The sequence below is a fragment of the Shimia sp. R10_1 genome (genome assembly GCF_017744095.1).
In the GTDB taxonomy this organism is placed as follows: Bacteria; Pseudomonadota; Alphaproteobacteria; order Rhodobacterales; family Rhodobacteraceae; genus Shimia.
Genome location: NZ_JAGHQX010000013.1, coordinates 1 through 56,413 on the forward strand (window position 1 = coordinate 1; position 56,413 = coordinate 56,413).

The 56,413-nt window shown below is 59.2% G+C and carries 55 protein-coding genes, 1 tRNA gene and 1 pseudogene; 18 read left to right on the forward strand and 39 right to left on the reverse strand.

The genetic code is table 11. From position 1 onward, the window contains the following. Window positions 1-117, forward strand: a pseudogene (locus tag J7413_RS18430) (electron transfer flavoprotein subunit alpha/FixB family protein); the annotation flags it as partial. 88 nt (window positions 118-205) lie between these two features. Here J7413_RS18430 and J7413_RS18435 read toward each other — a convergent pair. After that, window positions 206-1,033: a DUF6473 family protein gene (locus J7413_RS18435; RefSeq protein WP_209100925.1), complete on the reverse strand. Its 828-nt coding sequence runs from the start codon at window positions 1,031-1,033 to the stop codon at window positions 206-208. A gap of 159 nt (window positions 1,034-1,192) precedes the next feature. Between J7413_RS18435 and J7413_RS18440 the strand changes: the two genes are divergently transcribed. After that, the gene (locus J7413_RS18440) at window positions 1,193-2,068 is read left to right on the forward strand and encodes a 3-hydroxybutyryl-CoA dehydrogenase (RefSeq protein ID WP_209100927.1); all 876 of its coding nucleotides are present in this window, start codon (window positions 1,193-1,195) and stop codon (window positions 2,066-2,068) included. A gap of 78 nt (window positions 2,069-2,146) precedes the next feature. Here the strand turns inward: J7413_RS18440 and J7413_RS18445 are convergent, their stop codons facing one another. The 7 genes from J7413_RS18445 to J7413_RS18475 are packed head-to-tail and all read right to left on the reverse strand — an operon-like array spanning window position 2,147 to window position 7,569. Then, window positions 2,147-3,034: a lysophospholipid acyltransferase family protein gene (locus J7413_RS18445; RefSeq protein ID WP_209100928.1), complete on the reverse strand. Its 888-nt coding sequence runs from the start codon at window positions 3,032-3,034 to the stop codon at window positions 2,147-2,149. Window positions 3,035-3,063: 29 nt separating this feature from the next. Beyond that, the gene (locus J7413_RS18450) at window positions 3,064-3,333 is read right to left on the reverse strand and encodes an HPr family phosphocarrier protein (RefSeq protein WP_209101038.1); all 270 of its coding nucleotides are present in this window, start codon (window positions 3,331-3,333) and stop codon (window positions 3,064-3,066) included. Between the two features lie 13 nt (window positions 3,334-3,346). Further along, window positions 3,347-3,739 carry a PTS fructose transporter subunit IIA gene (locus tag J7413_RS18455; protein WP_209100929.1) on the reverse strand — a complete coding sequence of 131 codons (393 nt, stop codon included), beginning with the start codon at window positions 3,737-3,739 and terminating at the stop codon, window positions 3,347-3,349. Next, window positions 3,736-4,659 (reverse strand): RNase adapter RapZ, encoded by a 924-nt coding sequence (gene rapZ / locus J7413_RS18460; protein ID WP_209100932.1) that lies wholly within the window; start codon window positions 4,657-4,659, stop codon window positions 3,736-3,738. The genes J7413_RS18455 and rapZ overlap by 4 nt, the downstream gene beginning before the upstream one ends. A 9-nt stretch (window positions 4,660-4,668) precedes the next feature. Further along, window positions 4,669-5,124: an HPr kinase/phosphatase C-terminal domain-containing protein gene (locus J7413_RS18465; RefSeq protein ID WP_209100934.1), complete on the reverse strand. Its 456-nt coding sequence runs from the start codon at window positions 5,122-5,124 to the stop codon at window positions 4,669-4,671. 24 nt (window positions 5,125-5,148) lie between these two features. Next, window positions 5,149-6,834, reverse strand: coding sequence for a sensor histidine kinase (locus J7413_RS18470; RefSeq protein ID WP_209100936.1), 1,686 nt, complete (start codon window positions 6,832-6,834; stop codon window positions 5,149-5,151). A gap of 33 nt (window positions 6,835-6,867) precedes the next feature. Continuing rightward, complete coding sequence (locus J7413_RS18475) at window positions 6,868-7,569, reverse strand: response regulator transcription factor (protein ID WP_209100938.1); 702 nt, start codon at window positions 7,567-7,569, stop codon at window positions 6,868-6,870. A 374-nt stretch (window positions 7,570-7,943) separates the two neighbouring features. On the opposite strand from J7413_RS18475, the gene J7413_RS18480 reads away from it, so the two are divergent. Further along, window positions 7,944-9,542: a phosphoenolpyruvate carboxykinase gene (locus J7413_RS18480; protein ID WP_209086019.1), complete on the forward strand. Its 1,599-nt coding sequence runs from the start codon at window positions 7,944-7,946 to the stop codon at window positions 9,540-9,542. Window positions 9,543-9,612: 70 nt separating this feature from the next. Here the strand turns inward: J7413_RS18480 and J7413_RS18485 are convergent, their stop codons facing one another. Beyond that, window positions 9,613-10,104 carry a DUF2938 family protein gene (locus tag J7413_RS18485; RefSeq protein ID WP_209100939.1) on the reverse strand — a complete coding sequence of 164 codons (492 nt, stop codon included), beginning with the start codon at window positions 10,102-10,104 and terminating at the stop codon, window positions 9,613-9,615. Window positions 10,105-10,168: 64 nt separating this feature from the next. Here J7413_RS18485 and J7413_RS18490 point away from each other — a divergent pair, with 64 nt between their 5' ends. From J7413_RS18490 to J7413_RS18500, 3 genes are read left to right on the forward strand one after another with little or no spacing between them, the layout of a single operon-like run. Beyond that, on the forward strand, window positions 10,169-10,597 hold the full coding sequence (locus tag J7413_RS18490; protein WP_209100941.1) for a helix-turn-helix domain-containing protein: 429 nt from the start codon (window positions 10,169-10,171) through the stop codon (window positions 10,595-10,597). 10 nt (window positions 10,598-10,607) lie between these two features. Continuing rightward, window positions 10,608-10,994, forward strand: coding sequence for a VOC family protein (locus J7413_RS18495; RefSeq protein WP_209100949.1), 387 nt, complete (start codon window positions 10,608-10,610; stop codon window positions 10,992-10,994). 48 nt (window positions 10,995-11,042) lie between these two features. After that, entirely contained in the window at window positions 11,043-11,525 is a 483-nt protein-coding gene (locus J7413_RS18500) for an N-acetyltransferase (RefSeq protein ID WP_209100952.1), read from the forward strand. Here the strand turns inward: J7413_RS18500 and J7413_RS18505 are convergent. After that, window positions 11,522-12,667, reverse strand: coding sequence for an alpha-D-ribose 1-methylphosphonate 5-triphosphate diphosphatase (locus tag J7413_RS18505; protein WP_209100954.1), 1,146 nt, complete (start codon window positions 12,665-12,667; stop codon window positions 11,522-11,524). The genes J7413_RS18500 and J7413_RS18505 overlap by 4 nt on opposite strands. Window positions 12,668-12,719: 52 nt before the next feature. Here J7413_RS18505 and J7413_RS18510 point away from each other — a divergent pair, with 52 nt between their 5' ends. Then, complete coding sequence (locus J7413_RS18510; protein ID WP_209100956.1) at window positions 12,720-13,403, forward strand: DUF1045 domain-containing protein; 684 nt, start codon at window positions 12,720-12,722, stop codon at window positions 13,401-13,403. Here J7413_RS18510 and phnN read toward each other — a convergent pair. From phnN to phnG, 7 genes are all read right to left on the reverse strand, one after another. Further along, window positions 13,385-13,939 carry a phosphonate metabolism protein/1,5-bisphosphokinase (PRPP-forming) PhnN gene (gene phnN / locus J7413_RS18515; protein ID WP_209100958.1) on the reverse strand — a complete coding sequence of 185 codons (555 nt, stop codon included), beginning with the start codon at window positions 13,937-13,939 and terminating at the stop codon, window positions 13,385-13,387. The genes J7413_RS18510 and phnN overlap by 19 nt on opposite strands. Further along, complete coding sequence (phnL, locus tag J7413_RS18520) at window positions 13,939-14,628, reverse strand: phosphonate C-P lyase system protein PhnL (protein WP_209100960.1); 690 nt, start codon at window positions 14,626-14,628, stop codon at window positions 13,939-13,941. The genes phnN and phnL overlap by 1 nt, the downstream gene beginning before the upstream one ends. 57 nt (window positions 14,629-14,685) lie before the next feature. After that, window positions 14,686-15,456, reverse strand: coding sequence for a phosphonate C-P lyase system protein PhnK (gene phnK / locus J7413_RS18525; protein WP_209100962.1), 771 nt, complete (start codon window positions 15,454-15,456; stop codon window positions 14,686-14,688). Continuing rightward, a complete protein-coding gene (locus J7413_RS18530; RefSeq protein WP_209100970.1) occupies window positions 15,453-16,322 on the reverse strand; it encodes an alpha-D-ribose 1-methylphosphonate 5-phosphate C-P-lyase PhnJ in 870 nt (289 codons plus the stop codon). Before J7413_RS18530 ends, phnK begins: the two co-directional genes overlap by 4 nt. A 243-nt stretch (window positions 16,323-16,565) precedes the next feature. Continuing rightward, entirely contained in the window at window positions 16,566-17,672 is a 1,107-nt protein-coding gene (locus J7413_RS18535) for a carbon-phosphorus lyase complex subunit PhnI (RefSeq protein ID WP_209100972.1), read from the reverse strand. After that, window positions 17,672-18,241, reverse strand: a complete 570-nt coding sequence (gene phnH / locus J7413_RS18540) for a phosphonate C-P lyase system protein PhnH (protein WP_209100974.1) — start codon at window positions 18,239-18,241, stop codon at window positions 17,672-17,674. Before phnH ends, J7413_RS18535 begins: the two co-directional genes overlap by 1 nt. Then, window positions 18,241-18,684, reverse strand: a complete 444-nt coding sequence (gene phnG / locus J7413_RS18545; RefSeq protein ID WP_209100976.1) for a phosphonate C-P lyase system protein PhnG — start codon at window positions 18,682-18,684, stop codon at window positions 18,241-18,243. Before phnG ends, phnH begins: the two co-directional genes overlap by 1 nt. Before the next feature lie 113 nt (window positions 18,685-18,797). On the opposite strand from phnG, the gene phnF reads away from it, so the two are divergent. Then, a complete protein-coding gene (phnF, locus tag J7413_RS18550; protein WP_209100977.1) occupies window positions 18,798-19,511 on the forward strand; it encodes a phosphonate metabolism transcriptional regulator PhnF in 714 nt (237 codons plus the stop codon). 132 nt (window positions 19,512-19,643) lie between these two features. Next, window positions 19,644-20,825, forward strand: a complete 1,182-nt coding sequence (locus tag J7413_RS18555; protein ID WP_209100978.1) for an alpha-D-ribose 1-methylphosphonate 5-triphosphate diphosphatase — start codon at window positions 19,644-19,646, stop codon at window positions 20,823-20,825. A 32-nt stretch (window positions 20,826-20,857) separates the two neighbouring features. On the opposite strand, the gene J7413_RS18560 is transcribed toward J7413_RS18555, so the two are convergent. The 5 genes from J7413_RS18560 to phnC form a co-directional block, all read right to left on the reverse strand. Beyond that, window positions 20,858-21,475, reverse strand: coding sequence for a chloramphenicol acetyltransferase (locus J7413_RS18560; protein ID WP_209100979.1), 618 nt, complete (start codon window positions 21,473-21,475; stop codon window positions 20,858-20,860). A 123-nt stretch (window positions 21,476-21,598) separates the two neighbouring features. Further along, window positions 21,599-22,924, reverse strand: a complete 1,326-nt coding sequence (gene phnE, locus J7413_RS18565; RefSeq protein ID WP_209100980.1) for a phosphonate ABC transporter, permease protein PhnE — start codon at window positions 22,922-22,924, stop codon at window positions 21,599-21,601. Next, window positions 22,921-23,823, reverse strand: a complete 903-nt coding sequence (phnE, locus tag J7413_RS18570) for a phosphonate ABC transporter, permease protein PhnE (protein ID WP_209100981.1) — start codon at window positions 23,821-23,823, stop codon at window positions 22,921-22,923. Before phnE (J7413_RS18570) ends, phnE (J7413_RS18565) begins: the two co-directional genes overlap by 4 nt. Window positions 23,824-23,894: 71 nt before the next feature. Further along, window positions 23,895-24,797, reverse strand: coding sequence for a phosphonate ABC transporter substrate-binding protein (phnD, locus tag J7413_RS18575; RefSeq protein WP_209100982.1), 903 nt, complete (start codon window positions 24,795-24,797; stop codon window positions 23,895-23,897). A gap of 58 nt (window positions 24,798-24,855) precedes the next feature. Beyond that, window positions 24,856-25,680, reverse strand: coding sequence for a phosphonate ABC transporter ATP-binding protein (gene phnC, locus J7413_RS18580; protein ID WP_209100984.1), 825 nt, complete (start codon window positions 25,678-25,680; stop codon window positions 24,856-24,858). A 301-nt stretch (window positions 25,681-25,981) separates the two neighbouring features. Between phnC and J7413_RS18585 the strand changes: the two genes are divergently transcribed. Further along, window positions 25,982-26,058: transfer RNA gene (locus J7413_RS18585), tRNA-Met, on the forward strand. Window positions 26,059-26,155: 97 nt separating this feature from the next. Here the strand turns inward: J7413_RS18585 and J7413_RS18590 are convergent. The 8 genes from J7413_RS18590 to J7413_RS18625 all read right to left on the reverse strand — a co-directional run bounded on the left by J7413_RS18590 (window position 26,156) and on the right by J7413_RS18625 (window position 34,899). Next, window positions 26,156-26,608, reverse strand: coding sequence for a carbon monoxide dehydrogenase subunit G (locus J7413_RS18590; RefSeq protein WP_209100986.1), 453 nt, complete (start codon window positions 26,606-26,608; stop codon window positions 26,156-26,158). Between the two features lie 130 nt (window positions 26,609-26,738). After that, window positions 26,739-27,509: an XdhC family protein gene (locus tag J7413_RS18595; RefSeq protein WP_209100987.1), complete on the reverse strand. Its 771-nt coding sequence runs from the start codon at window positions 27,507-27,509 to the stop codon at window positions 26,739-26,741. Between the two features lie 27 nt (window positions 27,510-27,536). Next, a complete protein-coding gene (locus tag J7413_RS18600; RefSeq protein ID WP_209100988.1) occupies window positions 27,537-28,727 on the reverse strand; it encodes a VWA domain-containing protein in 1,191 nt (396 codons plus the stop codon). Further along, complete coding sequence (locus J7413_RS18605) at window positions 28,727-29,593, reverse strand: MoxR family ATPase (RefSeq protein ID WP_209077388.1); 867 nt, start codon at window positions 29,591-29,593, stop codon at window positions 28,727-28,729. The genes J7413_RS18600 and J7413_RS18605 overlap by 1 nt, the downstream gene beginning before the upstream one ends. 80 nt (window positions 29,594-29,673) lie before the next feature. Beyond that, window positions 29,674-32,103: an aerobic carbon-monoxide dehydrogenase large subunit gene (locus J7413_RS18610; RefSeq protein WP_209100989.1), complete on the reverse strand. Its 2,430-nt coding sequence runs from the start codon at window positions 32,101-32,103 to the stop codon at window positions 29,674-29,676. After that, window positions 32,100-32,594 carry a (2Fe-2S)-binding protein gene (locus tag J7413_RS18615; RefSeq protein ID WP_209100990.1) on the reverse strand — a complete coding sequence of 165 codons (495 nt, stop codon included), beginning with the start codon at window positions 32,592-32,594 and terminating at the stop codon, window positions 32,100-32,102. The genes J7413_RS18610 and J7413_RS18615 overlap by 4 nt, the downstream gene beginning before the upstream one ends. 11 nt (window positions 32,595-32,605) lie before the next feature. Further along, window positions 32,606-33,439, reverse strand: coding sequence for a xanthine dehydrogenase family protein subunit M (locus tag J7413_RS18620; protein ID WP_209100991.1), 834 nt, complete (start codon window positions 33,437-33,439; stop codon window positions 32,606-32,608). Between the two features lie 350 nt (window positions 33,440-33,789). Next, entirely contained in the window at window positions 33,790-34,899 is a 1,110-nt protein-coding gene (locus J7413_RS18625; RefSeq protein ID WP_209100992.1) for an MHYT domain-containing protein, read from the reverse strand. Between the two features lie 273 nt (window positions 34,900-35,172). Between J7413_RS18625 and aroQ the strand changes: the two genes are divergently transcribed. Then, on the forward strand, window positions 35,173-35,610 hold the full coding sequence (gene aroQ, locus J7413_RS18630; protein WP_209100994.1) for a type II 3-dehydroquinate dehydratase: 438 nt from the start codon (window positions 35,173-35,175) through the stop codon (window positions 35,608-35,610). A 158-nt stretch (window positions 35,611-35,768) separates the two neighbouring features. On the opposite strand, the gene J7413_RS18635 is transcribed toward aroQ, so the two are convergent. From J7413_RS18635 to J7413_RS18655, 5 genes are all read right to left on the reverse strand, one after another. Beyond that, complete coding sequence (locus tag J7413_RS18635; protein ID WP_247743628.1) at window positions 35,769-38,135, reverse strand: Tex family protein; 2,367 nt, start codon at window positions 38,133-38,135, stop codon at window positions 35,769-35,771. 145 nt (window positions 38,136-38,280) lie between these two features. After that, window positions 38,281-38,979, reverse strand: a complete 699-nt coding sequence (gene hisG, locus J7413_RS18640) for an ATP phosphoribosyltransferase (protein ID WP_209100998.1) — start codon at window positions 38,977-38,979, stop codon at window positions 38,281-38,283. Next, complete coding sequence (locus J7413_RS18645; RefSeq protein ID WP_209101000.1) at window positions 38,976-40,061, reverse strand: ATP phosphoribosyltransferase regulatory subunit; 1,086 nt, start codon at window positions 40,059-40,061, stop codon at window positions 38,976-38,978. Before J7413_RS18645 ends, hisG begins: the two co-directional genes overlap by 4 nt. Beyond that, entirely contained in the window at window positions 40,061-41,563 is a 1,503-nt protein-coding gene (gene hisS, locus J7413_RS18650) for a histidine--tRNA ligase (RefSeq protein ID WP_209101002.1), read from the reverse strand. Before hisS ends, J7413_RS18645 begins: the two co-directional genes overlap by 1 nt. Window positions 41,564-41,706: 143 nt before the next feature. Further along, on the reverse strand, window positions 41,707-42,279 hold the full coding sequence (locus J7413_RS18655) for a TetR/AcrR family transcriptional regulator (protein ID WP_209101004.1): 573 nt from the start codon (window positions 42,277-42,279) through the stop codon (window positions 41,707-41,709). 98 nt (window positions 42,280-42,377) lie between these two features. Between J7413_RS18655 and J7413_RS18660 the strand changes: the two genes are divergently transcribed. From J7413_RS18660 to J7413_RS18675, 4 genes are all read left to right on the forward strand, one after another. Continuing rightward, window positions 42,378-42,944: a carboxymuconolactone decarboxylase family protein gene (locus tag J7413_RS18660; protein ID WP_209101006.1), complete on the forward strand. Its 567-nt coding sequence runs from the start codon at window positions 42,378-42,380 to the stop codon at window positions 42,942-42,944. 75 nt (window positions 42,945-43,019) lie between these two features. Then, window positions 43,020-43,214 carry a SlyX family protein gene (locus tag J7413_RS18665; protein WP_209101040.1) on the forward strand — a complete coding sequence of 65 codons (195 nt, stop codon included), beginning with the start codon at window positions 43,020-43,022 and terminating at the stop codon, window positions 43,212-43,214. A 142-nt stretch (window positions 43,215-43,356) separates the two neighbouring features. Then, window positions 43,357-46,875, forward strand: coding sequence for a DNA polymerase III subunit alpha (dnaE, locus tag J7413_RS18670; protein WP_209101008.1), 3,519 nt, complete (start codon window positions 43,357-43,359; stop codon window positions 46,873-46,875). Between the two features lie 339 nt (window positions 46,876-47,214). After that, window positions 47,215-49,242 (forward strand): NADPH-dependent 2,4-dienoyl-CoA reductase, encoded by a 2,028-nt coding sequence (locus J7413_RS18675; RefSeq protein ID WP_348538780.1) that lies wholly within the window; start codon window positions 47,215-47,217, stop codon window positions 49,240-49,242. A 126-nt stretch (window positions 49,243-49,368) separates the two neighbouring features. Here J7413_RS18675 and J7413_RS18680 read toward each other — a convergent pair whose 3' ends face one another. Next, entirely contained in the window at window positions 49,369-50,274 is a 906-nt protein-coding gene (locus J7413_RS18680; RefSeq protein WP_209101010.1) for a LysR family transcriptional regulator, read from the reverse strand. 264 nt (window positions 50,275-50,538) lie between these two features. Further along, window positions 50,539-51,357 carry a sulfotransferase family protein gene (locus J7413_RS18685; protein WP_209101044.1) on the reverse strand — a complete coding sequence of 273 codons (819 nt, stop codon included), beginning with the start codon at window positions 51,355-51,357 and terminating at the stop codon, window positions 50,539-50,541. Between the two features lie 149 nt (window positions 51,358-51,506). Between J7413_RS18685 and J7413_RS18690 the strand changes: the two genes are divergently transcribed. Further along, window positions 51,507-53,084 (forward strand): DUF5928 domain-containing protein, encoded by a 1,578-nt coding sequence (locus J7413_RS18690; RefSeq protein ID WP_209101012.1) that lies wholly within the window; start codon window positions 51,507-51,509, stop codon window positions 53,082-53,084. A 12-nt stretch (window positions 53,085-53,096) separates the two neighbouring features. Here the strand turns inward: J7413_RS18690 and J7413_RS18695 are convergent, their stop codons facing one another. Next, window positions 53,097-54,029 carry an ABC transporter ATP-binding protein gene (locus J7413_RS18695; RefSeq protein ID WP_209101014.1) on the reverse strand — a complete coding sequence of 311 codons (933 nt, stop codon included), beginning with the start codon at window positions 54,027-54,029 and terminating at the stop codon, window positions 53,097-53,099. Window positions 54,030-54,158: 129 nt separating this feature from the next. On the opposite strand from J7413_RS18695, the gene J7413_RS18700 reads away from it, so the two are divergent. Beyond that, window positions 54,159-54,341, forward strand: coding sequence for a zinc-finger domain-containing protein (locus J7413_RS18700; RefSeq protein WP_209059921.1), 183 nt, complete (start codon window positions 54,159-54,161; stop codon window positions 54,339-54,341). A 50-nt stretch (window positions 54,342-54,391) separates the two neighbouring features. On the opposite strand, the gene J7413_RS18705 is transcribed toward J7413_RS18700, so the two are convergent. After that, window positions 54,392-55,051, reverse strand: coding sequence for a histidine phosphatase family protein (locus tag J7413_RS18705; protein ID WP_209101016.1), 660 nt, complete (start codon window positions 55,049-55,051; stop codon window positions 54,392-54,394). Window positions 55,052-55,187: 136 nt separating this feature from the next. On the opposite strand from J7413_RS18705, the gene J7413_RS18710 reads away from it, so the two are divergent. Next, a complete protein-coding gene (locus J7413_RS18710; protein ID WP_209101018.1) occupies window positions 55,188-56,384 on the forward strand; it encodes a hydantoinase/carbamoylase family amidase in 1,197 nt (398 codons plus the stop codon). Window positions 56,385-56,413: the final 29 nt, after the last annotated feature.

Consider the following 56,413-nt stretch of genomic DNA (forward strand, 5'->3'; position numbering starts at 1 on the left):
AAGATCATCGTCGCGATCAACAAAGACGAAGAAGCCCCAATCTTCCAGGTGGCAGACTACGGCCTCGTCGCAGACCTCTTTGACGCCGTTCCAGCCCTCACCGAAAAACTCGGATAAGCTGGACAGCACACAGACACAGAAAGGCCCGCCACTTTGGCGGGCCTTTTTTGTCAGTACTTCGGTCTGTTCTCCGAAGACCTGCGCCTTACACAAGCGCCTTCAGGCTCTCAGACACGGCCGCAGCGGTCTCCTCATGGGCTTTGACGCTCAGCATGCGTTGCGCGGCCCCACGCTCCAACGTGCCAAACGCCATCCCCTCCACGCCTTGCGCCAAAGCGTCTTCGCTCAACACAACTTCAACCACGTCTTCCACCAAAGGCCGCAGCTCTTCGATCATCAGTCGGTCCACAAACAGAGGGTCCGGCCCCAGCCCACTGGTGCCAAGCGCAGTCTCAGGCGCGTGATCGGCGACCCACAACAGCACCACTTTGCCACCAATGGTATTGAGCAAAAGCTTCATCCGTGCGCTCCACGCCATCCGCAACTCATCGCGGACCATGGAATAGCGATCCGGCGTGCGGGCGCACAGCGTGCCCAACATATGACGCGTAAAATGAAACTCGCTAAAATCGATTTCGTTAAACACCATCTGCATCATATTGGAGGCGCCAATAAACCGATCGTTGCGGCGCGGATGCACCTTGTAATACCGGTTGGACATATTCTGCGCGCCCATGACCTGAACCACGGTCACCTCAGCCCTTTGCGCCATCTCCAAAACCGATGGCTCAGCCAGAAAGGCGTCTATGCCAGCGTTCACATAGCCCAAATTCACACATGTAAGCGGCAGTGTCTGATCGACGATCTCCACAAACGGCTGCTGCACAAATTTCCCGTAGGTTTCCGTCCCGCCAATAAATGCGACATACGGATCATCCAACGATTTCTGTGGCCCGCGAAACATCAGCCGCGACTCGCCATAATGACAGGGCTCGTACTCCAGCGCACCGCCATCCATCTTCTCGTAAGACATAATCTCACCCTAATTTTCTCACCCGTTTGGGAGAATCGCGCAAAGCTCTTGCTAAAAGGCTAATGCGCGCCTTTGACATAAGTTTTAGCGACTCCTCCCCCTTGCGGCTGTTGCGGAGGCAGGCATAAAGTCTGCGCAGAGCTCAGAGAGGATAATGAGATGGACATCAAAACGATTGGCGTCGTTGGCGCGGGCCAAATGGGCAACGGCATCGCACATGTTATGGCGCTTTCGGGATATGATGTGCTGCTCAATGACATCAATCAGGATGCGCTGGACGCCGCAGTCGCGCGCATCGACAAAAACCTAGAGCGGCAGGTCAGCCGTGAGAAGATTTCCGCCGATGCAAAGGCCGACGCCATGGGCCGCATCAACACCACGCTGAAACTGCCGGACCTTGGCACCACCGACCTGGTCATCGAAGCCGCGACGGAACGAGAAGAGATCAAACATCAGATCTTTGACACCCTGAAGCCGCATCTCGCACCACATACGATTCTCACGTCAAACACCTCATCGATCTCTATCACACGTCTCGCCAGCCGCACGGACCGGCCAGAGCGTTTCATGGGGTTCCACTTCATGAACCCTGTTCCGATGATGCAACTGGTCGAGCTGATCCGCGGCATCGCCACCGATGAGCCCACCTATAAAGCCTGTCTGAACATCGTGGAGCGTCTTGGTAAAACTGCCGCCAGCGCCGAAGACTTCCCGGCCTTCATCGTGAACCGCATCCTGATCCCAATGATCAACGAAGCCTGCTACACGCTCTATGAAGGCGTGGGCAACGTCGCCTCCATCGACAACGCCATGAAGCTGGGTGCAAACCATCCGATGGGGCCACTGGAACTCGCAGACTTCATCGGTCTGGACACCTGCCTTGCGATCATGAACGTGCTGCACGACGGCCTTGCAGACACCAAGTACCGCCCCTGCCCGCTGCTCACCAAATATGTCGAAGCGGGCTGGCTGGGTCGCAAAACCAAGCGCGGCTTTTATGACTACCGTGGCGAAACACCGGTTCCGACTCGCTGATCCACACAGTGTGATCCACAAAAAAAGGCGCGAGGATCTCCCTTCGCGCCTAACATCAACAAGTGGATAAATCGCGCTTTATGCGCCCTTGCCCAGATCCAGTGTATGCTGGCGCAGCCACGCCATAAAACCACGCGGATCCGTGTGCAGGCGTTCCATCTGTTCATCCGTCAAAGGCTTGCCAACCACCGGTTTCTGCGGCTTGTGACAAGAGCGCACGATCTCGTGCAACAGCAGGCCCTGCCGCAAAATCGGTGAAATCTTGTTGGCAATTTGATAGGCACGGCTGTTTTGCCCCGGATAGAAAATCGGCACGACGCGCGCACCAGACCGGCGGATCATCTGTGCTGTGAACACATTCCATTCCCGCTCAATCGCCGGGCCAAACCAAGTGTCAGAGCTCATCACCACCCCGGATGGGAAAAGCGCGACAACGCCCCCCTCTTTCAGATGCGCCATCGCTTTCCCGCGCATCTCAACCATCTTGCGCTGTGCGTCAGGATCATGCGGGAACGGCACCGGGATCATAAAACTGGAGGCGGTCTCATCCAGTCCCGTCAATACGGAACGCGTCAAGATGCGATAGTCCTGGCGCACCCGTCCGATCAGGTCGGCAAAAATCATGCCGTCCACCATACCATGGGGATGGTTGGCAACCACAACCACAGGGCCGTCTGTCGGAATATTATCCAGCTGCTCCAGCGGGGTGGTCAGATCAATGCCCATGACATTCAGCGCACCACGCCAGAAATTTTGGCCACGATACTGCTCGGTGCTGCGCTCAAACTTATTGACCATGCGCAACACAGTCAGCTTGCCTGTGAACCATTCGATGGCGCGAATGGCGAAGGCCGTCCAACGGTCATCAAAAGAATTGGCATACGTCAACGTGCGCCGATCATAGATATGACCGTCGGTTTCGCTGGCAGGTTTGTTAACCTGCGCCTCTGGCACTGTGTCTACCAAGTCCGTCTTCCTGTGCCACCGCGGCCCGATTAAAAGCCTTCGCCGAACTTGTCTGCGACAAGCGCCTCAATGGCGTCGGCCAAGGCCAAAGCATCTGGCCCGCTGGTTTCTACGTCAATGCTGGTGCCTTTGGAGGCCGCCAACATCAGCAAACCCATAATACTGTCCCCACCTGCACTCAAGCCATCCTTCGCGACTTCTGCGGTGGCGTCAAATCCTTCGACAACTTCAACAAGCTTGGCGGAGGCCCGCGCGTGCAGCCCTTTTTCGTTCACGATCTGCATCGTGCGTTGGACAATCTGGCTCATGTCACTACCCTGCTTGAATATTTTGGCTGTCAATATACTTGCGACCGGCCTCTAGCGCAGCGCGCACGGCCTCGGCCACATCTAAATGGCGGCTTTTGGCCAATTTGATCAACATTGGTAAATTTGCACCATAGAGAATGCGACGATTGCTCGGCGCACAGGCGCGCAGACTCAAATTGGACGGCGATCCCCCAAACATATCGGTGACAATCACCACGCCATCGCCGCGATCAACGGCGTCGGCAGCCTCACAAATTTCACGCTGTTTCTGGGGGCGATCGTGATCGGCCTCAATCGTTATGGCCGCAACAGCACCCTGTGCGCCGACCACATGCTCCATGGCGGCCAGATACTCTTTGGCCAACCCGCCATGTGCGACGATGACTATTCCGATCAAACTGTTCTTTCCCCATCTTCCTGGCAAATCGGTCTGCGGGCAGGCAGCGAGGCAAACCGATTAAGCTCGCGATGCCTTATAGACACCTGCCAGCCCCTGTTTGCAAGGGATTCGGCCATCGTTTCGGTGACAAAGACAGAGCGATGTTTGCCCCCCGTACACCCAAACGCAATCATTAAATGGCTGCGCCCTTCGCGGATATATCCAGGCAATACCCCATCAATCATCTGCTGCGCTGTTGTCATGAAGGGGGCAAATCCCGGATCTTCAGCGACATAGGCGCCAACAGCGGCGTCCCCGCCATCCAACGCGCGCAGATCTTCCTGCCAGTGCGGATTGTGCAGAAATCTGCAATCAATCACGATATCGGCGCCCTGCGGCAAGCCCCGCTTATAGCTGAACGATGTGATCGTCAGCCCGATCGCCTGATCGCTCAACTGTGAAAAGCGCCCCTGTACCGCCTGTCGCAACTCGTGCGGGCTCAGTTCAGACGTGTCGATCAAGACATCCGCATGGTTGCGCAATCCACTCAGCAGCGACAGTTCACGGTCAATGCCTTCGGTGGGATCTTCCTGTCGCGCCATCGGGTGGTTGCGACGCGTCTCATTGTACCGCCGGCGCAGCACGTCTGCGCGACAATCCAGATAAAGAAGATCCGCCGCAGCATTCGGAATCGCGCGCGCGATGTCCATCGCAGACAGCAAAGCGTCCCGAGAAAAGTCGCGGTTTCGCACATCCAGGCCCAGCGCCATCGGCTGGCACAATGGCTCACCGGACAGCAACCGCTCAAGCAGTCCCAGCGGCAGGTTGTCGATGGTTTCGAACCCAACATCCTCCAGCGCTTTGATCGCGGTTGAACGTCCAGCGCCAGATGGCCCGGTCAGCAAAACAAGTGGATAAGTGTTCTCAGAGGCGGGCATGTTCCGTCCTTAAGCGTTTCGACCATGGCGCAGCATCTGCAAAATCGCCGCCGCAAAATAAGGGGCATCCACCCCCCAGAGCAAAGGGACCGGCTTGCCCAGAATATGCGCCTCGCGCGGGTGCGGCAAACGATCCATCTCTATCTGATCCAAATCCACAACCAGTTGCAAACGGGCCTGCAGCTCTGTCTCCGCACGTAAGATACCGACCCCACGCGCTTCGACAAGCCCACGTGTGGTGTCTGGCGCACGCACCCAAAGTCCGTCTCCGGCCTGCCGCACAAGCGTTTGGTCATCCGCAACCAGCATCGCACCATAAGCCATCAACTGAAGCGACAGAGAGGATTTTCCGCGCCCGGATGCCCCCCGGATGAACACAGCCCGCCCCGCATCTGCCACACAGGATCCGTGCAGCAAGACTTCGTCTGCTTGCCCTTTCGATTGGTCTGTTGATGCGCTCACCATATTGCTGCGCGCCTGCTCCATAGCTCAGACCGGCAGGCCAACAACAAAGCGCGCGCCCAACGGCTCAGAGGTCACATCCGCATCCGTGGGGCGAATGTTTTCGGCCCAGATCACACCGCCATGGGCTTCGACGATCTGTTTGGAAATCGCGAGACCAAGACCAGAGTTGTTGCCAAACTGCGACTCGGGCCGATGGGAATAGAAACGGTTGAAGATCTTGTTCAGGGACTGCTCAGGAATGCCTGGCCCGGTGTCTTCCACCACCACCAGCACGCGGTTTTCACGCCGCCGCACCCAAATCCGGATCGCGTCACCCTCTTCACAGAAACTGATCGCATTGGTGATCAGATTGACAAACACCTGCGCCAAACGCGCTTCAAGCCCATGAATGTCAATCGGCCCCTCCGGCAGGTCGGCGATAAAATCGATGCTCTTTGATTTGGCATCTTCGCTCAGATACTGCGCCAGATTGCCAATCATCACCAACAGATCGAAGGTCTCTTCTTCTTCTTTGACCAGCTCGCTATCAAGCCGCGACGCATTGGAAATATCGCTCACCAAACGGTCCAGACGACGCACATCATGTTCGATCACGTTCAGCAATTTCTCGCGATGCTCATCTTTTTTTACAACCCGCAGCGATCCCACCGCCGAACGCAGCGACGCCAAGGGGTTCTTGATCTCGTGGGCCACGTCGGCCGCAAATTGTTCGTTGCTGTCGATACGCTCATAAAGCGCAGAAACCATGCCGCGCAGCGCGCCGGACAAACGGCCAATTTCATCAGGCCGCGCCGTAAGATCGGGAATGCGCACGCGCCCCGGATTGACCTTGCGGTTGTCTTTGTCACCGCCAAGCTCGGCCGCAGCCGCCAGATCAGACAGCGGGTTGGAAATCGTCGAGGCCAGCACCATCGACAATCCGACGGACACCACAATCGCGATCAAAAACATCTGCAGCACGCGTTCCCGCTCAGAGCTGACCATGTCATCAAGTTCACCAGACGCACTGGTCAGCGTCACGGCACCAACCACCTGCGCCCCCTGTCGGATCGGCACCGCCATCGCAAAGACACGATCACCAGACATATCCGTCAACGTCACCAGGCGTTCTTCCCCAGTCACCGCTTCCTGGGCCAACACCAGTAGTTTTTCTTGCAACCCTGCACCACGTGGGGCTGTGGGCTCACTTGATCCCACCACCGCGTCCCAAAGACGGCTCAGCGCAGATGTCAGGGGCGTGCCATCTGGACGCTCGGCAAAATCATCAGCCGCAGAGGCTGACGCGCTGCCCTCATTCGCGCCCACCACATTGGGGGCCGTGTCAAATACAGTCACACTTGTGCCGGTCTGCAGCGGCAACTTTTGCAAAGTGGCCGCAACATCCACACCGTCATTTGTCGCAAGATTGACCGGCGCCCCCGCCGGAAGCTGCGCTTCAAAAGCCCCAGCTATCAACCGCGCCTCAGTGACAAGCCCAGACGCCCGCTGCACAGCAAAACTGTCGCGCGCACTGTTGAGATACAGGATACCCGCGACCAGAACGCACAGCGCGATCAGGTTAAACGTGATGATTTTCCGCGTGAGAGGCGATTTGCTCAGCGGCAACAGCCGGCGACGGTCACGCCGACCTCGCATTTCTCTTTCGGCACGGGCTTCAGGCGCGACCCAATCGTCACCCAAAACAACGTCCCCGTCCCGCCCTTGCGCCATGTCTCGCACGTCGGTCCTTTCGGCCTTACGTCGTTACTCTTCGTTGTACCTATAGCCAATGCCATACAGCGTCTCAATCGCGGAAAAATCCGAATCCGCGGTACGCATCTTCTTGCGCAAGCGTTTGATATGGCTGTCAATGGTACGGTCGTCCACATAGACCTGGTCGTCATAGGCGACATCCATCAGCTGGTCTCGGCTCTTTACAAAACCGGGGCGCTGCGCAAGCGCCTGCAACAGCAAGAACTCAGTGACAGTCAATGTCACGTCCTTGCCTTTCCAGCTCACGGAATGGCGCAGCGGATCCATCGTCAGATCGCCGCGTTCCATAATTTTGGTGTCTTCGGTGTCACCCACGATGTCACCGTCCACAGCTTCCTGACGGCGGAGCAGGGCACGAATGCGCTCCACCAGAAGGCGCTGACTGAACGGTTTCTTGACGTAGTCATCCGCGCCCATGCGCAGACCCAGAACTTCGTCGATCTCATCATCCTTGGAGGTCAGAAAAATCACAGGCATCGTGGTTTTCTGACGCAGCCGTTGCAACAGATCCATGCCATCCATGCGCGGCATTTTGATATCCAGCACAGCCATGTCGGGAAGTTTCTTGTTGAATGCGTCCAGCGCCTGCTGGCCATCATTATAGGTCTCGACTTCAAAACCCTCGGCCTCAAGGGTGATTGAAACCGACGTCAAAATGTTTCTGTCGTCGTCCACGAGGGCAATTCTTGACATCGGACGGATCCTCTTACTGCTCTTATTTTATGCCTAATTTTTTAGACATTATGCGCATCTCACGTACCGGCAATCAACGCAAAAGTGCGATTCGGGTCTCAAACCGGACTTATTAGGCCGCAAAATCGCTAACCAATGGCTAAATTGTCTCACTTTCAGAGACAAACAGCCCAACAATGTTCCGATCGGAACACTTGGTTGCGCTAACCTGAATTTGGTTGCGCTAACTATGCCAAAGCGTCCTGTTCTTCCAATAAATCCTCATGTTAAGACCGACGGACAACGCCGAGGAGACGGTGGTCGCGCAAGATTATTGCCCCCTCAAGTTCATTAAAGATCGCCGCCAAAACCGCGCGGCTACAGGAGTGTAAGAAATGACATTTGGACGGGTAAACCCGCAATTCCGCCTGCAAGATCAAGGGATCGAAGGTCTGGGCAATGTCTATTACAACTTTATGGAGCCCGCGCTGATTGAGCATGCTCTGAAGCGCAACGAAGGCACGCTGGGCAATGGCGGCACCTTCCTTGTGAGCACCGGCGAGTTCACCGGCCGCTCGCCCAAAGACAAGTTCACCGTGCGCACCCCGATGACCGAAGACACCATCTGGTGGGAAAACAACCACGAGATGGCCAGCGACGCCTTTGACCGCCTGCATGCCGACATGCTGGAGCACATGAAAGGCCGCGACTACTTCGTCCAGGATCTCACCGCCGGTGCCGATCCGACCCACGCCATCAACGTGCGCGTTGTGAACGAGCTGGCTTGGCACAACCTCTTCATCCGTCACCTGCTGCGCCGCCCTGACCGCGATGCGCTGGATCAGTTTGTGGCTGATTACACCATCATCAACTGCCCAAGCTTCAAGGCCGACCCGGCCAAGCACGGCTGCCGCTCTGAGACCGTGATCGCGGTCAACATCGAGAAGAAGATGATCCTGATCGGCAACACCGAATATGCTGGTGAAAACAAGAAATCCGTCTTTGGCCTCTTGAACTACCTGCTGCCGGAAAAAGGCATCATGCCGATGCACTGTTCCGCCAACCACGCCAAAGACAACCCTGTGGATGCAGCGATCTTCTTCGGTCTCTCCGGCACCGGCAAGACCACGCTCTCCGCCGATCCAAACCGCACGCTGATTGGCGATGACGAGCACGGCTGGTCTGACCGTGGCACCTTCAACTTTGAGGGCGGCTGCTATGCCAAGACCATCGGCCTGAACCCCGAAGCTGAGCCGGAGATCTACGCCACCACCAAGATGTTTGGCACCGTGATCGAGAATATGGTCTATGACGAAGAGACCAAAGAGCTCGACTTTGAGGACAAGAGCCTCACCGAAAACATGCGCTGCGCCTATCCACTGGAGTCGATCCCGAACGCCTCCGACAACGGCCTTGGCGGTCACCCCAAAAACGTGATCATGCTGACCTGCGACGCCTTCGGCATCCTGCCTCCGATCGCACGTCTGACCCCGGCGCAGGCAGAATACCACTTCCTGTCCGGCTTCACCGCCAAAATGGCGGGCACCGAGCGTGGTCTGACCGAGCCAACCCCGGCCTTCTCCACCTGCTACGGCGCGCCGTTCATGCCACGTCGCCCAGAAGCCTACGGTGCCCTGCTGCGCCAGAAGATTGCCGAATTCGGCACCACCTGCTGGCTGGTGAACACCGGCTGGACCGGCGGCGCCTATGGCACCGGCTCCCGCATGCCGATCAAAGCCACCCGCGCCCTGCTCACCGCAGCGCTCGACGGCTCCCTGAACCATGTGGAATTCCGCAAAGACGCCAACTTCGGCTTCGAAGTGCCCGTCTCTGTGCCGGGCGTAGACGACAGCCTGCTCGACCCACGCGGCACATGGGCGGACAAAGACGCCTATGACGCACAGGCCGCCAAGCTGGTGGGCATGTTTGCCGACAACTTCGAGCAATACCTGCCTTACATCGACGCAGACGTGAAAGCCGCCGCCATCGGCTAAGCGACAACCCACCCCAAATTCGAAGGCCCCGCGTTCAGACGCGGGGCTTTTTGTTTCTTGGTGCGTGTTTTCAGAACAACGGCCTGAGTGCGAGTGCGCTCACAAAGAGTCCCACCCCAAAAACACCGTGCGTGATCACGCTTCTCAATCGCAGCCTCCAAGGATCAGGGGTATTTGAGACCGCAACCCCCCATCCAAAGAGCGGCTGAAAGATGAGCCACGGCACGAGAACCGTCCCCAGTCCGAACCCAACACTTTGCACGCCAAGAATGGCGCTTGAGACGGTCGTGTCGAAAAGCAGGACAAAACAAACACCAAAGACCACACCCATCAAGATGTGCGCGCTCCACCCAAGCAAAGCCTCACCAGAAATAGCCTCTGACTTGCGAATGTCGTCATGTGCAAAGCCCGATCTTGGCAGCGACCCGATCCAGCGTCCAACAAGACAATAAAAGCCGTTTGTTCCAGACAAGCCCTGACGCAGAACAGCGACGACATCCATAAAAACCGTCGCCCCAAGACCCACCGACGTTCCAAAACCGAGCAACTCCGCGAAATTCATTTTCTTTCCTTTCTGTGAAGAATCCCGCAGAGTTTTTGCAAGTTGAAGCGAGGTTTAAGTCAAGATGTACCGTCTCGATATTTCAGAGGTCGCAAAACGCAGTGGCGTGTCGGCCTCCGCACTGCGCTATTATGAGAAACGCGGGCTGATCACCTCTGACGGGCGGCGCGGTTTGCGCCGGGAATATGACGACTCCGTTCTCACGCGCCTCGCCCTGATCGCGCTGGGGCAACGCGCGGGGTATTCCTTGGAAGAAATCTCGTCCCTGTTGCACGCCTCCGGTGGCAAACTGGAACTGAACCGTCAAAACCTGAAGACGCAAGCAAAAAGCCTCCGATCTCAGGCTGAAGAACTGCTGGCCACCGCAGAGTTGCTGGATCACGTCGCGGCATGCACCGCGCCGTCTCACTTGGAATGTCCCCGATTTCAGGCTTTGCTCAAAGCCGCGATAGAATACAGAGACGACTCTTCAAACACCCTTATTCAAGCATAGAGGCCCAGATATGATCGCCTATATCACCATCGGCGCAGACGATATCCCTGCCGCAGAACGCTTCTATTCTGCGTTCCTGCCCGCCCTCGGCTATCGGCTCGAGCACTACCACGGCGATCTCAGCTATATCCCACCGGGCGAGCCGCCAACGTCCCCGGACTTCTATATCAAATCCCCATTCAACGGCGCACCTGCCTCCGCAGGCAATGGCACGATGGTAGCCTTTCAGGCAAACAGCCAACAGCAGGTGCGTGATCTGCACGCCACCGCCCTATCCGAGGGCGGCACAGATGACGGCGCGCCCGGTTTCCGCGACGCCTACAGCGACAACTTTTATGTCGCCTACCTGCGTGATCCCCAAGGCAACAAACTCGCTCTCTTCACTACAAATCCGTAGGATGCGCAGTCCCTGCGCACCACCCGCTCTTTCCCAAAGGCACGCAAAATGCACATCCGCCCTGAAACTTCAGCCGATATCGACGCCATCCATAGCCTGACCGAAGCCGCCTTTGGCCAGCCGGAAGAGGCGCGTCTTATCGACATGCTGCGCGCGGATGGTGATGCAGCGATCTCGCTTATCGCTGAAGACAAGGACCAGATCATCGGCCATGTCCTGTTCTCCCCGATGGCCGCCCCGGTGCGCACGTTGGGTCTTGGCCCGCTGTCCGTTTCACCAGACCATCAGAAACAAGGCATCGGCGCAGCGCTTGTTCGCCACGGGCTTGCACAAGCGCAGAGGGAAGGCTGGCAAGCCAGCTTCGTTCTGGGCAATCCGGCCTACTACAGCCGCTTTGGCTATTCCGTAGATCTCGCCAAAGACTTCACCAACCAATTCGCAGGCCCTTATTTCATGGCGCTGGAACTTGCGGCAGGCGCGCTGAAAACCCCATTTGCAGTCTCCTACGCACCCGCCTTCGCAAAGCTCTAGGCAGAGCGCACCCCTTTGTGCCACGCCGCGCGCAAGGACGGCACGCCCTCAGTCAGCCGGAACCGGATCATATCCGCCTGCAAGCCCACCTCCAGACGCCCACGATCAGTCAGGTTGGTATATTTCGCAGGTGCCGCTGTCACCGTGTGCAGCCCCTTAGCCATATCGCCCCAGGTCTGCCCCAGCATCACCGCACCCAAAAGCAGGGAGGACGGCACATAGTCTGAGGAAATGATGTCCAGCAAGCCAAGCTCCGCCAGCTCGATCGCCGCCACATTGCCCGAATGGCTGCCGCCACGCACAAGGTTCGGCCCGCCCATGATATTGGCAATGCCATGGGCATGGTTGGCGCGCGCTGCCTCCACCGTGGTTGGGAACTCCGCCAGATGAATGCCATAGCCCGCCGAGGTCGCCACCTGCGCCACCGTGGTGTCATCATGGCTCGCCAGCACCGCGCCAAAGCGCTTGGCCTCCGCCACAGTGGCCTCCTCATGCGCTTTCCCAAGCTTGTCGTGCAGCCCATGCAGAAAGGCGACGTATTCCTCAAACCCTTCTGCATCCATGGCGTATTTGCCGCGAATATAGCTCTCAAACTTGCTCACATCCTGAAACTGGCGCTGCCCCGGCGTGTGATCCATCAGGCTCACGATCCCGATGCGGTCCTCCGGCCCAAACTCCGCCAACTCTTCAATCAACGTCTCAGAACAGGTCTCCGCCCGCAGATGCAGATGGTGGCTGATCCGAAGCCCGCCACTGTCGCGCATCGACAGCAGCTCATCGGCCACCACCCGTGCATATTTGCCATATCTCTTATTGGGATCAGACAGGATCGAGCCGATGCGCAGCGCGTCAAACACCGTGGTGATGCCCACGCTCGCCAGCTCTGCGTCATGGGCCACAATCGCAGCCTGATGCGGCCAGTCCACCTTGGGGCGGGGGCGCATGTGACGCTCGAGATTGTCAGTGTGCAGCTCAATCAGCCCCGGCGCAACAAAGTCGCCCTCGCAATCCTCCGCCCCAGCAGGCACCGCCGCGCCCTGGTCCATCTCTACAATCACCCCATCGCGCACCACAACGGAGCCGGTCACGGTCTCGTTGGGCAAAACAAGGGTGGCATTTGCAAGGATCATCTCTTGTGTCATGTGGGTGTCACGCATTTTTGGCATTCGCTGTCAAAAGGTTGAAAGAGGCAACATGCAGTTCAAACGATACGGCATTTATTACACGCCAGAGCCCGGCGCTCTGGCAGATTTTGGCGCCCAATGGCTGGGCTGGGATCCGGTGACGGGCGAACGCCGCGCGCATCCAGAGATCGCGGGCCTTCCGCGTCCCGTGGAAGAGATCACCGCCACCCCGCGCAAATACGGGCTGCACGGCACCATCAAGCCGCCCTTCTTTTTGGCGGAAGGCCAAAGCCCAGACGCCCTGCAAGAGGCGCTGGCCGCGCTCTGCGCCACGCTGGCCCCCGTCACGCTGCCCGGCTTGACCCTGTCCCGCCTCGGCAGCTTTCTGGCGCTGAAAATCGACGGGGATCAAACCCCACTGGCCGCACTGGCCGCGCGCGCGGTCAAAGAGCTCGACATGTTCCGCCGCTCCCCCTCTGACGCCGAACTGGCGCGTCGCCGTCAGGCAAACCTCTCGCCTGCGCAGGAAGCGCTGCTGGCGCAATGGGGATACCCTTACGTGATGGAGGAATTTCGCTTCCACATCACGCTCACGGGCCGGCTTGGCAAAGACGCCGAGGAAACCCAGGCCGCGCTTCTGCCCCACATCACACCGCTTTTGCCACAGCCCTTTGTGGTGAGCAGCCTGACCCTGGTGGGCGAAGACGACAGCCAGATGTTTCACGAAATCCAACGCTACGCCCTCACCGGTTGAAGCGCCTCAAGCGCGGCGGCCACCGTGGCCGCCAGCGCGCCATCATTGGCAACTTCCACCACATCTGCCCCCGCGGGGCGTGACACGCCAGCCCGGGCCAGACGGCCGGCAATCTCCGCTTCTGTCTCCCGTCCCCGCGCCGCCAGCCGTTGCGCCAGCGTCTCCACATCTGCAGTCAGCGAAAGCACGGCAAAATCCTCAAACGCCGCCCGCGCCTGATCCAGCACGCCACGGGACAGATTCACCAGAACAATCCGCGCGCCCGCCTGCTGAAGCGCCTCACGCGGCACGCCATAACGCAGCCCATGTGCGGGCCACCAAAGCGCAAAAGCATCCTGCGCCACCAGCGCATCAAACTCCGCATCTGTGGCACCGATGGAGTTCTCGCCACCCGCGCCTGCTGCCCGCGTGATCACCCGGCGCGCCAAGACCACATCAGCACGCGCCGCCGCCATGGCCTCCATCACCGTGTCCTTGCCCACGCCCGAAGGCCCCACGACCCCCACAACCCGCACAGGCAACGCCGTGTGTCCCATCACGCTGCTCCCTGCAGGCCAGGGGTAAAGACGGAGACATCAATCTCGCGGTCACAGACCTGATCACGCGCCGCCTCATCGTGGAAAATCCCGACAATCGCCGCCCCACGTGCCTTGGCCTCCTCAATCAGCCCCAGCACCGTGGCACGGTTCGTGGCATCCAGTGAGGCTGTCGGCTCATCCAAAAGCATCGCCGGGTAAGTATGGGCAAAGCCGCGCGCTATGTTTACCCGCTGCTGCTCCCCACCAGAGAAGGACGTCGGGCTCAGCTGCCAGAGCCGCTCCGGGATGCGCAGCTGGGTCAGCAAATCCCGCGCGCGGTCCCGCGCCGCCTCGGCCTCAACACCCACAGCCAGCAAGGGCTCCGCCACCACATCCAGCGTTGGCACCCGTGGCACCACCCGCAGAAACTGGCTCACATAGCCCAAAACCTCACGCCGCAGCGCCAGGATCTCACGCGGCTCGGCCTGCACCACATCCACGCCATCCACGACGATAGACCCACCCGCGGCCAGGTAGTTGCCATAAATCATCCGCATCAGGGTGGATTTCCCCGCACCAGATGCCCCGGTCAACGCGACGCACTCCCCCCGGGCCACACTCAGGTTGGCCCCATCCATCACCGGGATCACCGCGCTGCCCTGATTGTGCAGGGTGAAGGTCTTGCTCAGATCTTTAATTTCAATCATCTGATTTCTCATTCCCAAATATCCTCGGGGGTTTGGGGGCAGACAGCCCCCAACCTGTCAAACTTGTAGAACGGAACTGACCAGCAGCTGCGTGTAGGCATGTTGCGGATCATCCAGCACCTGGTCTGTCAGCCCAGTCTCCACCACATGGCCATCCTTCATCACCATCAGCCGATCCGCGAGCAAACGCACCACCGCCAGATCATGGGTCACGATGATGGCGCTCAGCCCCATTTCGCGCACCAATCCGCGCAACAGATCCAAGAGCCTCGCCTGCACAGAGACATCAAGCCCGCCCGTTGGTTCATCCATGAACACCAACCGCGGCCCAGTCACCAGATTGCGCGCAATCTGCAGGCGCTGCTGCATCCCGCCGGAAAACTGCGTCGGGCGGTCATCCACGCGACCCTCGTTGATCTCCACACGACCCAACCAGTCAATCGCCTCTGCGCGGATGTTGCCGTAATGGCGTGCGCCCACGGCCATCAGCCGCTCACCCACATTGCCGCCTGCGCTCACATTCATGCGCAACCCATCCCGGGCATGCTGATGCACAAAAGCCCAGTCCGTGCGGCTCAGCATACGCCGTTCCGGCTCACTCATGGTGACCGTATCCCGCATCGCACCATCGCGCATCTCAAACAGCACCTCGCCCGTCTCCGGGCTCAGATGACCGGCAAGGCAGTTGAGCAAAGTGGACTTCCCAGAACCACTCTCCCCAACAATCCCCATGACCTCTCCGGGGTAGAGATCAAAGTTCACATTCTGGCAGCCAATACGGTTGCCATAGTATTTGCTGATGTTTTCAACTTTCAGAAGCGGCGTCATGCGGCGGTCTCCTCAAGGGCTGCGGCCTGCGCGCCCACGTGCCCGGCGGCACGGCGGCTGGCGCAATAGTCGGTGTCAGAACAGACAAACATCCGGTTGCCCGCATCATCCATGATGACCTCATCCAGATAGCTGTCCTCGGCACCACACATGTCACAGGGGTGGTCGGCCTTGCTGGCCTCAAAGGGGAAATCCTCAAAATCAAGGCTCACCACTTGGCAATAGGGCGGCAGCGCATAGATCCGCTGCTCACGCCCCGCGCCAAACAGCTGGATCGCCGCCATTTCCATCTTCGGATTGTCAAACTTCGGGATCGGGCTCGGATCCATCACATAACGGCCCTCCACCTTCACCGGATAGGCATAAGAGGTGGCAATCGCCCCATGTTTGGCAATGTCCTCATAGAGCTTCACATGCATGAGGCCATATTCCTCAAGGCTGTGCATCTTGCGGGTTTCCACCTCAGACGGCTCCAGAAAGCGCAGCGGTTCCGGGATCGGCACCTGATAAACCAGAATCTGATCCTCGCGCAGCGACTCTTCGGGAATGCGGTGGCGGGTCTGAATGACACTCGCCTGCGCGGTTTCCTCTGTGGTGGCCACACCTGCGGTCTTTTCAAAGAACTTGCGGATTGAGACCGCATTCGTGGTGTCATCCGCGCCTTGGTCGATCACCTTCAGCGTATCATCCGGCGTCAGCGTCGCGGCAGAGACCTGCACGCCCCCCGTGCCCCAGCCATAAGGCATCGGCATCTCTCGGCTGGCAAAAGGCACCTGATAGCCCGGGATCGCCAGCCCCTTGAGGATCGCCCGGCGGATCATCCGCTTGGTCTGCTCATCCAGATAGGCAAAGTTGTAGTCAGACATGTTCTGGCCCTCTCAAGGTAAGCCCTAAATTGCGTGCATGTGGTTTGCCGACGATAAGATATGGCACCCGGAGTGCGTGCCGCAGGCACGGACCGCGCCCGACCCTCCCCACGGGAGGGCGCATTGCGCCGTTCTGCACATCACCTGCGTTGGCGCGCATGGCGGCTGAACTATCACCAACACGACGTGTCAAAGCGCCCACCCAGGCTCGGGCGCGCTCCTCTCTGTTTACGCACCCAAGCTTCATTCCGCCGCCTCCTGCACAGGCGCTTGATCTGATGCCACATTTTCCATCGCCTCACGGCGCAGCTTGCGGATCAACTCCAGTTCAGATTGGAAATCCACGTAATGCGGCAGCTTGATGTGCTCCAAAAACCCCGTCGCCTGAATGTTGTCGGAGTGATAGAGCACAAACTCTTCATCCTGCGCAGGCGCGCCGAGGTTGTCTTCGCCCAGCTCCTGCCAGCGCAGCGCGCGGTCTACGAGCGCCATGGAAATCGACTTACGCTCAGACTGGCCAAACACCAGCCCATAGCCGCGCGTGAACTGCGGCGGCTCGGTTTTGGAGCCCTGAAACTGGTTCACCGTCTCACATTCGGTCAGCTCAATTTCGCCAATCTCAATGGCGAATCCCAGCTCCGGGATCTCCATCTCCACCGCAACCTTGCCGATGCGCAGCTCCCCCACAAAAGCGTGGTTGCGCGCATAGCCCCGCTGCGTGGAGTAGGCCATCGACAGCACAAACCCCTCATCGCCCCGCGTCAGCGCCTGCAGGCGCAGCGGGCGGTTTGCGGGCAGCTCCAGCGGCTCTCGCGTCAAATCCCCCGGCGTTTCTTCCGAGCTGACCTCTGTCTGGATCAGCCCCTCTTTGTTCAGAAACTCCGTGATATGCGGCGTCGGCTCTGCGCGCGCTTCGCCACGCTCCACCACCGGTGTTTCCCCCTCAGCGGCCAGAGCAAAATCCAGCAGGCGGTGGGTGTAATCAAACGTCGGCCCCAAGACCTGCCCACCCGGCGCATCCTTGAAGGTTGCGGAAACCCGGCGATCACAGGCCATCTCTTCGGTTTGCACCGGCAGGGATGCGCCAAAACGTGGCAATGTGGTGCGGTAAGCGCGAATGAGGAAAATCGCCTCAATCATATCACCGCGCGCCTGCTTGATCGCAAGTGCGGCCAAATCCGGATCATAAAGCGATCCCTCAGCCATCACCCGGTTCACCGCAAGGCTCAGCTGCTCGCGGATCTGCGCAACGGACAGTTCCGCCACACTCAGATCACCACGCCGCTCTTCGGCCAACCACGCATGCGCATTGTCAATCGCGCGTTCGCCGCCTTTCACTGCAACATACATCAGGCCGCCTCCACTTTCGTTGTTCTTGGCAGCGCGGAGACCTGATCCCCGCAGGTGAAGAAGAAATCGAGCCCCAGCGGGAACAGCAGCGCGTTCATCTGAAACGCCTCTGTTTCCGGCAGAGCCATCTCAGCCGTCTCTTTGATGCCCGGCCCCCGCAATGTTGCGCCTTCCTGTGCAAGCGCCTCACGCTCCACAATCAGCGTGGCAGAGCGATCCGGATATTCCGGCGTGCCAATCGCAAAGCGGCTGAGCGGCGCAAGGCTCTCCCAATCGCCCACAGCAAACATCGCGCTGTCTGCACCGACAATCGGAGCACCTACGTGGAATGCGACCCAATCCCGCACCGCTTGGCAATCAAAGTCTCCTGCCAGATGCAGCGGCGTGTCCGGATCACAGAGCGTCAGGATCAGCGTGCCCGCCGCCGTCGATAACGGCGCAGGTGGCACAGCCCCCTTCAGCCTTTCAACGGTGCCGGGCCGCGCCATCACATTCATCGCCGCGCGAAACGCATGCGCCGCATCGACCGGCGCATCGGCAAATCCGCCTTTCAGAACATCTGCGTTCATCAGTCCTCTCCCCGCACCATGGTGAAGAAATCCACCTTTGTGGCCGCCGCCTTTTCCGCACGTGTGGTCTTGGCCTCTGCAAGCTCATCGCCCAGCGGCTTCAGGATCGCGACTTCCACCGCCGCCGCCTCTGGCCCCTGCATCAGCGCATCCACCAGCGCGGCAATCTCTGCCTTCTGCTTGTCACGCCCCTGCACATAGCCATGGCCGACCTCCCCGCTCTCCAGCTGCAACGCGCAGCGGGTCAGCGTCATCTCCCCGAGGTTGAAAGGCGCACCCGTGCCGCCAAGGCGTCCACGCACCATGGTCGCGCCTATTTCTGGCGCACGCAGCCAGTGAAAGGCTGGCGCGGCGCCATGCTCTTGCCAAAGCGCCAAAAGCCGGTCTGCGGGCGCTTTGGCGAGCAGCGACATCCAGGCGCGTCTTTGATTTTCTGCGGTCATCTAGACACCTTGTCGATTTGTCTATTTTCCTATACAACTAGACAAATCCTAGCGACACATCGCGAGTCGCGCAATCCGTCCCCCCATGAAGTTTTCATGACAGAGACCGCAACATGAGCGCCAAACGCACCCCGATCTGGCAATCCATCGCCAGCACCCTGACCGAAGACATCGCAGAGGGCCGCTATGGTCCAGGCGACAAGCTGCCCACCGAGGCCGAGCTCTCTGGCCGCTTTGGCGTCAACCGCCACACCGTGCGCCACGCACTAAAATCGCTGGCGGACAACGGCTTGGTACACGCGCGGCGCGGCGCTGGCGTCTTTGTCGCGCAGGTTCCCACCGACTATGCCATCGGCAAACGCGTGCGATTTCACCGCAACCTCGAACAGGCTGGTCGCTTGCCGGGCAAAGAAGTGCTGCATCTTGAAACCCGCAGCGCAGATGCGGCAGAAGCAAGCGCCCTCGCGCTGCCTGAGGGCGCAGACGTCCATGTCTATGACGGCCTGTCCCTCGCTGATGGCAACCCAATTGCACTCTTTAAAAGCGTCTTCCCCGCCGCGCGTTTCCCTGATCTGCCCGCCCAGCTCTCACGCCTGCGCTCTGTCACCGCCGCGCTCAAGGAAAATGGCGTCGCCGATTACACACGCGCCTCCACCCGTCTGACAGCCCGCCGCGCCAGCGCAACCGAAGCCTTGCACATGCGCATCGCAGAGGGGGATCCCGTCCTGCGCACCAAAGCCATCAACATCGACCCCGAAGGCACGCCAGTGGAATATGGCATCACCTGGTTTGCCGGTGACCGCGTCACCCTCACGCTGACCGAATAACCTGCCCGATCTGTAGCCACCGATGGCAGAAAAACGCGCAAACGTGGTTTTTTACGGATTTCATCCCCCAACGTCACGCAGCCGACACATAACAGGCTTAGAGAGAGCAAAAACACCCACAAGAGCATTCTTATGTCCAGTTCTCCTCTCTCTTTGCGCCTGACGGGCGCACAAGTCCTTCGTGACGGCGCTTTGCAGGACACCGCTCTGGCGTTTTCCGAAGGTCACATTGTCGATCATGCGCTGCCCGAAGTTGACCTGTCCGGCTATCTGTTGATGCCGGGCATCATCGACCTGCACGGCGATGCATTTGAACGCCACATCGCGCCACGCCCCAGCGCGCCTTTCCCTGTCGCCATGGGCCTGCGCGGCACCGATCGCGATGCGGCCGCAAACGGCGTGACCACGGCGTGGCTTGCGCAAAGTTGGAGTTGGGAAGGCGGCCACCGTGGCCCGGATGCGGCGGAAAACCTGCTGGCGGCACTGGACGCCTACCGCCCGCACGCCCAGACCGACCTGCGCATTCAGATCCGTTGCGAGACCCATACGGTCCACACCCGTGATCGCCTGATTGCAGCGGTGGAACAGCACAACGTCGACTATGTGGTGTTCAACAACCACCTCGAAGAAGCGCTCTATCTGTCACGCGTCAATCCAGAAGCGCTGGCCCATTGGGCAAAAGGTGCCGGGCGCACCCCACAAGAGCATCTGGCGCTGGTCCACGCCGCCTTTGACGAAAGTCCGCAGGTGCCGCGTCACCTCTGCGCGCTGGCCGAAGCCTTTGACCGGATCGGTGTACGCTACGGCAGTCACGACGATCCTGATGGCGACACGCGGGAGCGGTATTCCGTGCTTGGTGCGCGGGTGTGTGAGTTCCCAACCGCGCGCAGCGCGGCAGCCGTGGCCAAAGCGGTTGGCGATCACGTGGTGATGGGCGCGCCCAACATCGTGCGCGGCGGCAGCCAGGCTGGCAACATTCAGGCCGCGCGCCTTGTGGCCGATGATCTCTGTGATGCACTGGTGTCTGATTATCACTACCCGGCCCTGTCCAAGGCGGCCTTCCGCATGGTGGACGACGGCTTGCGCGATCTGCCCTCCGCCTGGGCGATGATCTCCACCAATGCCGCCAAAATCATGGACATGACCGATCGCGGCACGCTCGCGCCGGGCCAGCGCGCCGATATCGTCATTGTTCACCCGGACACCCACGCGATTGAAGGCACCATCGCGGGCGGGCGCATCAGCCATCTGTCTGGCGACGTGGCCCACCGCTTCTTTGACGCGGCCTCCGAAACAAAACTGGCGGCGGAATAACCCGCCGCCTCAGGGAGGGGGAGAGTAACGCCTCAGCCCCCGTATTTCTCCAGAAACGCCTCTGCCTTCAGCGCGCGAAAATCCGTCAGCGCCGCGCGCAGGCGGCTGTGCTCCCAGTCCCACCACGCCAGCGCCATCAATCGCTCAGACACATTCTCGCTGAACCGTCGCCGCAGCGGTGTCGCGGGCATCCCCGCTACAATCATGTACGGCGGCACATCTTTGGTCACCACCGCACCACTCGCCACCACGCAGCCATGGCCCAGTGTCACCTCCGGCTTGATCATCGCGCCATGGCCAATCCATGTGTCATGGCCAATGGTCGCCACCCGGCTCTGGCGATGGGCAAAAAACGCCGCATCCGGTTCTGCATCGTCAAAATAGTCGTCTGAGCGATAGAGAAAATGGTGCAACGAGGCATTTTCCATCGGGTGATCTGTTGCGCCGATCCGGCTGAAAGCGGCGATATTGGCAAACTTACCGATCCTGGCATTCGCCACTTCCGCCATTCGATCACAATAAGAATAATCGTCAAAATGCGCCGAAATGATCCGGCTGCCCTGCCCAATTTCCACATAACGCCCAAAAGTCGCGTCATGCAAAATGCAGTCAGGATGGATCAGCGGCGTCTCTGCTGAGAGCTTGGCCATATGCGGCTCCTGTGTCTTTTAAAGGTATTATGCCTCCGGCGGGGATATTTTTGGCAAGAGGAAAACCACCACGCTTCCTCTTGCGCCAAATATCCTCGCCGAAGGCACATTCTGTGGCGCGGATCAGTGTCCGCTCTCGTCGCCATTGATCAGCTTGCGGCGCAGCCAGCCAGAGAACCAGTCCATCACCATGACCATCAACACGATCAGCACGATGTAATAGGTCACCTCTTCCCAGTCTTTCTGGGTGATCATCGCCTGTGTCAGCAAAAGCCCGATGCCGCCCCCAGTGATCGCACCGATGATGGTGGCGCTGCGGGTGTTGGATTCCAGGAAATACAGCACCTGGCTCATCAGGATCGGCGTCACCTGCGGGATCACCCCAAAGCGATAGCGCTGCACCGGCTTGGCCCCGGTGGACTGAATGCCCTCGATCTGCTTTTGATCTACGTTTTCCAGCGCTTCAGAGAACATTTTACCAAACGACCCTGTGTCGGTGATCAGGATCGCCAGAGCGCCGGTGAGCGGCCCCGGCCCAAAAGCGCGCGCCAGAACAATTGTCCAGATCAGCGCATCCACACCACGGAAGAAATCAAAGAAACGGCGCGTGATCTGGCGCACAACCACCAGCGGGGTAAAGTTCTTCGCCGCAAGAAACGCCAGCGGCAGCGCCACAATGGCCGCCCCCATGGTGCCAAGGAAGGCCATCAGGATCGTTTCAAAGATCGCCCAGGCCACATCTTGGTGACGCCACATCTTGTTGGTCCAGAAATCCTGCCAGATCGCAGAGGCTTCACCGCCCAACGCGCGCGCCATCACCTCGCCCACAGGCATCCCGTGATAGGGGCTGTCGAGCGTGAAGAAGAACAGCTCCCAGCCAGTGAAATAGCGGAACACCTCAGTGCGGTTGCGCGTCACCGTCAGACGCCCCGCATCCGTGGTGATGGTCATCCGGTTTTTAGAGGCGTTGATCCACTCAGGGGTCTCCCCCTCCGGCAGCACCGCCTGCACGCCTTTAGCCCGGCTCGGCTGCGCCGTGATCAGGCCATAGCCCGGCACATCATAGCTGACAAAATTGTCGGCGCCATAAGTCACCACATGGCCATCACCCAGATCAATCACCGTGTCGGTGTCCCCCAGCGTGACCCACTCAGGAGAGGTGCCCTCAGGATATGTGCCTTTGCGTTCCCCTTCGATGGCGACAGACACCGCGCCGGAGCGATTGTCACGCGCCACATGGGTTTTGTAGCTGTAGCTGTCCGCCACAAGCGCGCGGGCATTGTCCGCCTCAAAACGCTGCGCCAGACCGGGAATGTCAAAGATGAAGAAGATATAGGTCAGATAGGCAATCACCAGCGCTGGCAGCCCAAAGCTCACAAGCTTCTTTCTGGCAAAATGGCGATCCGCCTGAACCTTCAGGAAATCGGTTTCATTGGCTGCGATACTCATGCCGAGGCCTTCTCAAGTTTTTGCTCAGATTTGCCGTGCGTCAGACGCTCGCGCACCAGCGAGGACAGCTGATCCACCACCACAATGGTGACAAACAGCAGAATGAAGATCGCGGCAGCCTCATCATATTGGCCTTTGCCCCAGCTCATCGCGTTGCGCAGCTCATAGCCAATACCGCCCGCACCCACGAAGCCGAGGATGGCAGAGGCGCGGATGTTCACCTCAAACCGCAGCAGGGCGTAGCTGAAGTAGTTGGGCGCCACCTGCGGGATCACCCCAAGCCACATGCGCTGGGTCCAGCTCGCGCCCACCGACTGCAACCCTTCCACAGGCTTGAGAGACGCGTTTTCATTGACCTCGGAGAACAGCTTGCCCATCGCACCTGCGGTGTGAAACGCAATCGCCACCATCGCAGGCACCGGCCCGCCACCCATCACAAAGATCAGAACCAGCGCAATCACGATTTCAGGCATCGCACGCATGATGTCCATGATCCGGCGAAACAGTGGAATGAGGCGCGGCCACTTGGCCATGCCGCGTGTCGACAGCAGCGACAGCACCATGCCCATCATCGTGCCAATCAGGGTGGAGGCCGCCGCGATATTGATGGTTTCCATCAGCGAGGGCAGGAATTTGAGCAGATGCGCAGGCAGATCAGCGGCTTTTTCAAAAGCCTCGCCCAGCACCTCTTTGGGGAAATCAAACAGACGGTGCAGCCCGTCCCAGAACCCACCGGCATTGCGGTCATCCGCAATCATGAAACCCGTGGTCATCAAGGCGATGAAAACGATGAGGATGATGCCATCCATCATCCGCTTGCGTCGCACCTGCGCCATGTAATCCGCGCGCACATGGCCCGCGTCACGGCTGCCAGTGCCGCTACCGGTCAAATCTGTCATGGGAGCCCCTTAGTCAGGAAACAGGCCCCGCGCGCATCTGCACGGGGCCTGCTCAATGTGGTGAAGTCGTCTTAGTTGGACTTCAGTTTGCGCGCTTCGATGATCACTTCGTAAGCGTCATGACTGATTGGCTGCACACCTTTGGCTTCGCCAGACAGCACGCCATAGGCGCAGTCAGGGTCGATGGATGGCAGGGAAGCCATCAGCGCGGTGAACTTCACTTTCACGTCTTCCGGCAGCGCTTTACGCAGCACGATTGGGCCTTCTGGGATCGGCTTGGACTGCCAGATTTTGACCAGCTCGTTCATGTCCACGAGGCCCGCATCAACCGCACGACGCAGCGCGCCGGAGTTGTAGCCATCTTCCCACTCACCCAGACCATCGGCCCAGGTCACACCGCCATCAAAGTCGCCGTTGTTCACACCAACAATGGTCTGCTCGTGGCCACCGGAGAATTTCACTTCGCCGAAGTAGTCGCCAGAGGTCATGGTGGAACCGGTGGCTTCTGGGATCTCGATGGATGGGATCAGGAAGCCGGAAGTGGAGTTCGGGTCACCAAAGCCAAACACTTTGCCCTTCATGTCTTCCAGCGAGGTGATGCCGCTGTCTTTGCGGGCAAAACCGATGGAGTAGTAGCCATAGCCACCGTCCACATTCACTTTCACGAGGATCGGCTCAACCGCTTCTGGGTCAGACAGGTAGGTCTTTGCATAACCAGACGCGCCCAGCCACGCCATGTCGATGGTGCCGCCCAGCAGGCCCTGGATCACGCCGTTGTAATCGGCAGGGGCGAACAATTTGGTCGGCACACCCAGAACTTCTTCGGTTTTGGCGCGCAGGCACTCGTTGTTGTTCAGACGGTCCTGGGCGTTTTCGCCACCCAGCAGACCAATGCGGAATTCGCTGATTTCTTCAGCAAACGCAGGGGCCGTCAGGGCAGTGGTCGCCAGAACGGCAGCAATCAGTTTTTTCATCGTTTCTCTCCAGTTGATAAAAAACCCCACGCTTCTGTGACGTGGGGTGTGATGAAACTCAGGCGTATTCAGGGGTCTTGCGACCGACTTCTGCGTCGGTGCGGTCCAGCGTCTCGATCTCGGTCGAGGTGGCCGCTTCGCTAAAGGTGGCATCTGCGCCGTAAATGTCGCGCGCCACACCGGTGGTCAGCTGCGCGGGCGTGCCGTCAAACACGATACGCCCGTCACGCATGCCAATCACCCGGTCACAATAGCGCCGGGCGGTGTCCAGCGTGTGCAGGTTGGCAATCACCATCCGGCCATCTTCTTCGTGGATCTGGCGCAGCGACTGCATCACCACTTGTGCATTCATTGGATCGAGCGAGGCAATCGGCTCATCCGCCAGAATGATCTTTGGATCCTGCATCAGAGCACGGGCAATCGCCACGCGCTGCTGCTGGCCACCAGACAGCGCTTCGGCGCGTTTGGCCGCATGTTCGGCAATGCCGAGACGATCCAGAATATCAATCGCGCGGTGGATGTCCTCATTGGGGAACAGATTGAACATCGTCGCCAGCGTGCTGCGACGGTTGAGCGTGCCATGCAGCACATTGCTCACCACATCCATACGCGGCACGAGGTTGAACTGCTGAAAAATCATCGCGCATTCGCTCTGCCAGCGGCGCTTGTCTCCGTTTTTCAACGCGGTCACATCGGTGCCGTCAAAGATGATCTGCCCGCTGGTTTCCTCGGTCAGACGGTTCAGCATCCGCAGCAGGGTGGACTTACCCGCACCTGACCGCCCAATAATCCCGATCATCGCAGGCTTTTCGACAACGAAATTGGCCGCGTCGACAGCCACGTTTGGACCAAAGGCTTTGGTCAGTTTGTTCACTTGTAGCACGGCTTATCCCCACCATTTGATGGGCGCTGCCTACAGGCCGAATCCAAAGCTTAATTGTCAGAACGGTGAAGTTTCTGTAACGGCGCCGCGCGCAATTTTACGGTTTTGTAACCACGCAAATTTTTTTGAGCCGCGTAAACCACCCAAAGATTGCGCCAAACACCTGCGTTTTCAGGGCGATGACCCCGCAAGCCAACCGCCGATAGGGTCTCCGCATTCCCGCGCTGAAAAAAGTCACATAAGAATGCCGATTTCTCTCTTGACCCCACCTCAGGAACACCCTAAATCGCACCTCACTTACGGCGGTATAGCTCAGTTGGTTAGAGCAGCGGAATCATAATCCGCGTGTCCGGGGTTCAAGTCCCTGTACCGCCACCAAGAATTCCAGAAGCCCGGATGGATCGCCATCCGGGCTTCGCTTTTTGGGGTCCGTGAGTGGAAGTCTGCGCCCCCAACAGGTGCGGCTGGGCCGGCCCTACGCAGCCACCTCTTCCGCCACGACCTCTGCAAACTGGGTAAAGAACTTCGCCGACAGTTTCTTCGCCGTGCCTTGAATGAGCCGGCTGCCCAGCTGCGCGATCTTGCCGCCGACTTCTGCTTTGGCTTCATAGGTCAGAACGGTCTCATCACCGTCTTCCGTCAAGGTCACTTCGGCCCCGCCTTTGGCAAATCCCGCCGCGCCGCCTTTGCCTTCCCCTTTCAGGGTAAACCCGTCTGGCGCGCCGCTGGTGTCCAGAAACACCTCTCCAGCAAATTTGGCTTTCACCGGCCCGATCTTCAGCACCACTTTGGCCTCCAGATGCTCCGGCGTGTGCTGCTCCAGCTCTTCACACCCCGGAATGCACTGTTTCAGCACCTCAGGGTCATTCAGGGCCCGGTACACCACGTCACGTGGCGCCGCGATGCGGATTTCGTCTTTCAGTTCCATTTGGTCTCTGCCTTTCCTCGTCTCATCAGATTTTCAATCTCAGCAACATTTGGGAAACACCCGAAGCGCCTCTTCGGCCGCTTCCTCCGGTGTCAGATCTTTGCGCGGTGCCCAAAAGGCCCGCCATTTCTCACGCAAGCTTTTCATCGCTGCCCTCCCCCAGTTCCGCTTTGTCCGCCCGGCGCCACTGGATGATCTCCGCCAAAATCGACAGCGCGATCTCATGGGGGTCCACAGCCCCGATATCGAGCCCCGCCGGGCTTTTCAGTCGCGCCACTTTGGCCTCCGCCAACCCCGCCGCAATCAGCTTGTCACACAGCACCGCGGCTTTCTTGCGGCTCGCCACCATCGACACCCGCCGCGCTGGCGTCTCCAGCGCCGAGCGCAGCGCATCGCTGTCCCGTTGCCCTTGGGAGGCGACCAGCACAAAATCACGTGCCTCGATCTGCCCCACACCTTCATCCCCACGACACACGCGAAACCCGGCCAGCGTGGCATGGGCCGCCACCGACTGCGCAATTGGTGTGTCGCCAAAAATCACCAGCCGCTGCGCCTGCTGATAGGGCTCAATCAGCACATCCACCGTGCCGCCAGACGGGCAGCCGCTCTTGAAGGTCTGAACCCCATCTGGATCCAGCAAGGACACCACTTTGTCAGAGGGTTTCACCCGGATCATCCGTGGGGTTGCGGCCACCAGCGCGGCTACTGCGGCTTCTTTCACCGCGCGCTTCACGCAAGCCCCCCCCAGATGGCCAATGATTTCGCCATGCTCCGTCACCGCGGCCTTCGCCCCTGCTTTGGCAGAGGTCACATCAGCGGTACGCACCACAGTTGCGACACAAAACGGCGCTCCTTCTTCACGCAAGCGCGCCACCGTATCAAATATGTCAAACGCCTCCATGCGCTCCTCCCTCAAAGCCACGCCGTTTCATAAGCGGGCAAACTCGTGCTCAAGCGCCCCCAGCGCCTCAAGCGTGTTCGCCGGCAGATGTGCATCCAGATAGGGCAGCGCCGCCTGCATGCTTGCCGCCACTGGCGCATAGTCCCGCCAGCCTTTCAGCGGGTTCAGCCAGACAATCCGCCGCGCCTTTTTCCTCAGTTTGGCCAAAGCCGCGCCCAGCGCCTCCGGATCAGAGGTGCAATAGCCATCCGACAGAATGATCACGACCGTCCGCCCATTCAGAGCCCGCGCGCCATAACCATTCAGGAAACGCTCCAGCGATCCGGAAATATCCGTCCCCCCGCCAAAGCCTTCCGCCATCAGCGACAGCCGCGAGGCCGCCCGCAGCGTGTCATGATCGCGCATCGCATCCGTGACCCGCATCAGCCGCGTGTGAAACAGATAGGCATCGGTGCGCGTCTCACTGCTCACCAGCCCTTTGAGAAAGGCCAAAAACACCCGCGCATAAACCGTCATCGACCCGCTCACATCACACAGCGCGACAATCTGCATCGGTCTTGGTGGCCGCGCCCGCCGATGCAGCTCCATCGGCTCGCCACCACGTGCCAGCGACGCCCGCTGAATGCGCCGCATGTCGAGCTGCGGGCCGCGCAGCGCCTGCTTGCGCCGCCGTGAGCGCCGATCCCGTATCACGCGCGCAATCCGCACCGTCGCCGCTTCGGCGCGACGCAGGCTGTCCTCATCCATCAACTCCCGCAGATCCCGCCGGGTCAGGTTGTCTGTCTCAGTCGCAATCAGCCGCCCATCGGTGCCTTCTGCCTCACCGTCCCCGCCATCCGGGGCCAAGGCCTCTTCAGCACTCTCTACGCCACCTTCAGCACTCTCGCCAAAATGCGTCTGCCACAACAAGGGCCGCGCCGCCTGCACCTTCACATGATCGCTTTTTGCCGCCCCTTGCTTCTGTTTGCCTGCGTTGAACCAATAGGCATCAAACAGGTCGTCAAACTTGCGCCAGCTCTCAGCATCCCCAGACAACAGAACACAAAGCGCTTCACGCGCCTGCGCTACATCCGTCGCCTCCACCGCCGCCAAAGCGGCCAGCGCACCGCCGGTTTCCGCCACCCCCACTGGCAGGCCATTCATACGCAAATGCGCCATGAACCCCGCCATGCGGTCGGCCAAACCTTCGGCACGGGAGGGAAACCGCGTCACCTGCATCAGGCGACCTTTCCAATCAGCCGGTCCATCACTTCTCGCGGAGCCGCATCATAATCTGCCGCAGTCTTCAGCAGACACACCAGTGTCGCTTGCACCGCCTCCGGGCTCTGCGCCAAATCATTGACCCCCAGCCCAGCCAACGCCGCCGCCCAGTCCAGCATCTCCGCCACACCCGGCGCCTTCTCCAGCTCCTCACGGCGCAAATCCTGCACCACACCCACAATCTGACGCGCCAACAGACCTTCCATCTCCGGCATCCGCGTGCGCAAGATCGCCAGCTCGGTCTCCCGATCAGGGTATTCCACATAGGCATAAAGACACCGCCGCCGCAGCGCGTCTGAAAGCTCCCGCGTGCCATTGGCGGTCAAAATCACCATTGGCCGCGTGACCGCCTCAACGGTTCCCACCTCCGGAATGGTGATCTGGAAATCAGACAGCACCTCCAACAGATAAGCCTCGAATTCCTCATCCGCCCGATCGATCTCATCAATCAGCAGTACCGGCGGCTGCTCCTGTGTGATCGCTTCCAGAAGCGGGCGTTTCAGCAGGTAGTCTTCCCCAAACAGCGCCGCTTCCGCCATGCCGCCCTGCGCCTCAGACGCGCGGATCGCCAACAGCTGCCGCTGATAGTTCCACTCATAAATCGCGTGGCTCGCGTCCAAGCCCTCATAACACTGCAGGCGGATCAACTTGGTCTCATGCACCGCCGCCATTGCCTTGGCGACCTCGGTCTTGCCAACCCCCGCAGGCCCCTCAAGCAGCAAGGGCCGCCCCAGGGTCTCCGCCAGATGCAACGCCATCGCAAGGCGCGCATCCGCCACATAGCCCTCTTCCGCCAAGGCAGATTGCACATCGTTCACGCTCATCGCGCGCCCCTCACCTTCTTATTCTCAAAATATCCCCGCCGGAGGCCCCCGCCCGCAACGCGGGCGAGGTCATAAGCGGCTCAGCCATGCAAGCCCAGCTCATTGGCGGTCTTCCAGATCCGCCAGTGATCATGCGGCATATTGGTCTGGGTCAACCCAAAGGCGCGGAAGGCATCATGCACCGCATTGGAGAAACAGGGCACACCACCCACATGCGGGCTCTCGCCCACGCCCTTCGCACCAATCGGATGATGCGGGCTTGGGGTCACTGTGTAGTCTGTTTCATAGTTGGGCACTTCCCAGGATGTGGGCAGGAAGAAATCCATCAAGGTGCCGGTCTTCACATTACCCATCTCGTCATAGGCAATCTCCTGCCCCAGCGCCACGGCCAGCGCCTCAGTCAGGCCACCATGGATCTGCCCTTCGATGATCATCGGGTTGATCCGCGTGCCACAGTCATCCAGCGCATAGAAACGGCGGATCTCCGGCACACCGGTGTCCACGTCAATGTCCATCACACAGACATAGGCACCAAACGGATAGGTCATATTGGGCGGGTCATAATAGCTCACCGCCTCAAGCCCCGGCTCAATCCCCGGAATGGCCTGATTATAGGCGGCAAAGGCGATCTCTTTCATCGTCTTGAACCGTTCCGGCGCACCTTTGACCACAAAACGATCCACGTCAAATTCGACGTCATCGTCATGCACCTCAAGCAAATAGGCCGCAATCATCTGCGCCTTCGCACGGATCTTGCGCCCAGCCATCGCCGTGGCCGCCCCCGCCACCGGGGTAGAGCGTGACCCATAGGTGCCAAGCCCATAAGGGGCTGTGTCTGTATCGCCTTCCTCAATGGTGATGCTGTCCGCAGGCAGGCCAATCTCGGTTGCAAGGATCTGCGCAAATGTGGTCGCATGCCCCTGCCCCTGACTGATCGTACCCAGCCGCGCAATCGCAGAGCCTGTCGGGTGAATGCGGATCTCACAGCTGTCAAACATGCCCAGCCCAAGGATATCGCAATTCTTCACAGGCCCCGCGCCGACAATCTCGGTAAAGAAGGTCAGGCCAATGCCCATCAGGCTGCGGGTCTTGCCGGCTTTGAAATCCTCAATCCGCTGCGCCTGCTCGGCGCGCAGACCTTGGTAATCCACAGCCTCCATCGCCTTGTCCCAGGCGGTGTGATAATCCCCGCTGTCATATTCCCAGCCAAGGGCCGACTGATAGGGGAACTGCTCTTTCTTGATGAAGTTGATCCGGCGCAGCTCGGCGGCATCCATGTTCAGCTTGATCGCCAGAACCTCAATCATCCGCTCGATGAAGTAGACCGCCTCCGTCACGCGGAAGGAACAGCGATAGCTCACCCCACCCGGCGCTTTGTTGGTATAAACCCCATCCACAGCCAGATAGGCTGTCGGAATGTCATAAGAGCCGGTGCAGATGTTCATGAACCCAGCCGGGAATTTGGTCGGATCAGCGCAGGCGTCAAAGCCGCCGTGATCTGCGGTCACATGACAGTGCAGCCCGGTGATCTTGCCCTCTTTGGTGGCGGAAATCTTGCCGCTCATCCAATAGTCCCGCGCGAAAGCCGTGGTCATCAGATTTTCCATGCGGTCTTCGACCCATTTCACCGGCCGCCCGGTGACAATGGAGGCCACAACCGAACAGACATAGCCCGAATACGCGCCCACTTTGTTGCCAAAGCCGCCGCCGATATCGGGGCTGATCACCCGGATATTGTGCTCCTCAATGCCGGAAATCAGCGACACCACGGTGCGGATCGCATGGGGGGCCTGAAACGTGCCCCAAAGTGTGAGCTTGCCGGTCACCTTGTCCATTGAGGCCACAGAGCCGCAGGTTTCCAGCGGGCAGGGATGCGTGCGGTGGTAATACATGGTCTCTTCCGCAACCACTTCCGCCTCCGCCATCACCGCGTCTGTTGCCGCCTCATCACCCTGCTCCCAGGTGAAGATGTGGTTGGGGTGATTGCGCGGCCCATGCGCGCCATCAGTGGCCTTGCCGTTTTCATCCACGGTGTCTTCGCGCAGCACCACATCGGATTTCAGCGCCTCAAACGGATCCACGATGACAGGAAGCTCTTCATATTCGACTTCCACCAGTTCCACCGCATCCGCCGCCGCGTAGCGATCTTCCGCCACCACAAAGGCCACTTCTTGGCCTTGAAACAGCACTTTACCATCGGCCAGCACCATCTGCTTGTCACCGGCCAAAGTCGGCATCCAGTGCAAACCAAGCGGCTCCAGATCCGCCGCGGTGATCACAGCCACCACACCGGGCACCTTCATGGCCTCTTCCGCGTTGATGCTCACCACCCGCGCATGGGCATAGGGCGAGCGCACAAAGTCGCCAAACAACATGCCATCAAGCTTGATGTCATCCACATAGTTGCCGCGCCCTTGGGTAAAGCGCACATCTTCCACGCGTTTGCGGGCACAGCCCATGCCTTTCAGATTGGCAGCGCGTTCTTCGGGGGTCGGTGTCATGTCATTCATTCTGCCGCCTCCTTCTGAGCGTTCAGCGTGTCCGCCGCAGCGGCAATCGACTTCACAATGTTCTGGTATCCGGTGCAGCGGCAGATATTGCCCGCCATGCCAAAGCGGATCTCTTCTTCGGTCGGGTTCGGATTTTCCTGCAACAGGCGGTGCGCGCGGGTAATCATCCCCGGCGTGCAGAAACCGCATTGCAGCCCGTGATGCTCACGGAACATCTCCTGCAGCACACCAAGGCTGCCGTCCTCATTCACCAGACCTTCCACCGTGGTCAAATCTTTACCCTGCGCCTGGGCGACAAACACAGTGCAGCTTTTCACGGACTTGCCGTCCAGATCCACCGTGCAGGCCCCGCAGTGCGATGTTTCACAACCGATATGTGGCCCGGTGATGTTCAGGTTTTCACGCAGGAAATGGATCAAAAGCGTGCGCGGCTCCGCAAGCCCTTCCACCTCTTTGCCATTCACGGTCATCTTTACATGCATCTTAGCCATGATGTCCCCCCTCAGCTTGCACGGCTCTGAGCACGCGCAATCGCGCGGCGCAGGATCACGGCAGCCACATGTTTCTTGAATTCAATCGGGCCGCGGTTGTCCGCCACCGGATCAATCGCGCCCATCATCGCGCTGACACAGCCGTCAACATCCCCCGCCGCCAGCGCCGCGCCAGCCTCCTCAGACCAGATCGGCGTGTCCGCAAGGTTGGTCATCGCCACCGACGCCGTACCGCCACCAATCATCACAGCCGCCGCCGCCGTGGCATAATCGCCAATTTTGCGCTTCTGCTTTTCATAGGCATAACCGGTGCCGCCTGCGGGCACAGGAATGGAGATCCGTGTCAGGATCTCCTCATCATCACGCGCAGTGAAATAGGCCGCCTCATAGAACTCGCGTGCCGCAACGGTGCGCCCCCCATCTGGCCCGCTCAACTCAAAATGTGCGTTCAGGCATTGCATCAACCCCGGCATGTCATTGCCCGGATCGCCGTTGGCGACATTGCCGCCCACCGTGCCCATGTAGCGCACCTGCGGATCCGCAATCAAAAGCGCCGCCTCTTTGATCAACGGCACGGCGTTTGACAGCCCCTCATGTGTGATCAGCTCATGCTGCGTCACCATCGCCCCGATCGTCACCACATCGCTGCCAATCTCAATGCCCTTCAAGGCATCAATATCCTGCAGATCAATCAGGTGGCCCATGTCGGCCATGCGCAGTTTCATCATCGGGATCAGGCTGTGCCCGCCCGCGATCACCCGCGCCTCATCTCCATGTTCCTGTAAAATCGACACTGCGCCGGCAATGTCAGACGGCCGGTGGTATTCGAACCCCGCTGGTATCATCTGGCTTGTCCTCCCTCACCCGCACAACGCAGGTTTCAAACACCAGTCCGCCAGCCAACTCCCAACGAGGCGAGCCTTTAAAAACAGGCCACGCCGTTCGTTGCACGAAATGCGAATAGGCTGCACGAGTTGCGAAATGCGGCAATTTCACCAAGACTCACGTTCAGTCAGGCCAACGAAAACAGACACCTGTTCGCACGCCTTTGTTGCCATAAAATCCGACGCAGCCGCCTGCTGAACAGGCGCCATGGAACAAGTATAGGGGTATAATCACCCAGCTCAGTCTGAATGCTGTAAATCGGACGTCACTGTGCAAGAAAGGACGCAGGCCCTGCGCGATCAGCGCGTTCTCAAAGCCCCAGTGTCTCGCGCAACGCCGCCATACGCGACCGGCTCACAGGCACCTTGGGCAGGCTCTCCACCGCATCAAAATAGAGCGTTCCATTGTCTTTGTTGCGCTCAAAACTGCTCACATGCGCCGGATTGATCAGATAGCTCCGGTGCGCCCGTAAAAACCCGCTTGCCTCCAGCCGGTTGTCTGCCTCCGTGATCGACCAGGGGCAAAACAGCTTCTCCGCGTCCAGATAGAGCACCGTATAGTGCCCCTCCGCGCGTATGGCCGCAATCTGCATAGGTTCGGCAAAAAACGTCTGACCTTCGCGTTCAAACGGCACCCCAGCAGAGGCCACCACCGGCCGCACGGCCGTCTCTGGCTCGCTGCTGACAGGCGCGAGGTCAATTTCCTCCACCTCCTGAGGCAGCACAAAGGTGATGCTGGTCAGCATAAAGGCCCCGCAAATCAGAAACACAGCAAAGGTCACCCCCATGGCCATCACATAGTTGTCCAGCGCGGCCCCCTGCACGCCACCGGCCCCTGTGACCTCAAAACTGGTCATCGCAACCGCCCCGTAGTGCAAAGAGAAAAGCGCAATGCCAAATCCCAGCGTGCCAAGCACCGTGCTGCGCTGTGTCCGCTCCGAATATGCAACCCAGACCACCACAATCCACAACAGCACAGACGCCCCCGTCGGGATCACAATATCCAGCACATCATAAATCGGCCGACAGACCTGCATCCCCGCCATACCGATGTAATGCATCGCCATCACACCAATCCCGAGTATGCTCCCCGCACTGATCAAAATCTGTGGCGTGCGTTCACGGAAATGCAGCAACAACAGCGCAATCCCAGTCACCAGAATCGCCACCAGCACCGAAATCATCGTGATCAGCGCGTCATAGAAAAACATCACCGGCAGCTGCAAACCGAGCATGCCAATAAAATGCACCGACCAGACGCCGCCCCCCAAAACGACCGACGACAGAGCCACAACAATTTTGCGACGCGTGCTCGGCAGTGCGCTCGCACCACGCGTCAAGGAAAAGCCTGTGAACCCCGCCATCAGCGCCACCGCAAGAGACAAAGCCACAAGCACAGGGTTGTGCGAAACCTCCAACACGCCTGTGATCCTCCCCTGATCGCTGCCGTTTGGTTGCTGGGGGAACGCTAACAAATGCCTCATGCAAAGGCAATTTTCTCTCACACTTTTATGGTCTTAGCTGCGGTGCGCCACAGGAAGCCCACAACAAGGCCACCGAAGTGGCCCTCCGGGTGTCACTGCACGCACCGTTAGGCGCACCCCAGCCACAGATTTCTGATGCGTTTTTGCCCCCTATTGCCCCAGTCGCGCATTTGCGGCTAGGTCAGAGCCAGCACAAAAGGCAGAGCGCACATGAGCAGCACAATTTACATCCTCAACGGTCCCAACCTGAACCTTCTGGGCAAACGTGAACCGGAGATTTATGGCCATGACACGCTGGCCGATGTTGAAACCTCCTGCGCCGCGGTCGGGGCCTCGCACGGGTTGTCGGTGAAGCTGCTGCAATCCAATCACGAAGGAGAACTGGTGGATTGGATTCATGAGGCCCGCGACCACGCCGCCGGGATCATCATCAACCCAGCCGCCTACAGCCACACATCCGTGGCCATTCTGGACGCGCTCAACACCTTCGACGGCCCGGTGCTGGAGGTGCATATCTCCAACATCCACAAACGCGAGGCCTTCCGGCATCACTCCTATGTCTCTGCCCGCGCAGAGGGCGTGATCGCTGGCTTTGGCGTGGAAGGCTACGCACTGGCCATGCGCCGCATGGGCACGCTGCTCGGTTAATCCTTCCGACCGACCGCAGGGAGTTCTGCGCCTGCCTGCCCCCCGGCAGGCGCATCTGCAACGGCTCAATAGATAGTGAGCCAAGTGGTTTGGGGAACCAAAGCGCAGCCTTTCACGCTGCAAAATCGCCTACCCAGGCAGGCGCCGCCCTCCCCTCATCACTTCTTCCGCATCGCATCCATCAACGCCGCCCCCAGCGCACCATTGCCGCTGTCTTGCTGCTTGGGCTTGGCACCGTGATTGCCACCGCCACCACCACGCGACCCTTTCCCACGCGGCCCGCCGCCGGATCCCCCCGGACCACCGCGCCCCTTACCGCCAAAACCAGCCCGCGCGTTGCGGTCTTCCTTGGCTGAGGCCCCGCCATCCTTGCGCATGGAAAGCCCAATCCGTTTGCGCGGCACATCCACCTCGGTAACAGTAACCTTCACCACATCCCCGGCTTTCACCACTTCATGTGGGTCTTTCACAAAGCGATCCGCCAACTGGCTCACATGCACCAGACCATCCTGATGCACGCCCACATCCACGAAGGCTCCAAAAGCCGCCACATTGGTCACCGTCCCTTCCAACACCATGCCGGGCTTGAGATCAGAGATCTCCTCAACCCCATCAGCAAAGGTCGCGGTCTTAAACGTCGGGCGCGGGTCACGCCCCGGTTTTTCCAGCTCACTCAAAATATCGCGCACGGTTGGCAGGCCGAATTTCTCGGAGACAAACTCCTCCGCCCGTAAGCGTTTCAACGCCGCGCCATCGCCCATCAGGCTGCGCACATCCCGGCCACAGGCCGAGACAATCTTGCGCGCCACATCATAGGCTTCCGGGTGCACCGCGCTGGCGTCTAGCGGCTCATTCCCTTCGGTGATCCGCAAGAACCCCGCGCATTGTTCAAAGGCCACCGGCCCCAAGCGGGCTACCTTCAACAGCTCTTTGCGCGAGCCAAAGGCGCCATTGGCATCCCGATGCGCCACAATCGCTTCCGCCAGACCGGGCCCAAGACCGGACACATGCGCCAAGAGCGGGGCCGACGCCATGTTCAGATCCACACCCACCGCGTTCACCGCATCTTCCACCACCGCTTCCAGCGACTTGCCCAAACGGTGCTGATCCACATCGTGCTGATACTGGCCAACCCCGATGGACTTTGGCTCAATCTTCACCAGTTCCGCCAGCGGATCCTGCAAACGCCGCGCAATCGACACCGCCCCGCGCAACGACACATCCAGCTCCGGGAACTCCCGCGCCGCCAGCTCGCTTGCGGAATAGACCGAGGCCCCTGCCTCGCTCACAACCACTTTGGTCGGCGCTTTCACACCTTTTGGCAGATGCTTCAGCACCTCGCCCACCAGCTTCTCGCTCTCCCGGCTTGCGGTGCCATTGCCAATCGCGACCAGCTCCACGCCATGTTTGGCAATCAGCGCCATCAAGGTCGCCTCAGCGCCGCGCACATCATTCTTCGGCTGGAAGGGGTAAATCGTGGCCGTATCCAACAGCTTACCGGTGGCATCCACCACCGCCACTTTACAGCCGGTGCGAATGCCCGGGTCCAGACCCAGCGTCGCCTTCGCCCCCGCAGGAGCCGCAAGCAAGAGGTCTTTCAGGTTGCGCGCAAATACCTGAATGGCCTCTTCCTGCGCCCGCGCACGCAGCTCGCCCATCAGATCCACGGTCATCGTCAGGCTCAGCTTCACCCGCCAGGTCCAGCCCGCCACTTTGCGCAACCACAGATCACCGGGCGCCTCACTACGGGTGTCGAGATAGCTCGCCACCATCGCCTCGGCCCGCTCTTTGCCGCCCTCGGGATCAGGGCCAATGTCCAGCGAGATCACGCCTTCTTTGGAGGCGCGCATCATCGCCAGCGCACGGTGGCTTGGCACTTTGGACCACGGCTCTGAATGCTCAAAGTAGTCCGAAAACTTCGCGCCCGCCTGTTCCTGACCGGAAATCACTTTGGCCGCCACAATCGCCTCTTTCTGCAAGAAGCTGCGCAGCTCGCCCAAAAGCGCGGCATTCTCTGTCAGCCCTTCGGCCACAATATCGCGCGCGCCATCCAGCGCTGCTTTCACATCGGCCACGTTTTCGGTGATGTAACCCGCCGCCAGCGCCTCAGGGTCCGCCGTGCGATCCGCCAAAATCGCCTCTGCCAGCGGGGCCAACCCGTTTTCCCGCGCGATCATCGCCTTGGTGCGGCGTTTGGGTTTGTAAGGCAGGTAAATATCTTCCAGCGCGGCTTTGGTCTCAGCCCCCACAATGGCTTTGGCCAGCGCATCGGTCATCTTGCCCTGCTCGGTGATCGAGGCCGAAACCGTCTCCCGCCGTGCTTCCAGCTCCCGCAAGTAAGCCAGTCGATCCGCCAAGGTCCGCAGCTGGCTGTCATCCAGCCCGCCTGTCACCTCTTTGCGGTAACGCGCCACAAATGGCACCGTCGCGCCCTCATCCAAAAGCTTCACAGCCGCCCCAACCTGATCGGGTTTGGCGGCAATCTCGCCAGCAATGGTGCGGAAAATGCGCGTGCTCGTGTCCAAGGGGGCTCTCCTGAAAATCATTGGAGCACCCTTCTTAGCATTGCCTGCCGCAGGGCCAAGAGCGGATCGCCCCGCTCAGAGAAATACCGCCGAAAGAGCAAACAAGGATGCCGCCGACATGGCGACACCCCAAAGTCATGCAGCGTTAACCGTCAAGCTCAAGCTTCTGCAAAAGCGCCTTCATGGTCGCGCGCTCCGCATCCGTCATCGCCGCCTTGCGGCTTTTGAACAGCGTCGCCTGCGACTTCAGCACAAGCGCATCAGACAGGATTTTCAGGTGGTTGGCCCGCAGCGTATCGCCTGTCGAGGTGATATCCGCCACGCCTTCCGCCGTCATATTCTTGATCGTGCCTTCGGTCGCGCCTTGGCTGTCCACCAGCTGATAATCCGCCACACCATTGTCACGCAGGAACTCCCGCACCAAACGGTGATATTTGGTGGCAATCCGCATCCGGAACCCATGGGTTTCGCGAAAGGCCGCTGCCGCTGCATCCAGATCTTCCAGCGTGTCCACATCGGCCCAACAGCCCGGCACCGCAATGATCAGATCCGCATGGCCAAAACCCAACAGCGCCAGTTCTGCCACCTGCTGCTCCCACTGGCCGAGCTTTTCGCGCACAAGATCCGTGCCCGTGACACCCAAATGAATGCGCCCCGCCGCCAGCTCGCGCGGGATTTCCCCGGCAGAGAGCAGCACCAGCTCCACGCCATCCACACCCTCAACCGCACCGGCATATTCCCGATCCGATCCCGTCCGGCTCAGCTGCACACCGCGCGCACCAAACCAGTCAAAGGTCTTCTCCATCAGCCGCCCTTTGGAGGGCACACCCAGCTTAATGCTCATGCTGCATCCTCCAGATCGACCAACACACCAGGGCGGATCACACCACCCACGGCAGGAATCTCACGCCCCTGACCCAGCACTTGGGTCAGCGCATCATAGCGCCCGCCCGTTGCCACCGCAGGCAGATCCGCACGCCCCGGCACATAAAAGCCAAAGACAAACCCGTCGTAATATTCCATCGACGTGCGGCCATAGCTGGCCTCAAACTCAAGGCGCGCCACATCCACACCGCGCGCATCGAGCGCCTCCATACGTTCGCGCAACCGCCGTGCCGCGCCGCTAATTGCGGGCATATCCACCGCCAGATCACGGATATGCTCCAGCGCGTTGGGCAGGGTTTCCCGCACCGCCAACAGCGCCTCGATCAGCTCCACTTGCAGGGCCGAAATTGGCTCCGCCGCCGCATCCTCGCGCAGCGCATCAATCCGTGCGGCCACCTCTGTCTGTGACCGCAGGCCAATGTCGCTATAGCCATGCGCCATCGGAACGTCTGCCGCCAAAAGCGCCGCCCGGCTCGCAGGCACCTCAGACCGCCCGGCAAAGCGTTCCAGCAACGCTTTGAACTTGCGCGGCCGCCAGATATGACGCGCCAGCGCCCGCTTGCGGTGCTCTGTGGTCTCAAGCCCAGCCACCGCTGCGGCCAGAATGCCAATGTCCCCGGTGGCAGCGCGCAGCTCCACGCCTTTCAGCGCATCTTGAATGACCGCAAACACCTCGGCATCGCTCGCCGCTGGGTTCTCGCGGTCAAACACCTCATAGCCGACCTGCATATATTCATTGGCCCGCGCAGGATCATCTTCCTGCCGCCGAAACACCTCACCCGCATAGGTATAGCGCGCCGGTTCCGCGCCGTGGGCCATATGCATCTGCACCACAGGCACGGTGAAATCAGGGCGCAGCATCTGCTCCCCGCGCAACGCATCAGAGGTCACATAGGCGCGGCCCCGAATGTCCTCACCATAAAGGTCGAGCAGAGCCTCAGCTGGCAAAAGCACAGGTGTCTCCACCGGCACCGCCCCCGCCGCTTCAAAGCCGGCAGCCAGCGCCGCCGCCCGCGCGCGGATTTTGGATTTCTGTGCCATCAGCCCGCCTGCTCTTCGCTCTGAGACGCCAGAATTTCGCGCACCTTCGCCACCAGATCACCGCGTGGCACCTCAAACTGGCTCGGGCGTTCTTTCCACTCTTCAAGCGTGGCGCTCTCGGCAATTTTTGCGCCCAAAATCAGGTCTTTGAGCTGCACCACACCGTTGGCTTTCTCGTCACCACCTTCGATCACAGCCACAGGACTGTTGCGCTTATCCGCGTATTTCAGCTGGTTGCCGAAGTTCTTCGGATTGCCAAGATAGACCTCGGCGCGAATGCCCGCATTGCGCAGCTCGGCCACCATCGCCTGATAATCCGCCATCCGGTCGCGATCCATCACGGTGACCACCACTGGCCCCGTGGCCACGCCACCCATCCGGCCCTTTTCACGCAGCGCCGCCAGCAGGCGATCCACCCCGATCGACACCCCAACCGCAGGCACTTCCTGACCCGTGAACCGCTTCACCAGACCATCGTAACGCCCGCCGCCAGAGACCGAGCCAAACTGCCGCTTGCGGCCCTTCTCATCAAGAATTTCAAAGGTCAGCTCCGCCTCAAACACCGGCCCGGTGTAATAGCCCAGACCGCGCACAATGGAGGGGTCGATCTCAATCCGGTCACTGCCATAGCCACCAGCGGCCAGCAGCTCACCAATCTGTTCCAGCTCGGCAATGCCCTCAGCCCCCACCTTGGAGGCGCCAACAGCGCCACGCAGGTTGTCAAAGGTCTTGGCAACATCACCCGCTTTGGAGGTCAGGAAGGCAATCACCGGCTCGATCTGGTCGTCAGACAGGCCCACACCATCGATATAAGCGCCAGAGGCGTCCAGACGGCCTTTGCCCAGCAGCTCACGCACGCCGCTTTCGCCCACCTTGTCGAATTTGTCGATGGTGCGCAGCACGTTGTCACGAGCAACCGGGTCTTCACCAAGCCCCATCACTTCCAGCACGCCGTTCATGACCTTGCGGTTGTTCACCCGCACAAGGAAATCCCCGCGCGGAATGCCCACGGTCTCCAGCGTGTCAGACAGCATCGCGCAGATTTCCGCATCCGCCGCCATGCTCGCCGTGCCCACAGTGTCCGCATCACATTGATAAAACTGACGATAACGCCCCGGTCCCGGCTTTTCATTGCGCCACACAGGCCCCATCGCATAGCGACGGTAGGGATTGGGCAAATCATTGCGGTGCTGTGCATAAACCCGCGCCAGCGGCGCGGTCAGATCATAGCGCAGCGCCATCCAGTCACCCTGATCTTTCTCGTCAAACTCCTGCCAGGCAAACACGCCTTCATTGGGGCGATCGACATCCGGCAAAAACTTGCCCAGCGCCTCAACGGTTTCCACCGCGCTGCTTTCCAGGGCCTCAAACCCATAGCGATGATAGACCCCAGCGATCTGATGCAGCATCTCGGTGCGCTCTGTCACCTCCACACCAAAATAGTCGCGGAACCCCTTTGGCGTAACTGCCTTGGGGCGGGGGGCTTTCTTCTGCTTGGCCATTGCTATGGTCCCTGTGAAATAATTACGCCTGTGCCTTTACAGAATGCCCCGCACAGGAGCAAGGAAAGGCTTTATGACAGTCTCAAGAACCGTGGCATTTCCGGTGCTTCCGTAGGGTGCGCATTCACTGCGCACCTGTGCCGTCACAACGACGACAGGCCTTCCGCGATATCCTCCGCAATCTCCGCAGCACCTTCTGGATTGTGTTCCGCCAGAACCCGCACCCCCAAGAGGTCAGACTGATAGCGCCGCGCAAGCTTGTTGGGATCATGACTGGCGCGGATCTGACCCGCAGCCTGAGCCTGGGCAAAAACATCTGCAAAAACCTGCTCAAAGGTATTCAGATGCGCTGCCGCCTGATCCGCCAGAGGGTGGGCATGCGTGCGCAGCTCCAGCAGCGTTTTGGACAGCATACAGGCCATCGCGGGCGCTTGCGCATCCTGAACAGACAGCATCGGCCAAGACTTGAGCGCGTTGAGCGGGCCAATCTCATTGACCAGCACCGCAATCGCCTTTGCGCCATCGCGCGCAAATCGATCAAGCGCCAATTCAAACAAAGCATCCTTGGAGCCAAACGCCGCATAAAAGCTGCCCGGCTTGAGTTTGAGTTCATTTTCAAGATCTTTCAACGACGTGCCCGCCCAGCCACGCCGCCAGAACAAATCCGTGGCACGGTCAATCAACTCATCTTTGTCAAAACTCGGGCGGCGGGGCATGGCTCACACTTTCTTGAACGATCACTCAAAATATATACTTGAGTGATCACTCAAGAAACCCTAATTCCACATCACCAACCCAGAAAAGGAACCCTCCGATGTCTTTCCCCTCCCACGACCTCACCTCCGCCCCAGAAGAGTCCAAACCACAGTTGGAGGCGGCACAGAAAGCCTACGGCACCATCCCCGGCCTGTACAAAGTGCTGTCTGAAAGCCCGCAGGCGTATCAGGCCTACAACGCCCTGCACCAACTGTTCACCGCCACCGCATTTGACGCCGAAGAGCTGACCGTTGTGTGGCAATCCATCAATGTTGAGCATGGCTGCCACTACTGCGTGCCCGCCCACAGCGGCATCGCCAAAAGCATGAAAGTGGCAGATGAGATCACTGAAGCACTGCGCAACGAAACCCCGCTGCCCTCTCCAAAGCTTGAAGCACTGCGCACCTTCACCGTGCAGATGGTGCGCGAGCGCGGCAATGTGACCGATGCACAGATGCAGGCGTTTTTTGAGGCAGGTTACGGCCACCGCGCCGTGCTCGATGTGATCTTGGGTCTGTCTCAGAAAACCATTTCCAACTACGTCAACCACGTGGCCAAGACGCCTGTGGATGCGATGTTTGAACCCCTGAAATGGGAGCGCAGCACCACGCCACTGGCGGTGTAACCCTCCCGAATGTGACCCATGCTCACACAGGGGCTGCGCTTGACGGCGCGGCCCTTTCGCGCCTATGGCAGCGCTATGGAACAGCTTGAAGAACAGATTGCCCACCTGACCCGCACCATCGAGGATCTCAGCGATGTGGTGGCCCGCCAGGACAGCGAAATCGCCCTGCTCACCCGCCGCGTGCACATGCTGATGGAACGCGAAGCCAGCCGCGAGTCTGAGGGCGGCGGTGGCGTGGTCATCGGCGACGAACGCCCGCCACACTATTGACCGTCCGGTCGCTCAGCTGCGCTGAGCCTGCGTGAGGGCGCTGCCCTCGTCACATCAATGATGTGACTTCACCCGGGATATTTTTGGAATGAGAAAGCTGGCGGGTGTTTCCTCCTCCGCGGGGCTGAGATAGCCTGTGGCAATGACCACAGCTCCCCGATTCATTCACCTGCGCACCCACACGGAATACTCTCTGCTGGAGGGCGCCGTGCGCGTGAAAAAACTGCCCGCGCTTTGTGAAAGCATGGGCATGCCTGCGGTGGCCATCACCGACACCAACAGCCTGTTTGCCGCGCTTGAGTTTTCGGTGGGCGCGCAGAAAGCCGGCATTCAGCCCATCGTGGGCTGTCAGGTCGATCTGCACATGCCGCACAACGACCCGACCGGGCGCACCGCGCCGCCGCCCCCCGCCCCCATCGTGCTGCTCAGCCAGCGCGAGGAAGGCTATGAAAACCTCATGAAGCTGTCCTCCTGCCTCTACGTGGACAAGGGCGGGCAGCTGCCGCAGGTCACGATGGAAGAGCTGGCGGCGCATTCGACTGGGCTGATCTGTCTCACGGGTGGGCCGGACGGGCCGATGGGGCGCATGATGCGCGCAGGCCAGCACGCCGCCGCGCAGGCCATGATGACCCGCTTCAAAGAGATCTTCGCCGACCGGCTCTATGTAGAGCTGCAGCGCCATCCCGGTGAACATGGCAAACCCGAAGCCGAACAGCGGACCGAGCGCGGCTTTATCGAAATGGCCTACGCCATGGACATCCCGCTGGTCGCCACCAATGATGTCTACTTCCCTACAACCGATATGTATGAGGCGCATGATGCGCTGATCTGTATCTCGGAAGGGGCCTATGTGGATCAGCAGGAGGGCCGCCGCCGCCTGACCCCGCAGCACTATTTCAAATCGCAAGAAGAGATGATCACGCTGTTTGCCGATCTCCCTGAAGCGATTGAAAACACGGTGGAAATCGCCAAACGCTGCGCCTTTGCCACCTATCTGCGCGACCCGATCCTGCCCAAATTTGCCGACGATGAGGTGGCTGAGCTGCGCCGCATCGCCAATGAGGGCCTGCAGGCCCGCCTTGCGGTGATCCCCCACGCCGTCAGTGTGGAGGAATATCAGGAACGGCTCGATTTTGAGCTCGGCATCATCGAAGGCATGGGCTTTCCCGGCTACTTCCTGATCGTTGCGGACTTCATCCAATGGGGCAAGGATCAGGGCATCCCCGTGGGGCCGGGCCGGGGCTCCGGTGCGGGCAGCCTTGTGGCCTACGCGCTCACCATCACCGACCTGGATCCGCTGCGCTACTCGCTGCTGTTTGAACGCTTCCTCAACCCGGAACGGGTGTCGATGCCCGACTTTGACATCGACTTCTGCATGGACCGCCGCGAGGAGGTCATCAAATATGTGCAGCAGAAATACGGCCGCGACAAAGTGGGACAGATCATCACCTTTGGTGCGCTTCTGTCCAAAGCCGCCGTGCGTGACATCGGCCGCGTGTTGCAGATGCCTTATGGCCAAGTGGATCGCCTCTCCAAGCTGATCCCGGTGGAGGGCGTGAAGCCCATGTCCATCGCCGACAGCCTCAAGGAAGAGCCCCGCCTGCGCGAAGAGGCCGAAAACGAAGAGGTGGTGAACCGCCTCCTGACCTACGGCCAGCAGGTTGAAGGGCTGTTGCGCAACGCCTCTACCCACGCCGCTGGTGTGGTGATTGGTGACCGTCCGCTGGATGCGCTGGTGCCGCTTTACCAAGATCCCCGTTCTGACATGCCCGCCACCCAGTTCAACATGAAATGGGTCGAACAGGCGGGTCTGGTGAAGTTCGACTTCTTGGGTCTGAAAACCCTCACGGTAATCCAGAACGCCATCGAGCAGATCCACAGCTCGGGCCGCCCGCTGCATGTGGCCGCCGATGGCACCCAGCTCTATGAGCCTGCCGATGGGGCTGAGAACCAGATCAACGCCATCCCGCTGGATGACAAACCCACCTACGATCTCTATTCCGCCGCCAAAACTGTGGCCGTGTTTCAGGTGGAATCCACCGGCATGATGGATGCGCTCAAGCGCATGAAACCCACCTGTATTGAGGACATCGTTGCCCTTGTGGCGCTCTATCGCCCCGGCCCGATGGAGAACATCCCGGTCTATTGCGAGGTCAAAAACGGGCAGCGCGAGATCGAATCCGTCCACCCGCTGATCGACCACATCCTTGAGGAAACTCAGGGCATCATCGTTTATCAGGAACAGGTGATGCAGATCGCGCAGGTCATGGCGGGCTACTCCCTTGGCGGCGCCGACCTGTTGCGCCGCGCCATGGGTAAGAAGATCAAAGAGGCGATGGACGCCGAGCGCCCGAAATTCGAAAAAGGCGCGGCCGAAAACGGCGTTCCGGCCAAGAAAGCCTCCGAGGTTTTCGACCTTCTGGAAAAATTCGCCAACTACGGCTTTAACAAATCCCACGCGGCCGCCTATGCGGTGGTGAGCTATCAGACCGCCTGGCTCAAAGCCAACCATCCGGTTGAATTCATGGCCGGGGTGATGAACTGCGATATCCACCTCACTGATAAGCTCGCGGTCTATTTTGAAGAGGTCAAAAAAGCCCTCAAACTGCCCTATGTGCCACCCTGCGTGAACCGCTCTGACGCCACCTTCAAAGTGGTCGATGGCGCGCTGGTCTACGCCCTTGGGGCGCTGAAAAACGTCGGTGTGGAGGCGATGAAGCTCGTCACCGAAGGCCGCAAGGTCGACGGGCAGGATAAGCCTTTTGCCACGCTCTTTGATTTCGCCCGTCGGGTGGATCTCAAAAAAGTGGGCAAACGCCCGCTGGAAATGCTCGCCCGCTCCGGCGCCTTTGATCAGCTCGATGGCAACCGCCGCCGTGTGCTGGAAAGCCTCGATGGTCTGGTCAACTACTCCGCCGCCATTCAGGAACAGAAGACCTCAAATCAGGTCTCGCTCTTTGGCGAGGCCGGGGATGACCTGCCAGAGCCGCGCCTCTCCCCCGCCGGGGACTGGTTGCAGGCTGAGCGTCTGGATGAGGAAGCCAAGGCTATCGGCTTCTTCCTCTCCGGTCACCCGCTCGAAGATTACATGGCCGCTCTGAAACGCAAGCAGGTGATGACGCTGGATGAGCTCACCGACAAGGCGCGCGGCGGGGCCTGTATCGCCAAACTTGCCGGTCGTGTTTCTGGCCGCCAAGAACGCAAATCCGCGCGCGGCAACCGCTTCGCCTTTGCCCAGCTTTCCGACCCAACCGGGGCCTATGAGGTCACGATCTTCTCGGACACGCTGGAAAAATGCCGCGACTATCTGGAGACTGGCTCCAAGGTGGTGGTGACCGTGAAGGCGGAAATGGAAAGTGATCAGCTCAAGCTACTGGCCCAATCCATGACCCCGGTGGACACCATTGTTGCCGATGCCGGAAATGCGGGCCTCAAGATTTTCCTCGATGATGCCAACGCCGTGGGGCCAGTGGCAAACATCCTGCAGGGCGCAAAGGAAAGCATGCCAAAGGCCCCCAAAGGGCCGATCATGTTCTGCCTCACCAATATGGAGCTGCCCGGCGAGGTGGAGATCGACGTGGGCGCAGGCTTCCCGGTCAATCCGCAGATCAAAAGCGCGCTGAAATCTGTCGAAGGCGTGATGGCGGTGCAGGAGGTCTGACCTCCCGCGCTGCGCTTGGGTCCGGCTCAGCTGCGCTGAGCCTGTGGAGGGCGCTGCCCTCGCCCCATCACAGATGGGGCTTCACCCGGGATATTTTGGGCAAGAGGAAGGCGCAACGCGCGGCGCCTTAAGGTTTTGCAGCCGCCTGAATTTGGCACCTACGCAATACAGCCGTGATACCGACGCAATACCGACGTCGCGATTTAGGGTTAATATGACCAAATCGCCGCGCAACACTTTGGCCATGACGCAGCGGCGATGACGCCGCGTTCAGGGGTGACAGCGCCTCTGCTTTACGTTTTGGTCAACTCAAATAACGAGGCACCGATGGAGGCACCCGTGACTCACTATCCCCATATGCTGGCCCCGCTTGATCTGGGCTTCACCACTCTGAAAAACCGCGTCCTGATGGGCTCGATGCACACCGGGCTGGAAGAAACCAAAGACTGGAACCGAGTGGCCGAGTTTTATGCCGAACGCGCCCGCGGCGGCGTTGGCCTGATCGTCACAGGCGGCATGGCCCCTTCCAAAGAGGGCGGTGTTTTCCCCGGCGCCGCAGGGCTGTTTTCCGATCAGGACATCGCCAACCACAAGGTGGTGACAGACCGCGTCCATGAGGCCGGAGGCAAGATCGCCATGCAGATCCTGCACGCCGGACGCTATGCCTATGGGCCGGAATGTGTGTCGGCCTCCCCGATCAAATCCCCGATCTCCCCTTTCCCGCCCAAGGAATTGGATGAAGAGGGAATTGAAAAGCAAATTCAAGACTTTATCACCGCCACCGTCCGCGCACGTGAGGCCGGATATGACGGTGTGGAGATCATGGGCAGCGAAGGGTATTTCCTCAATCAGTTCATCTGTACCCATGTGAACAAGCGCACCGATCGCTGGGGCGGCGCTTATGAAAACCGCATCCGCTTGCCCATCGAAGTGGTGCGCCGCTGCCGCGAGGCTGTCGGTGAGGACTTCATCATCATCTACCGTCTGTCGATGATTGATCTGGTGCCCAATGGCTCCACCCACGAAGAAGTGGTGCAGCTGGCGCAAGAGATTGAAAAAGCAGGTGCCACCATCATCAACACCGGCATCGGCTGGCACGAAGCGCGCATTCCAACCATCGCCACCTCCGTGCCCCGCCGCGCCTTTGCATGGGTCACCAAAAAGCTGATGGGCAAGGTTGGCATCCCGGTTATCACTTCCAACCGCATCAACACGCCAGAAGTGGCCGAAGAGGTGCTGGCCGAGGGCTGCGCCGACATGATTTCCATGGCCCGCCCCTTCTTGGCGGACAGCGATTTCGTGAACAAAGCCGCCCAAGGCAAAGCCACCCACATCGCCCCCTGCATCGGCTGCAACCAGGCTTGTCTGGATCACACATTTGGCGGCAAGCTCACATCTTGTCTTGTGAATCCAAGGGCTTGCCACGAAACCGACTTGCCGATCCTTGCTGCGGATGCGATGAAGTCCATCGCCGTTGTCGGCGCTGGGCCAGCCGGCTTGTCCGCCGCAATGACCGCCGCGCAGCGCGGCCACAAGGTCACCCTGATCGACCGCGCCGACAAACTGGGCGGCCAGCTCAACGTTGCCAAACAGATCCCCGGCAAAGAGGAATTCTGGGGGCTCGTGGACTGGTATGAAGCCATGGTCGCCGATCTCGACATCGAGGTTCGGCTGAACACCGAGGCCACTGCCAACACACTGGCTGGCTTTGACGAGGTCATCATTGCCACCGGCATCGTGCCCCGCGATCCGGGCATTACGGGCCAAGACCGCCCCGAGGTGCTGAGCTATCTTGATGTGCTGCGCGACAAGAAACCTGTCGGCAAAAAAGTCGCCGTCATCGGCGCAGGCGGCATCGGCTTTGATGTTTCCGAATTCCTTGTGCACGAAGGGGAAAGCCTCACCGAAAACCTGCCGGAATGGATGGTGGAATGGGGGGTCGCAGACCCTGCAGAACACCGTGGCGGCCTTGCCCCCGAAGGTGCGCAGCCTCACGCCCCCGCACGTCAGGTCACGCTGATGCAGCGCAAGGCCAAAGCACTGGGCAAAGGTCTTGGAAAAACAACCGGTTGGATCCATCGTGCCGCGCTTAAGATGAAAAACGTCGAGATGCTTGGCGGCGTGAACTACGAGCGGATCGACGATGAGGGCCTGCACATTTCCTTCGGCGAAGCGCGTGAAAATCCTCGGGTGATCGCAGTCGACAATGTGGTGATCTGCGCAGGTCAGCTTTCTGATCGTAGCCTCGCTGATGCCTTGGAAGCCGAAGGCGTCACCTGCCACGTGATTGGCGGGGCGGATGTGGCTGCCGAGCTTGACGCAAAACGCGCGATCAACCAGGGCACACGCCTGGCTGCAAGCCTGTAAAGCTCTGATAAGAAAACCAAAAGGGGAGCGCTGGCCGCTCCCCTTTTTTGTGGTCCGCACAAAAGAAAAAGCCCGAGTTCGCGAAGAACCCGAGCCAAGGTTGCTTTCATAGAAAGCCAGGGAAAGTTACCAGTTGGTCGGGCCTTTGTCGCCAAAAGCGTGGACCATAAAGTCAATAAACGCGCGCACTTTAGGCTGGGTAAAACGCCCGGGTGGATAGACCGCATAGATGCCTTGTGTCTCTACCGGCAGATCTGGGATTGCCTCCTCGACCAGCCCCTGTTCCAGCGCTTCGCCGTAAAGAAAGCTCGGCAGATAGGCGATGCCAAGGCCAGACTGCGCAGCGTTGAGCAATGACTGACCATCATTCACCGAAAGCCATCCGGCCGTGCGCACCTGCCGCTTTTCGCCAGACGGTGCGGTCAGCTTCCATACTGCGCCATTGGCCTGGCTCGAATAGTGCAACAGTTTATGGTGGTTCAGATCGTCGATTTTTTCCGGGCGTCCGTATTTTTCAAAATAGGCCGGACTCGCAATCATACGTTTCGTCGTCTCGGTCAGCTTACGCGCCCGAAGGGTGCTGTCTTCAAGCTCCCCAATTCTGATAGCCACGTCAAACCCTTCAGAGATCAGCTCCACATAGCGATTATTGAGCACCATATTCACAGTGATATCAGGGAATTCCGCCAAGAAGTCTCCCAGCACCGGGGAGAGGTGATTGACGCCAAAATCCGTCGCCACCGATATCCGCAACAGGCCCGAGGGCGCTGACTGCATGGAGGTCACCAACGCGTCCGCTTCGCCAGCATCATTCAGGACGCGGCGGGCACGATCATAATAGGCCAACCCAATCTCTGTAGGTGAAACACGGCGGGTCGTACGGTTCAACAGACGCGCGCCCAAACGGGCTTCAAGGGAAGAAACGTGTTTTGACACCGCCGACTTGGAAATGCCCATCTTCTTGGCGGCATCCGTGAATCCGCCTTGATCCACAACAGTGGCGAAAGCTTCCATCTCGGTCAGGCGATCCATGCTGGTGTCCTTTAGTTACTCGCTTGAACACCATCTATGCCCCCAGAATCAGGCAGGATATGGGCAGAGGCCGGACAATATCGGGGTTTTCATGGGATCGTTTGCGGCATGGAAACAGGGAAACACTCGGTTTCCACGTTTCGTAAGCCCCCAGAGACACATCAAAACCGCACTCGACTTAGGTGTAAATCTACCTAAACAGCGCAGGCCACAAAACATCTGTGTTGTGCCCAGCTTCGCCAAACAGACTGATCTGCCTGCCGATCAGTCGCCCAGTTTGGCGTGGACCTCATCCAAGTCAATTTCTCCAATCGGCATTTTGTTGGCCGGATTCTCAAAATCATATTTGAACAGGTGAAAGTCGCGCTTGTAGATTTCATAGACCAGATGCATCGAAAGATCGTCGAAATAGTCTTCCACCGGATGCGCGCGCTTGGGGCCGTGGCCCTCAGATTCGTTGAAGCGCGGGATGTTTGTTAGATCCACCGCATGCGGCGTCTCAATCTGATCCAACACGCTCTGCATGCCGTCGTTGAACTGTTCGGTCCAGAAAATCTTGTCGTAAGCCCCACCATTCACGATGAATGTAGAGATATGGCCGGACATGGCGGACCAGTGAATGTCAGGATCCATCGGGCGACGCCAGCGAATGGTGTCGCGTGCAAACAAGAGAAAACGGCGGAAGCTCTGAATCTGGTCAAACTCCTGCTTGCCGTCATCGCCGCCCACTTCGATTCCATACTTCTGAACCAACATCGGCACCAGATTGCCCCGATAGCGCTTGCCGTTGCGCTGGATGCCGCAAATCTTGTCAAAGAAAGACGAAAGAATGCGCGTGTAAGGATTGCGCACGCAGGTGAACGCATACGAGCGATGGTCACGCACATTGTCGGTGATGTGTTGGTGACTGCCTTCGAGCGCCCATTTGTGCATCCCACCTTTGGCATCATGGATATCGCCATCAAAAAACGCGCCATGATCGGAGTAATACATGATCTGTCCGATCGTGGAGCACGCACACTTCGGCACAACGCGGTATACCACGCTCTCGCTTTCCGTCATCCAAGTGCCGGGAAATCCCATTGCCATGCCTCCGCTATCGCCGTGTTTCACGCAAATACCACGGTCTTGCTTTTGTATTTCAAAATTCCAAACAATGCCTGTTTATTCAACGTGCGTTCATCTTTAAATGGATAATTACAGAACGTCAAAGCGGGGATCGAATAGGCTACATGGCGAGAATTGCTTACATTCTTTTGTGCCACAAGGATCCAGAGGCGATCATCAAACAGGCGCAGCGTCTTACGGCCACCGGCGATCACATTTGCATTCATTTTGACGGTCGTGCCAAACCAGAGCATTTTCGACTGCTGCAAGAGGCGTTAGGCAACAACGAGAATGTGGCCTTTGCTGAGAAGCGTGTTAAATGCGGTTGGGGAGAGTGGTCACTGGTTGAGGCCACACTGAACGCTGTTGAAACGGCTGTCAAAAAATTCCCGCGCGCCTCCCATTTTTATATGGTTTCGGGTGACTGCATGGTCATCAAATCGTCTGAGTACATCCATAACTTTCTCGACGAAAACGATGTCGACTTCATCGAAAGCTTTGATTTCTTTGAGAGCAACTGGATCAAAACTGGCATGAAGGCTGAGCGCCTGATCTATCGCCATTGGTTCAACGAGCGCACTCAGAAGCGCCGCTTTTATGCGACCTTTAACCTGCAGAAAAAGCTGGGCCTGAAACGCGAGATCCCCGCCGACATCCAAGTGATGATTGGCAGCCAATGGTGGTGTTTGCGCCGCCAGACCATCGAAGCGGTGCTGAATTTCACGCGAAAACGCCGCGATGTGATGCGCTTTTTCCGCACCACGTGGATACCGGATGAGACGTTTTTCCAGACACTTGTGCGTCATCTCGTGCCAACCGAAGAAATCCGCTCCCGCACGCTGACCTTCCTGATGTTCACCGACTACGGGATGCCGTTGACATTTTACAACGATCACTACGACCTGCTGATCAGCCAGGATTACCTCTTCGCGCGCAAGATCAGCCCTGATGCCCTGGAGCTCAAGGAGCGCCTCGGGCAACTTTACGCGGAGAAGGGCGTACAATTCCAAATCTCCGCTGAAGGCCCGAGCCTGTTCCGCTTCCTCACCGGGCGCGGAAGACAAGGCAAGCGTTTTGCCAGCCGCTTCTGGGAAACAGAAAGCACATTGGGCCGAGATCGTGAATTGATGTTATTGGTGTGCAAGAAGTGGCACGTGGCCAAACGCTTGCTGGACAAAATCAGCCAGACAACAAACATCCCAACAATTGCTTATCTGTTTAACGAGGAAGGGACAGAGTTGCCTGACCTGGGCGGCATTCAATCCACCCTTGGCAAACGCACGCGCCATCGTCGGGCGCTTATGCGTATGTTGTTTGACTACTACGACACTGACCGCCTTCTGATTTGCCTTGATCCCAGCGCGCTTGAACTGATGCAGGATTTCTTCAGTGATCGATCCACCACGCGGATGCTGGAAATTCAGTGTGATTTTTCAGATCAGTATCTTACCGGCCATGCTATCCGGATCGGCCTCGCAGGCGAGCAGACCCCGGCGGAAACACTGGAACGTCTCCTGCCAACCATCAAGCGCGACATTTTCAATGAGAGTGACCGCATTCGGGATGCAGGTTTTGAAAACCTATCACGCATGATTGAGGGCAGCTCAGAGGACAGTCACACCAACGCCATAAAGAACTTTTTGCATGTCACAGATGAGACCGCTCAAGAAATTGTGCGAACGGACTATCTGTTCAGCGACTAAGGCACGGCAGGGTCAGCGACTGCTGGTCAGCTTCAGGAAGACATCTTCCAAGTCAGCTTGCTCGGTTTTCACATCTTGGATTGAGATCCCAGCGACACGTACCGCATTGAGCACATCTTCGGCTGAGGTGGTATTGGCCTGATAGCTGATCGCCAAAGCGCCATCCGGGCGACGCTCCACTGAAATACCTTCAGCTTCGGGCAAGATATCAACGGCGCCAGCAGGCTGGATCAACATACATTTCTGATCGATATGCCCCAAGAGATTGCGGGTGCTGTCCTGCGCCACCAACTCTCCCTGATTGATGATCGCAATCTCATCACACATCTCCTCAGCTTCTTCGAGGTAATGCGTGGTCAGGATGATCGTTGTGCCCTGCTCTTCATTCAGACGCCGCACATTGCGCCAAAGCATCTGTCGCAGTTCGATATCCACACCGGCGGTTGGCTCGTCCAAGACCAGGACTTGTGGCGCATGTACCAACGCCTTACCAAGCAACAGGCGTCGCCGCATCCCACCTGACAAAGTGCGCGCATATGCGTCGGCCTTATCAGACAGCCCAATCATTTCCAAAATGGCATCACTCTGTCGCTGTGCCTTGGGCACACCATAGAGCCCCGCTTGAACCTCCAGCGCCCCACGCGGCGTAAAGAAAGGGTCCAGGTTCAGCTCTTGTGGCATCACCCCAATCGCCGCGCGCGACTGGCGCGGATTTTCATCCTGATCAAATCCCCAGATGCGCACGCTGCCTGCGGTCTTGGTCACGAGGCCTGCCATAATATTGATCATGGTGGATTTGCCGGCTCCGTTCGGCCCCAGCAGGCCAAAAATGCATCCCGCTGGCACAGCCAAATCTACGCCCTTAAGCGCCTGTTTCTCTGGCTCACCACGGCCACCCTTGTAGGTCTTCTGCAGCCCGCGGATTTCAATCGCATTCTGAACCATGACCGCTCTTGCCCCTCGCTGTGCAATCCATAATATTTGCCCTATCGAAACGGGGCCGGTACCACAACCAAATCCCGGGAAATTGCCAAGTGACGGGCCAGCGCCTAACCCAGCCAAAGGATGTTTGCGATGACGATTGCCGCCCCTGAAACCAAGATCGTTGACAGCTATCGCATTGCCTGTGACGGCGGCGAGGGTGCCTTGGGCCATCCCCGTGTCTGGTTGCAGATCCCAAATGAACACGGCTGGGTCGAGTGCCCCTATTGCGACTGCAAATATATCCACAAAGACTTCGAAGACAAAGTTGCCTAAGCAATCCATCCGCGCCGAGGTGCCCCTCCGAGGCACCCATCGCATCGGTTTTACAAATGGGTCTGTGCAAACTGCCGATCTGGGGCTTCAAGATGCGCCACAGAATTGAACTGTGCCAGCAAAGGCTTGCCCAGGACCATCTGCCAGCGGTGCACTGAGGTGTTCTGGATCGCCAGACACATCTGCGCCCAACCGTCTACGTCAAGCGAAAGCGTCTGCCGCAGTACCGCGCCAATCAAGCCACCAGAGGTGACCACCAGCGCGCGCCCCTCACCGGAGGCGATGTCCACCATCGCCGCCTTCACCCGCGCATCAAAATCGGCATAGCTTTCCGGTACACCTTTGATCTCGCCCTCCTGCCAGGCGCGTAAAACACGCGGCATGTGACGTACAAACCCTTCACGATCTGACGGCACCTCCAGCCCGAACTGCTCTTCCATCAAACGGGACAGATCAAAATAGGCAAATTCATTCAAACGGGGATCTTCCACGATCTCGGAAAACTCTGCCGCGCCAAGGCTCTCCGCTGTCTCCCGATGCCGCCGCATACTGCCCACATAGACGCGCTGAAACCGCTCACCATTGCCTCGCAGATGCGCACCGAGCCATGCGGCCTGTTGATGACCCAAAGGCGACAGCTTGTCATAGCTGTGCTCATCGCGGGCTTCGGTGTTGGCCTGTCCGTGGCGCACAAGGGTGATGTGAGGCATCTGCGACCTTTCTCAACTGCAGCGGTGGCCCATGCGTAGCGAAGACACGCGTCTTCGGAAAGCAAATTCGCTACCACCGGCTTGCGCTTCGCGTTCTGAGGTTTAGGGTTTGGCCATTCACAAATGAGGCCCCTCCATGCTCAACCCCGACCGTTTTCTTCAAGACCTACATGCGCTGCGCGCCATTGGAGCGGCGGGTGGTGGCAAAGGTGTGCAACGACGGGCCTTTAGTGCAGATGACATTGCCGCCCGCCAATGGCTTGCCACCCGATTTGAAGAGGCAGGGCTGACGCCACATTTTGATCCGGCTGGTTCGGTCTGGGGACTGGTAGAGGCACCCTCGTTGCTGCTCGGCTCACACACCGACACCCAGCCCGAAGGCGGCTGGCTCGATGGGGCGCTTGGCGTCATCGCCGGGCTTGAAATCGCTCGTGCCCATAAAGAGGGCGGCGGCCCACCCGTGTCCGTTGTGTCCTTTCAGGACGAGGAAGGCCGCTTTGGCGGCACCACTGCCAGCGCGCTCTGGAGTGGCGTGACCCAGCTCGAAGAGATAGACCAAGTGACAGATGACGCGGGCATCACCTTCGCAGAGGCCCGTCAGAGCATGGCCCATCTGGATCAGGGCTGGGTGGATCCTGCACAGTTCACTGGCTTTCTGGAAATGCACATTGAACAGGGCCCGTGGCTTGATCTGGCAGGTGAGCAAATCGGTATTGTGACCGAGATTGTCGGCATCCGCGATCTCAAGATCACCTTCGACGGCGCACAGAACCATGCTGGCACCACACCCATGTCCACCCGCAAAGACGCGTTTCAGATGCTTTCCGCGTTTAATCAATCGCTGAATGCCGCCCTGCCGGATATCGTCACAGACACCACAGTCTGGACCATCGGCCATGTCTCCCTGCACCCCAACGCCAGCTCCGTGGTGCCCGGCAGCGTGACCTTCTCCATGCAATGGCGCGACGGATCAGAGGGCCGCCTGCAAGACATGGACACACTGATCAGAAAGCTCGCCAAAGACTGTGCCTCTCGTTTTGGAGGAACCGTTTCTTTTGGTGGCGCGTGGTCCCTGCCCCCGACACAGATGGATCCGCGCTTTAAGGCCGCTCTTTCCGATGCCGCTGCCGAGCTGGCCCCGGATGCGCATCGCATGATGCCCTCAGGCGCGCTGCATGACGCAGCCAATGTGGCCAAAATCCTACCTGTCGGAATGCTGTTTGTGCCCTCCATAAATGGAGTCAGCCATGTATTTGAGGAAGACACCAAAGAAGCCGACTTGGTAAAGGGACTGCAGGTCCTGTCGCGTGCTGTGTCACGGCTTGCGAATTAGACTAATAGAGCTTTGACAGACACCAAAGG

Excerpts from the sequence above, each read along its gene's own strand:
- J7413_RS18480 (WP_209086019.1), top strand. The coding sequence starts at position 7,944 with ATGACATTTGGACGGGTAAACCCGCAATTCCGCCTGCAAGATCAAGGG.
- J7413_RS18475 (WP_209100938.1), bottom strand. The coding sequence starts at position 7,569 with ATGTCAAGAATTGCCCTCGTGGACGACGACAGAAACATTTTGACGTCG.
- J7413_RS18440 (WP_209100927.1), top strand. The coding sequence starts at position 1,193 with ATGGACATCAAAACGATTGGCGTCGTTGGCGCGGGCCAAATGGGCAAC.
- J7413_RS18690 (WP_209101012.1), top strand. The coding sequence starts at position 51,507 with ATGGCGAGAATTGCTTACATTCTTTTGTGCCACAAGGATCCAGAGGCG.
- J7413_RS18485 (WP_209100939.1), bottom strand. The coding sequence starts at position 10,104 with ATGAATTTCGCGGAGTTGCTCGGTTTTGGAACGTCGGTGGGTCTTGGG.
- phnD (WP_209100982.1), bottom strand. The coding sequence starts at position 24,797 with ATGAAAAAACTGATTGCTGCCGTTCTGGCGACCACTGCCCTGACGGCC.
- phnH (WP_209100974.1), bottom strand. The coding sequence starts at position 18,241 with ATGAACGCAGATGTTCTGAAAGGCGGATTTGCCGATGCGCCGGTCGAT.
- J7413_RS18470 (WP_209100936.1), bottom strand. The coding sequence starts at position 6,834 with ATGGCGCAAGGGCGGGACGGGGACGTTGTTTTGGGTGACGATTGGGTC.
- J7413_RS18595 (WP_209100987.1), bottom strand. The coding sequence starts at position 27,509 with ATGGAGGCGTTTGACATATTTGATACGGTGGCGCGCTTGCGTGAAGAA.
- J7413_RS18645 (WP_209101000.1), bottom strand. The coding sequence starts at position 40,061 with ATGGCACAGAAATCCAAAATCCGCGCGCGGGCGGCGGCGCTGGCTGCC.
- J7413_RS18710 (WP_209101018.1), top strand. The coding sequence starts at position 55,188 with ATGCTCAACCCCGACCGTTTTCTTCAAGACCTACATGCGCTGCGCGCC.
- J7413_RS18500 (WP_209100952.1), top strand. The coding sequence starts at position 11,043 with ATGCACATCCGCCCTGAAACTTCAGCCGATATCGACGCCATCCATAGC.
- J7413_RS18435 (WP_209100925.1), bottom strand. The coding sequence starts at position 1,033 with ATGTCTTACGAGAAGATGGATGGCGGTGCGCTGGAGTACGAGCCCTGT.
- J7413_RS18680 (WP_209101010.1), bottom strand. The coding sequence starts at position 50,274 with ATGGATCGCCTGACCGAGATGGAAGCTTTCGCCACTGTTGTGGATCAA.
- J7413_RS18510 (WP_209100956.1), top strand. The coding sequence starts at position 12,720 with ATGCAGTTCAAACGATACGGCATTTATTACACGCCAGAGCCCGGCGCT.
- dnaE (WP_209101008.1), top strand. The coding sequence starts at position 43,357 with ATGACCACAGCTCCCCGATTCATTCACCTGCGCACCCACACGGAATAC.
- hisS (WP_209101002.1), bottom strand. The coding sequence starts at position 41,563 with ATGGCCAAGCAGAAGAAAGCCCCCCGCCCCAAGGCAGTTACGCCAAAG.
- J7413_RS18490 (WP_209100941.1), top strand. The coding sequence starts at position 10,169 with ATGTACCGTCTCGATATTTCAGAGGTCGCAAAACGCAGTGGCGTGTCG.
- J7413_RS18700 (WP_209059921.1), top strand. The coding sequence starts at position 54,159 with ATGACGATTGCCGCCCCTGAAACCAAGATCGTTGACAGCTATCGCATT.
- J7413_RS18685 (WP_209101044.1), bottom strand. The coding sequence starts at position 51,357 with ATGGGATTTCCCGGCACTTGGATGACGGAAAGCGAGAGCGTGGTATAC.
- rapZ (WP_209100932.1), bottom strand. The coding sequence starts at position 4,659 with ATGCCCGCCTCTGAGAACACTTATCCACTTGTTTTGCTGACCGGGCCA.
- phnE (WP_209100980.1), bottom strand. The coding sequence starts at position 22,924 with ATGAGTATCGCAGCCAATGAAACCGATTTCCTGAAGGTTCAGGCGGAT.
- J7413_RS18600 (WP_209100988.1), bottom strand. The coding sequence starts at position 28,727 with ATGCAGGTGACGCGGTTTCCCTCCCGTGCCGAAGGTTTGGCCGACCGC.
- J7413_RS18610 (WP_209100989.1), bottom strand. The coding sequence starts at position 32,103 with ATGAATGACATGACACCGACCCCCGAAGAACGCGCTGCCAATCTGAAA.
- J7413_RS18615 (WP_209100990.1), bottom strand. The coding sequence starts at position 32,594 with ATGGCTAAGATGCATGTAAAGATGACCGTGAATGGCAAAGAGGTGGAA.
- J7413_RS18495 (WP_209100949.1), top strand. The coding sequence starts at position 10,608 with ATGATCGCCTATATCACCATCGGCGCAGACGATATCCCTGCCGCAGAA.
- J7413_RS18695 (WP_209101014.1), bottom strand. The coding sequence starts at position 54,029 with ATGGTTCAGAATGCGATTGAAATCCGCGGGCTGCAGAAGACCTACAAG.
- J7413_RS18530 (WP_209100970.1), bottom strand. The coding sequence starts at position 16,322 with ATGTCTGACTACAACTTTGCCTATCTGGATGAGCAGACCAAGCGGATG.
- phnK (WP_209100962.1), bottom strand. The coding sequence starts at position 15,456 with ATGACGCCGCTTCTGAAAGTTGAAAACATCAGCAAATACTATGGCAAC.
- phnN (WP_209100958.1), bottom strand. The coding sequence starts at position 13,939 with ATGGGACACACGGCGTTGCCTGTGCGGGTTGTGGGGGTCGTGGGGCCT.
- aroQ (WP_209100994.1), top strand. The coding sequence starts at position 35,173 with ATGAGCAGCACAATTTACATCCTCAACGGTCCCAACCTGAACCTTCTG.
- J7413_RS18665 (WP_209101040.1), top strand. The coding sequence starts at position 43,020 with ATGGAACAGCTTGAAGAACAGATTGCCCACCTGACCCGCACCATCGAG.
- J7413_RS18620 (WP_209100991.1), bottom strand. The coding sequence starts at position 33,439 with ATGATACCAGCGGGGTTCGAATACCACCGGCCGTCTGACATTGCCGGC.
- J7413_RS18705 (WP_209101016.1), bottom strand. The coding sequence starts at position 55,051 with ATGCCTCACATCACCCTTGTGCGCCACGGACAGGCCAACACCGAAGCC.
- phnL (WP_209100960.1), bottom strand. The coding sequence starts at position 14,628 with ATGATTGAAATTAAAGATCTGAGCAAGACCTTCACCCTGCACAATCAG.
- J7413_RS18505 (WP_209100954.1), bottom strand. The coding sequence starts at position 12,667 with ATGACACAAGAGATGATCCTTGCAAATGCCACCCTTGTTTTGCCCAAC.
- J7413_RS18590 (WP_209100986.1), bottom strand. The coding sequence starts at position 26,608 with ATGGAACTGAAAGACGAAATCCGCATCGCGGCGCCACGTGACGTGGTG.
- J7413_RS18465 (WP_209100934.1), bottom strand. The coding sequence starts at position 5,124 with ATGGTGAGCGCATCAACAGACCAATCGAAAGGGCAAGCAGACGAAGTC.
- hisG (WP_209100998.1), bottom strand. The coding sequence starts at position 38,979 with ATGAGCATTAAGCTGGGTGTGCCCTCCAAAGGGCGGCTGATGGAGAAG.
- J7413_RS18655 (WP_209101004.1), bottom strand. The coding sequence starts at position 42,279 with ATGCCCCGCCGCCCGAGTTTTGACAAAGATGAGTTGATTGACCGTGCC.
- phnE (WP_209100981.1), bottom strand. The coding sequence starts at position 23,823 with ATGACAGATTTGACCGGTAGCGGCACTGGCAGCCGTGACGCGGGCCAT.
- phnG (WP_209100976.1), bottom strand. The coding sequence starts at position 18,684 with ATGACCGCAGAAAATCAAAGACGCGCCTGGATGTCGCTGCTCGCCAAA.
- phnF (WP_209100977.1), top strand. The coding sequence starts at position 18,798 with ATGAGCGCCAAACGCACCCCGATCTGGCAATCCATCGCCAGCACCCTG.
- J7413_RS18560 (WP_209100979.1), bottom strand. The coding sequence starts at position 21,475 with ATGGCCAAGCTCTCAGCAGAGACGCCGCTGATCCATCCTGACTGCATT.
- J7413_RS18535 (WP_209100972.1), bottom strand. The coding sequence starts at position 17,672 with ATGTATGTTGCAGTGAAAGGCGGCGAACGCGCGATTGACAATGCGCAT.
- J7413_RS18660 (WP_209101006.1), top strand. The coding sequence starts at position 42,378 with ATGTCTTTCCCCTCCCACGACCTCACCTCCGCCCCAGAAGAGTCCAAA.
- J7413_RS18605 (WP_209077388.1), bottom strand. The coding sequence starts at position 29,593 with ATGAGCGTGAACGATGTGCAATCTGCCTTGGCGGAAGAGGGCTATGTG.
- J7413_RS18555 (WP_209100978.1), top strand. The coding sequence starts at position 19,644 with ATGTCCAGTTCTCCTCTCTCTTTGCGCCTGACGGGCGCACAAGTCCTT.